Origin of the sequence: uncultured Campylobacter sp. (assembly GCF_937959485.1) — a bacterium.
GTDB lineage: Bacteria > Campylobacterota > Campylobacteria > Campylobacterales > Campylobacteraceae > Campylobacter_B.
Genome location: NZ_CALGPY010000006.1, coordinates 169,604 through 227,274 on the forward strand (window position 1 = coordinate 169,604; position 57,671 = coordinate 227,274).

The 57,671-nt window shown below is 46.5% G+C and carries 52 protein-coding genes, 1 tRNA gene and 1 pseudogene (2 of these 54 running past the window's edge); 15 read left to right on the forward strand and 39 right to left on the reverse strand.

All coding sequences use genetic code 11. From position 1 onward, the window contains the following. From Q0380_RS05745 to gatC, 11 genes are all read right to left on the reverse strand, one after another. On the reverse strand, positions 1-848 hold the 5' portion of the coding sequence (locus Q0380_RS05745) for a cytochrome d ubiquinol oxidase subunit II (protein WP_298961241.1). The gene continues 259 nt to the left of window position 1, outside the view; 848 of the gene's 1,107 nt are visible here — the first part of the coding sequence; the start codon lies at positions 846-848; its stop codon lies off the left edge, out of view. Between the two features lies 1 nt (position 849). After that, entirely contained in the window at positions 850-2,373 is a 1,524-nt protein-coding gene (locus tag Q0380_RS05750; RefSeq protein ID WP_298961243.1) for a cytochrome ubiquinol oxidase subunit I, read from the reverse strand. A gap of 2 nt (positions 2,374-2,375) precedes the next feature. Next, a complete protein-coding gene (locus Q0380_RS05755; RefSeq protein ID WP_005871229.1) occupies positions 2,376-2,582 on the reverse strand; it encodes a DUF4492 domain-containing protein in 207 nt (68 codons plus the stop codon). 469 nt (positions 2,583-3,051) lie between these two features. After that, complete coding sequence (locus Q0380_RS05760) at positions 3,052-3,837, reverse strand: shikimate dehydrogenase (protein WP_298961246.1); 786 nt, start codon at positions 3,835-3,837, stop codon at positions 3,052-3,054. Continuing rightward, positions 3,837-4,868 (reverse strand): hypothetical protein, encoded by a 1,032-nt coding sequence (locus Q0380_RS05765; protein ID WP_298961249.1) that lies wholly within the window; start codon positions 4,866-4,868, stop codon positions 3,837-3,839. The genes Q0380_RS05760 and Q0380_RS05765 overlap by 1 nt, the downstream gene beginning before the upstream one ends. 89 nt (positions 4,869-4,957) lie before the next feature. After that, the gene (locus Q0380_RS05770) at positions 4,958-6,205 is read right to left on the reverse strand and encodes a serine hydroxymethyltransferase (RefSeq protein ID WP_291939982.1); all 1,248 of its coding nucleotides are present in this window, start codon (positions 6,203-6,205) and stop codon (positions 4,958-4,960) included. A gap of 2 nt (positions 6,206-6,207) precedes the next feature. After that, positions 6,208-7,701 (reverse strand): lysine--tRNA ligase, encoded by a 1,494-nt coding sequence (gene lysS, locus Q0380_RS05775; protein ID WP_298961255.1) that lies wholly within the window; start codon positions 7,699-7,701, stop codon positions 6,208-6,210. A gap of 1 nt (position 7,702) precedes the next feature. Continuing rightward, a complete protein-coding gene (locus Q0380_RS05780; RefSeq protein WP_298961258.1) occupies positions 7,703-8,170 on the reverse strand; it encodes a Fur family transcriptional regulator in 468 nt (155 codons plus the stop codon). Further along, complete coding sequence (locus tag Q0380_RS05785; RefSeq protein WP_298961261.1) at positions 8,167-8,844, reverse strand: CvpA family protein; 678 nt, start codon at positions 8,842-8,844, stop codon at positions 8,167-8,169. Before Q0380_RS05785 ends, Q0380_RS05780 begins: the two co-directional genes overlap by 4 nt. Next, positions 8,844-9,926 carry a type IV pilus twitching motility protein PilT gene (locus Q0380_RS05790; protein WP_005871218.1) on the reverse strand — a complete coding sequence of 361 codons (1,083 nt, stop codon included), beginning with the start codon at positions 9,924-9,926 and terminating at the stop codon, positions 8,844-8,846. The genes Q0380_RS05785 and Q0380_RS05790 overlap by 1 nt, the downstream gene beginning before the upstream one ends. Before the next feature lie 10 nt (positions 9,927-9,936). Further along, positions 9,937-10,224, reverse strand: coding sequence for an Asp-tRNA(Asn)/Glu-tRNA(Gln) amidotransferase subunit GatC (gene gatC, locus Q0380_RS05795; protein WP_291939991.1), 288 nt, complete (start codon positions 10,222-10,224; stop codon positions 9,937-9,939). 116 nt (positions 10,225-10,340) lie between these two features. Here gatC and Q0380_RS05800 point away from each other — a divergent pair, with 116 nt between their 5' ends. The 6 genes from Q0380_RS05800 to Q0380_RS05825 all read left to right on the forward strand — a co-directional run bounded on the left by Q0380_RS05800 (position 10,341) and on the right by Q0380_RS05825 (position 14,160). Continuing rightward, positions 10,341-10,892 carry a hypothetical protein gene (locus Q0380_RS05800; protein WP_297883045.1) on the forward strand — a complete coding sequence of 184 codons (552 nt, stop codon included), beginning with the start codon at positions 10,341-10,343 and terminating at the stop codon, positions 10,890-10,892. Beyond that, complete coding sequence (locus Q0380_RS05805; protein ID WP_298961264.1) at positions 10,892-11,905, forward strand: L-seryl-tRNA selenium transferase; 1,014 nt, start codon at positions 10,892-10,894, stop codon at positions 11,903-11,905. Before Q0380_RS05800 ends, Q0380_RS05805 begins: the two co-directional genes overlap by 1 nt. Before the next feature lie 31 nt (positions 11,906-11,936). Next, the gene (locus tag Q0380_RS05810; RefSeq protein ID WP_298961267.1) at positions 11,937-12,227 is read left to right on the forward strand and encodes a hypothetical protein; all 291 of its coding nucleotides are present in this window, start codon (positions 11,937-11,939) and stop codon (positions 12,225-12,227) included. Further along, positions 12,214-12,834 carry a type III pantothenate kinase gene (locus Q0380_RS05815; RefSeq protein ID WP_298961270.1) on the forward strand — a complete coding sequence of 207 codons (621 nt, stop codon included), beginning with the start codon at positions 12,214-12,216 and terminating at the stop codon, positions 12,832-12,834. Before Q0380_RS05810 ends, Q0380_RS05815 begins: the two co-directional genes overlap by 14 nt. Then, positions 12,831-13,442: an ATP phosphoribosyltransferase gene (gene hisG, locus Q0380_RS05820; RefSeq protein WP_297924251.1), complete on the forward strand. Its 612-nt coding sequence runs from the start codon at positions 12,831-12,833 to the stop codon at positions 13,440-13,442. Before Q0380_RS05815 ends, hisG begins: the two co-directional genes overlap by 4 nt. 553 nt (positions 13,443-13,995) lie before the next feature. Next, on the forward strand, positions 13,996-14,160 hold the full coding sequence (locus Q0380_RS05825; RefSeq protein ID WP_298961273.1) for a hypothetical protein: 165 nt from the start codon (positions 13,996-13,998) through the stop codon (positions 14,158-14,160). A 679-nt stretch (positions 14,161-14,839) separates the two neighbouring features. Here the strand turns inward: Q0380_RS05825 and dnaE are convergent. The 8 genes from dnaE to putP form a co-directional block, all read right to left on the reverse strand. Continuing rightward, on the reverse strand, positions 14,840-18,973 hold the full coding sequence (gene dnaE / locus Q0380_RS05830) for a DNA polymerase III subunit alpha (protein ID WP_298961276.1): 4,134 nt from the start codon (positions 18,971-18,973) through the stop codon (positions 14,840-14,842). A 96-nt stretch (positions 18,974-19,069) separates the two neighbouring features. Next, complete coding sequence (locus Q0380_RS05835; protein ID WP_298961279.1) at positions 19,070-19,216, reverse strand: hypothetical protein; 147 nt, start codon at positions 19,214-19,216, stop codon at positions 19,070-19,072. A gap of 80 nt (positions 19,217-19,296) precedes the next feature. Further along, positions 19,297-19,977 carry an amino acid racemase gene (locus Q0380_RS05840; protein ID WP_298961282.1) on the reverse strand — a complete coding sequence of 227 codons (681 nt, stop codon included), beginning with the start codon at positions 19,975-19,977 and terminating at the stop codon, positions 19,297-19,299. 28 nt (positions 19,978-20,005) lie between these two features. After that, positions 20,006-21,316, reverse strand: coding sequence for a dicarboxylate/amino acid:cation symporter (locus Q0380_RS05845; protein ID WP_298961285.1), 1,311 nt, complete (start codon positions 21,314-21,316; stop codon positions 20,006-20,008). A 249-nt stretch (positions 21,317-21,565) separates the two neighbouring features. Next, positions 21,566-21,642: transfer RNA gene (locus Q0380_RS05850), tRNA-Ile, on the reverse strand. A gap of 252 nt (positions 21,643-21,894) precedes the next feature. Next, positions 21,895-22,431 (reverse strand): hypothetical protein, encoded by a 537-nt coding sequence (locus tag Q0380_RS05855; protein WP_298961290.1) that lies wholly within the window; start codon positions 22,429-22,431, stop codon positions 21,895-21,897. An 829-nt stretch (positions 22,432-23,260) separates the two neighbouring features. Continuing rightward, entirely contained in the window at positions 23,261-24,604 is a 1,344-nt protein-coding gene (locus Q0380_RS05860) for a DUF2130 domain-containing protein (protein ID WP_298961293.1), read from the reverse strand. Further along, a complete protein-coding gene (gene putP / locus Q0380_RS05865; RefSeq protein ID WP_298961296.1) occupies positions 24,597-26,105 on the reverse strand; it encodes a sodium/proline symporter PutP in 1,509 nt (502 codons plus the stop codon). The genes Q0380_RS05860 and putP overlap by 8 nt, the downstream gene beginning before the upstream one ends. Before the next feature lie 169 nt (positions 26,106-26,274). On the opposite strand from putP, the gene Q0380_RS05870 reads away from it, so the two are divergent. Genes Q0380_RS05870 through Q0380_RS05900 form a run of 7 tightly spaced genes read left to right on the forward strand, consistent with a single transcriptional unit; the run spans position 26,275 to position 32,229 of the window. Beyond that, entirely contained in the window at positions 26,275-26,937 is a 663-nt protein-coding gene (locus Q0380_RS05870) for an amino acid ABC transporter permease (RefSeq protein ID WP_291940149.1), read from the forward strand. Continuing rightward, complete coding sequence (locus Q0380_RS05875) at positions 26,930-27,658, forward strand: amino acid ABC transporter ATP-binding protein (protein ID WP_298961299.1); 729 nt, start codon at positions 26,930-26,932, stop codon at positions 27,656-27,658. The genes Q0380_RS05870 and Q0380_RS05875 overlap by 8 nt, the downstream gene beginning before the upstream one ends. Before the next feature lie 11 nt (positions 27,659-27,669). Continuing rightward, entirely contained in the window at positions 27,670-28,410 is a 741-nt protein-coding gene (locus Q0380_RS05880; protein WP_298961302.1) for a basic amino acid ABC transporter substrate-binding protein, read from the forward strand. A 59-nt stretch (positions 28,411-28,469) separates the two neighbouring features. Next, entirely contained in the window at positions 28,470-29,009 is a 540-nt protein-coding gene (locus tag Q0380_RS05885; RefSeq protein ID WP_298961305.1) for a hypothetical protein, read from the forward strand. Next, positions 29,006-29,620, forward strand: a complete 615-nt coding sequence (gene thiE / locus Q0380_RS05890; protein ID WP_298961308.1) for a thiamine phosphate synthase — start codon at positions 29,006-29,008, stop codon at positions 29,618-29,620. The genes Q0380_RS05885 and thiE overlap by 4 nt, the downstream gene beginning before the upstream one ends. Then, positions 29,607-30,383: an undecaprenyl-diphosphate phosphatase gene (locus tag Q0380_RS05895; RefSeq protein WP_298961311.1), complete on the forward strand. Its 777-nt coding sequence runs from the start codon at positions 29,607-29,609 to the stop codon at positions 30,381-30,383. The genes thiE and Q0380_RS05895 overlap by 14 nt, the downstream gene beginning before the upstream one ends. A 22-nt stretch (positions 30,384-30,405) precedes the next feature. Beyond that, positions 30,406-32,229 carry a phosphoethanolamine transferase gene (locus Q0380_RS05900; protein ID WP_298961314.1) on the forward strand — a complete coding sequence of 608 codons (1,824 nt, stop codon included), beginning with the start codon at positions 30,406-30,408 and terminating at the stop codon, positions 32,227-32,229. 594 nt (positions 32,230-32,823) lie between these two features. Here the strand turns inward: Q0380_RS05900 and Q0380_RS05905 are convergent. Then, entirely contained in the window at positions 32,824-34,140 is a 1,317-nt protein-coding gene (locus Q0380_RS05905; RefSeq protein ID WP_298961317.1) for an aminotransferase class V-fold PLP-dependent enzyme, read from the reverse strand. A gap of 125 nt (positions 34,141-34,265) precedes the next feature. On the opposite strand from Q0380_RS05905, the gene Q0380_RS05910 reads away from it, so the two are divergent. Then, complete coding sequence (locus tag Q0380_RS05910; protein ID WP_298961320.1) at positions 34,266-35,075, forward strand: DUF234 domain-containing protein; 810 nt, start codon at positions 34,266-34,268, stop codon at positions 35,073-35,075. Positions 35,076-35,546: 471 nt separating this feature from the next. Here the strand turns inward: Q0380_RS05910 and Q0380_RS05915 are convergent, their stop codons facing one another. Continuing rightward, positions 35,547-36,287 (reverse strand): hypothetical protein, encoded by a 741-nt coding sequence (locus Q0380_RS05915; protein ID WP_298961323.1) that lies wholly within the window; start codon positions 36,285-36,287, stop codon positions 35,547-35,549. An 88-nt stretch (positions 36,288-36,375) separates the two neighbouring features. Between Q0380_RS05915 and efp the strand changes: the two genes are divergently transcribed. Beyond that, on the forward strand, positions 36,376-36,942 hold the full coding sequence (gene efp, locus Q0380_RS05920) for an elongation factor P (RefSeq protein WP_005871146.1): 567 nt from the start codon (positions 36,376-36,378) through the stop codon (positions 36,940-36,942). A 275-nt stretch (positions 36,943-37,217) separates the two neighbouring features. Here efp and Q0380_RS05925 read toward each other — a convergent pair whose 3' ends face one another. From Q0380_RS05925 to Q0380_RS06005, 18 genes and pseudogenes are all read right to left on the reverse strand, one after another. Next, the gene (locus Q0380_RS05925; RefSeq protein ID WP_297942393.1) at positions 37,218-37,451 is read right to left on the reverse strand and encodes a SelT/SelW/SelH family (seleno)protein; all 234 of its coding nucleotides are present in this window, start codon (positions 37,449-37,451) and stop codon (positions 37,218-37,220) included. 149 nt (positions 37,452-37,600) lie between these two features. Further along, the gene (locus tag Q0380_RS05930; RefSeq protein ID WP_298961326.1) at positions 37,601-38,311 is read right to left on the reverse strand and encodes a metallophosphoesterase; all 711 of its coding nucleotides are present in this window, start codon (positions 38,309-38,311) and stop codon (positions 37,601-37,603) included. A 420-nt stretch (positions 38,312-38,731) separates the two neighbouring features. Then, positions 38,732-39,784: a GDSL-type esterase/lipase family protein gene (locus Q0380_RS05935; protein WP_298961329.1), complete on the reverse strand. Its 1,053-nt coding sequence runs from the start codon at positions 39,782-39,784 to the stop codon at positions 38,732-38,734. After that, positions 39,777-41,087, reverse strand: a complete 1,311-nt coding sequence (locus tag Q0380_RS05940; RefSeq protein WP_298961333.1) for a DUF459 domain-containing protein — start codon at positions 41,085-41,087, stop codon at positions 39,777-39,779. The genes Q0380_RS05935 and Q0380_RS05940 overlap by 8 nt, the downstream gene beginning before the upstream one ends. After that, positions 41,088-42,647, reverse strand: a complete 1,560-nt coding sequence (locus tag Q0380_RS05945) for an MBOAT family O-acyltransferase (protein WP_298961336.1) — start codon at positions 42,645-42,647, stop codon at positions 41,088-41,090. 1,437 nt (positions 42,648-44,084) lie between these two features. Further along, the gene (metE, locus tag Q0380_RS05950) at positions 44,085-46,367 is read right to left on the reverse strand and encodes a 5-methyltetrahydropteroyltriglutamate--homocysteine S-methyltransferase (RefSeq protein WP_298961339.1); all 2,283 of its coding nucleotides are present in this window, start codon (positions 46,365-46,367) and stop codon (positions 44,085-44,087) included. A 355-nt stretch (positions 46,368-46,722) separates the two neighbouring features. Beyond that, positions 46,723-47,307, reverse strand: a complete 585-nt coding sequence (locus tag Q0380_RS05955; RefSeq protein ID WP_298704760.1) for a hypothetical protein — start codon at positions 47,305-47,307, stop codon at positions 46,723-46,725. A gap of 257 nt (positions 47,308-47,564) precedes the next feature. Continuing rightward, the gene (locus Q0380_RS05960) at positions 47,565-49,745 is read right to left on the reverse strand and encodes an STT3 domain-containing protein (protein ID WP_298961342.1); all 2,181 of its coding nucleotides are present in this window, start codon (positions 49,743-49,745) and stop codon (positions 47,565-47,567) included. A 263-nt stretch (positions 49,746-50,008) separates the two neighbouring features. Continuing rightward, positions 50,009-50,383: a hypothetical protein gene (locus Q0380_RS05965; RefSeq protein ID WP_298961345.1), complete on the reverse strand. Its 375-nt coding sequence runs from the start codon at positions 50,381-50,383 to the stop codon at positions 50,009-50,011. Positions 50,384-50,690: 307 nt separating this feature from the next. After that, positions 50,691-51,338, reverse strand: coding sequence for a hypothetical protein (locus Q0380_RS05970; protein WP_298961348.1), 648 nt, complete (start codon positions 51,336-51,338; stop codon positions 50,691-50,693). 500 nt (positions 51,339-51,838) lie between these two features. Further along, positions 51,839-53,053, reverse strand: coding sequence for a saccharopine dehydrogenase family protein (locus Q0380_RS05975; RefSeq protein ID WP_298961351.1), 1,215 nt, complete (start codon positions 53,051-53,053; stop codon positions 51,839-51,841). Between the two features lie 388 nt (positions 53,054-53,441). After that, a pseudogene (locus Q0380_RS10490) lies at positions 53,442-53,543 on the reverse strand (YgaP-like transmembrane domain); the annotation flags it as partial. 565 nt (positions 53,544-54,108) lie between these two features. After that, entirely contained in the window at positions 54,109-54,594 is a 486-nt protein-coding gene (locus Q0380_RS05980) for a hypothetical protein (RefSeq protein WP_298961354.1), read from the reverse strand. Between the two features lie 42 nt (positions 54,595-54,636). Further along, positions 54,637-55,266, reverse strand: coding sequence for a LysE/ArgO family amino acid transporter (locus tag Q0380_RS05985; RefSeq protein ID WP_298961357.1), 630 nt, complete (start codon positions 55,264-55,266; stop codon positions 54,637-54,639). A 10-nt stretch (positions 55,267-55,276) separates the two neighbouring features. Then, positions 55,277-56,215 carry a hypothetical protein gene (locus Q0380_RS05990; RefSeq protein WP_298961360.1) on the reverse strand — a complete coding sequence of 313 codons (939 nt, stop codon included), beginning with the start codon at positions 56,213-56,215 and terminating at the stop codon, positions 55,277-55,279. Further along, positions 56,212-56,829: a hypothetical protein gene (locus Q0380_RS05995; RefSeq protein WP_297902697.1), complete on the reverse strand. Its 618-nt coding sequence runs from the start codon at positions 56,827-56,829 to the stop codon at positions 56,212-56,214. Before Q0380_RS05995 ends, Q0380_RS05990 begins: the two co-directional genes overlap by 4 nt. Before the next feature lie 239 nt (positions 56,830-57,068). Next, entirely contained in the window at positions 57,069-57,626 is a 558-nt protein-coding gene (fdh3B, locus tag Q0380_RS06000) for a formate dehydrogenase FDH3 subunit beta (protein ID WP_297902700.1), read from the reverse strand. Positions 57,627-57,635: 9 nt separating this feature from the next. Then, positions 57,636-57,671 carry the final stretch of a formate dehydrogenase subunit alpha gene (locus Q0380_RS06005; protein WP_298961365.1) on the reverse strand. The gene runs 2,886 nt beyond the window's last position, so only the last 36 of its 2,922 coding nucleotides appear in the window; the start codon falls outside the window, past its right edge — the gene reads right to left on this strand; the stop codon is at positions 57,636-57,638.

Consider the following 57,671-nt stretch of genomic DNA (forward strand, 5'->3'; position numbering starts at 1 on the left):
AAGAATATCCCGCGCACGCTGCTTGTAAATGCGCCTTTGACGATGCCCACCAGCACCAGCACGACACCTAGCAGTAGCAAGATTAGCGCCGCAGGTAGGCTTAGGTAATTGTGCAGATACTTAAAGCTCTCGAGGCTTACTACGCCGCCGGCGCCGACTGCATAGCCCTGCTTTAGCAAGACCCACGCCAAAAACGCGATGAAAAAAACCAAAAACGCGCTAGCGTCAAATTTAAGCGAGGCTTTGAGCTTGGCGATCATTTCGGGCTCGGCGATATTGTTCATTAGGTACAAGCTTGCTCCCGTTCTAGCGCAGAAAAATAGTGCAAACCCCAAGATATAATTAAACGGATTTGCTAGCGCTTCAAGTCCGCGAGCGGGGTTTTTCCACTGCACGAAATTATTATCGCCCAGTGCAAACTCGCTGCCGCTAAAAAGCGTCGAGACGATGATGCCAAGCAGGATCGTGCCCAGCGAGCCGTTTATGAAAAGAAAGGCTTCATAGGTTTTAGCGCCCAAGAAATTATCGGGCTTTTTTCTGTATTCGTAAGCGACGGCTTGGATTATGAAGCAAAAAAGCAGAGCCATCCACGCCCAATACGCACCGCCGAAGCTGGTCGCATAAAATAGAGGAAACGCCGCAAAGCACGCCCCGCCGAACATCACGAGCGTAGTAAATGTAAGCTCCCATTTCTTGCCGATGGAATTTATTATAAAATCCTTCTCGGTTTCACTCTTTGCCAGTGTAAAAAGCAGCGTCTGACCGCCCTGCACGAAGAGCATAAAAACTAAAATTCCGCCCAGAAGCGAAACCACGCACCACCAATAAATTTGAAAAATTTCGTGCATATTAAAATCCTATCTTTATCTGTTTTAGCATGATCTTTATCTCGGCTATGAATAAAACCGTAAATAAAACCGCAAAGAGCGCAAACGAGATCATTATGTTCGTCCCCGCCAGGCTCGTAGCCGCGACGCCCACCGGCATAAGATCTTGTATCGCCCACGGCTGGCGCCCTACTTCGGCTACTATCCAGCCCGCTTCGCACGCGACGTATCCCAGCGGAATGCTACAGACGCAGAGGCGCAAAATTTTCTTAAATTTCGATATGTCGTTGGCCATGCTAAGATACAGCGTGACGAAAAATAAAACGATGAAATAGCTGCCTAGCGCGACCATCACGTGAAAGCTGTAAAAGGTAAGCGCCACGGGAGGGACGATCTGCTTCGCGTCGTCAAAGTAGCCGTAGCCTAGGTTTTGCATATTTTGATCGCTGAATAAAATTTCACGCGCCTGCTGCATCGCTGCGGTATCATTGGCGTCTTTGGCGACCTTATAATCCTTTAGCGCTTGCAGGGCAATTTTGCCTTTTTCGATCTTTTTATCCGCGCCTTCGATGCCGAATTTTTCGTTTCCGAATACCAAATCATCGATGCCCGGCGTGAAATTATCAAGTCCTCTCGTAGCCATCAGCCCTAGCGCATAAGGCGCTTTAATCTCGAATAAAAACGGCTCCTTATCGTCTCCCGCGGTTTTGCTCGGATTTAAAACTCCAGCCGCGACGATGCCTGCATTTACTTCGCCCTTATACAGACCCTCCATCGCCGCAAGCTTCATCGGCTGCTTTTGCGCGACCTGATAGGCGCTCTCGTCGCCGCTAAATAGCACGAAAAGCGAGCTTAGCATACCGAAGCTTGCCGCCACGATGAAGCTTTTTTTAGCAAGCGCGAAGTCTTTGTTTTTTAGCATATAAAACGCCGAAATTCCAAGCACGAAAAGCGCCGCGGTAATATAGCCGCCGCCGACCGTATGTAAAAATTTAGCCACTCCGAAGTGAGATAGCGCGATATCTAAAAAATTGCTCATCTCGTTACGCATCGTATCGGGATTAAAGCTCGTACCAACAGGGTTTTGCATCCAGGCGTTCGCGATTAGGATCCAATATGCGCTTAAATTTGATCCGATCGCCACAAGCCAGGTCGAGATAAGGTGAAATTTCTTGCTTACGCGATCCCAGCCGAAGAACATTACCGCAAAAAAGGTAGCCTCCAAGAAAAACGCAAGCAAGCCCTCAATCGCAAGCGGCGCGCCGAAGATATCGCCCACAAACCAGCTGTAATTCGCCCAGTTGGTGCCGAACTCAAACTCCATTATGATACCGGTCGCGACGCCGATAGCGAAATTTATACCGAAAAGGCGAAGCCAAAATTTAGTGATCTTGAGCCACTCCTGCTTACCGGTCGCGACATACAGGCTCTCCATAAACGCCACGATAAAGCTAAGCCCCAGCGTTAGGGGCACGAAAAGAAAGTGATAAAGCGCCGTGAGCGCAAACTGCGCCCTCGACCAATCCACGCTAGCAAGCTCTTGCATTCCTACTCCTTAGTCAAATTTTTATAGATGAAATCGATTTTTTCTTGATCGGTTTTAAATTTAGAATCCAAGTTTTCGTCGAAAATGAAAAATTTTAGTAGCACGAAAATTATGAATAGCTTGATCAAAATCACCGCCCACAGCGTTTTGCCAAGCTTCATCGAAGCAAATCCGTGCGCGTAAAATTTTAAAATTTTGCCGAAAAACATCGAATTTTAACCTTTAGCAATTATTAGTTTATATTTTTTATTGTATAACAATTAATTAAAATTTAGCTTTAAATTTTGAAATTTTGGTAGCAATTTTATCTTTTTAATAAATGAGTTTTACGCCGTCACGCTCAAATAAAGTTTCTACTGCATAATTCGCAACCGATCACATTTTACTTAAACTGCACAAAATTTTAGTTTAGATTTGTCATATAAAATTTTAGAATAGAATATATCAAGAAGCGAGCAGAAAAATGCGCGAGACTTTACCAAGCATCTTTATGCCTAATTCGTAGCAATTTTAAATAGAATTTTTTGTAGACAAATTAATACGAAGCAGACGTAAGAATTTTAAAATCAAATGCCCAAAGCTACACGATATAAAATTTAAGAACGGATAATTAACTCGACGCAAAATTTAAAGCATTTCATTAGACTGGGCGGATAATTGAAAAGCCCAAGAGCCGATTTAGCACAAATTCGCAGCACGGCTCATCAGCGATACAATCTCTGCTAAGTCGAATTTGCCGCCGAAAAAGAGATTGAAAGCAAGCGCGCCCTGATTTATAAGCATCTCCTTGCCGTCTTTTGCGGGCAGATTTTTTGCGCGTGCGGCTTGTAAAAACGGAGTCTGCTTGCCGTAGATAGCGTCAAAAGCAAATTTCGCGCGGGATAAAATCTCATCTATTACCCCCTCGGGCGCAGGCAGCGCGTCATCTTTGAGCCCCGCGCCAGTGGCATTGACGATAAGATCGTAGTCTTTAGATCTGAAATTTTCATAGATAAAAAATTCCTCGCAGCCGAAGTCAAAATCCTTTGCGCTGCGGTTTAGGATGTCAAATTTCATGCCGTTTTTGCTTAGCGCGTAGCCAATTGCCCGCGTCGTGCCGCCCGCGCCTAAAATAAGCGCATTGCGAATCTCGCCAAAGCCCAAGATCGCGCAGAAAAACCCTTGGGCGTCGGTGTTAAAGCCGTGCAGCGTGCCGCCTTTTAGCACTAGAGTGTTTACCGAGCCGATCTGCTTGGCCGCCTCGCTTAGGACATCGCAGGCTTTGAGCGCGTCAAGCTTAAAAGGCACGGTTACGTTCGCACCCGCAAGCTTTAAAGCTTCAAATTTAGCTCGCAGTTCCTTGCCGCGCTGCAGCAAAACTCGCCCGTAGTAGGCGTCCAGCTCCAAAAATTTTATCGCGTAATTATGAAGTAGCGGCGAGAGAGAGTGGGCGATCGGGTTGCCGAAAACCGCAAATCTGTCCACTATTTCACTCGGTAGATATACGCTCCGCTATTGATGCTGCGCATATCGCTAAGTGCCTTTTGTAGCGCCTCGCCCTCAAAAGGTCCAACTAAAATTTTAGTCACGCTCTTGCTGCCGACGTGAGTTTGCAGAGCGATCGGATTATAGCCTTTTTTAGTGATTTTTTTAGTGTCAGACCCGTTTGGATCGTAGGCATTTGATGCGAAAACCTGCACATAACTGCCGTTTGCCACGCTGGTGCTGGTGCTCTTTGCTGCAATGCCAGCTTTTACGCTCTCGCTTTTAGACTCCGGCTTGCTGGCTTCTTTTTTAGACTCAGGTTTTGCTGGCTCTTTTTTGGCTTCAGCTTTAGCATGTTCCTTTTTAACTTCCGTTTTTGAAGGCTCTTTTTTAACTTCTGCTTTTGCTTGTTTTTCGGGTTCTTTTTTAGGCTCTACTTTTTGCTCGACTTTTCTAATTTCGGTTTTAGAAGGTTCTTTTTTGATCTCGTCTTTTGCAGATTCTTTCTTAGGCTCGGACTTTTTTACGTCTGTTTTCTCAGGCTTTTTGGCTTCGTCTTTAGGCTCAATCTTTTTACTTTCTATTTTAACTTCGGATTTTTTTGGCTCTTCTTTGATTTCGGGCTTTTGGATTTCTACTTTCTGTGCTTCAGGCTGAGCGCTTGCAACAACCTTACTTTCGGAATTAGGCTCTTGGGTTTTTATCTCTACTTTGGTTGGAGCTGCAGATGCTGCATTGGGTTCTGATTTCACCTCTACAGGCTCAGGCTGTGAAGGCTCAGGTTTTTGAACTTGTACGGCAGGCTTTTGCTCCGCTTTGGCAAGCTCTTCTTCACTAGGCATAGTAAGACCTGCGTTAGTATCAATATCGTCTTTATTAATAGCCTTCATTATGATTAAAATTATTAAGAATAAAACTACGACGCCGGCTGCGACGGTAAGACCCTTTTTTAAATTTGCGTTCTTATCGACGTTGCCGCTGTTTATCACTATATCGTCTATGCTGCTCATATCGAAATTTTTATCGTTCATGTTATCTCCTAAGATTATCTATTTTAAAATTTCATCGCGTAAATTCTTAAAATAGATAATTCGGGTAAGCTTACCCGAATTTATTAAATTTAATACATCGCGCGGTCGTAGATGATAAAGCGGTGCGCCAAATCCCGCACTTCCTCTTTGACCTGCGCCTGAAGCTTGGAATTCGAGATGTCGCTTAGCACGTCGGCGATTTTATTTCCGATAAACTCAAATTCTTTCTCTTTCATGCCGCGCGCGGTAAGCGCGGGACTACCGACGCGGATACCGCTGGTGACGAACGGGCTGCGCGTCTCGCCCGGCACAGTGTTTTTATTCGTCGTGATACCTGCGTTTTCAAGCGCTGCGCTAGCGTCCTTGCCGCTAAAATCCCTATTTAAAAAGCTCATTAAAATCAGATGGTTATCGGTGCCGCCGCTAACGAGATCAAAGCCGCGCCCAACCAGCGTCTCGCCCAAAACTCTAGCGTTTGCCTTGACCTGCTTGGCATAGACCTTCCACTCCGGGCTTAGATTATGTTTAAAGCCCACCGCCTTAGCGGCGATGACGTGCATTAGCGGGCCGCCCTGGATACCAGGGAAGATCGCCGAGTTGATCTTTTTAGCAAATTCCTCGTCGTTAGTCATTATGATGCCGCCGCGCGGACCGCGAAGCGTCTTATGCGTGGTCGAGCTTACGACGTGGCAGTGCGGAAACGGATTAGTATGTTCGCCCGCGACGACAAGCCCTGCGACGTGCGCTACGTCGGCGAAAAGAAATGCGCCCACGCTATCTGCAATCTGTCTAAATTTAGCAAAATCTATCTCGCGCGTATAGGCGCTCGCACCGCAAACGATCATCTTTGGTTTTACGATCTGAGCGATCTCAAGCACCTTATCGTAGTTTATGCGGCCGTCAAGCTCCACGCCGTATTCGAAGCTCTCATACATCTTTCCGCTGCTTGAGACCTTCGCGCCGTGCGTCAAATGTCCGCCGTGGCTAAGCGCCATGCCTAAAATTTTATCGCCAGGTTTCAAAAATGCGGCATAGACGCCTTGGTTGGCTTGGCTGCCGCTGTTTGGCTGGACGTTTGCAAACTCACAGCCGAAAAGCTTTTTGCAGCGATCGATCGCGATCTGCTCGATCTCGTCTACGAACTCACAGCCGCCGTAGTAGCGCTTGCCGGGATAGCCCTCGGCGTATTTGTTCGTTAGCACCGAGCCCATCGCCTCCATCACCTCGGGATAGGTAAAATTTTCGCTCGCGATCATCTCCAAATAATCGCACTGGCGGGCAAGCTCTTTATTGGTTAGACTAAAAATTTCATTATCGAATTTTTCTAAATTTGACACGTTCACTCCTTCTCTAAATTTAGCGGCCTCATCGCAGGGAACAAAATCACGTCGCGGATCGATTTTTTATTCAGCAAAATCATCGCCAAGCGATCGATTCCAAGCCCCCAGCCGGTAGTCGGCGGCATCGCGTAGCTAAGCGCGCGAACGTAATCCTCATCCATCTCGTGAGCCTCGTCGTCGCCCGCGTTTTTAGCGTCGATTTGAGCCTTAAATCTGGCGTATTGATCGAGAGGATCGTTCAGCTCGTTAAAAGCATTGGCTAGCTCCTTGCCTGCGATGTAAAGCTCAAATCTCTCAGCTATCTGCGGATTTTCGTCGCTTCTGCGCGAAAGCGGGCTGATCGAGATTGGAAAATCCACGATGAAGGTCGGATTTATAAGCTTAGCCTCTACGTAATTATCAAAAAGTTCGCTCTGCAAGTGGCCCAGATCGAGCTTTTCATTGACTTCAAACCTATCCTCTTTGAGCTTTGCGATGATCTTTTCGCGATCATTTACGATCTGCGGCTCGATGCCGCCTATCTGTGTAAGCGCGTCGAGATACTTTATGCGCGCAAAAGGCTTTGAAAAATCGATCTCGCGCTCATCGTAAGTTAAAATTTCGCCCAGCCCGAGCCTTTTAAACAGCGCTTTAAATAGCTCCTCAGTTAGGTTCATCGCGTCGTTATAATCATGCCACGCCCAGTAGAATTCTATGCTGGTAAATTCCGGATTGTGCGTCAGGTCCATACCCTCGTTACGGAAGTTTCGGTTGATCTCAAAGACCGCCTCCATGCCGCCTACGACGAGGCGCTTAAGATACAGCTCCGGTGCGATACGCAGGTAGCGATCGACGTCGAGAGCGTTGTGGTGCGTGATAAATGGCTTAGCGTTCGCGCCGCCTGCGATTGGGTGCATCATCGGCGTTTCAACCTCTAAAAATCCATGTTTCTCAAAAAAGCTGCGGATCTCGCTAACGATGATCGAGCGCTTGATGAAATCCTCGCGGATCTCGGGGTTCATTATCATATCGAGGTATCTTTGGCGGTAGCGCATCTCGATGTCGGTTAAGCCGTGAAATTTCTCTGGAAGCGGGCAGATCGCTTTGGATGCAAGCGTTATTTTGCTAGCATGGATCGAAAACTCGCCCGTCTGGGTGACGAAAGCATATCCGCGCACCAAAATTATATCGCCCACTTCAAGATTTTTCTTAAATTTAGCGTAATCCTCCTCGCTGATGCTGTCGCGCGAGTAATAAATTTGAATATTGCCGCTTTGATCTTCTATGTTTGCAAAGGTGGATTTGCCCGCGACGCGCTTTAGCTTTAGCCGCCCGGCGAGGCTTACCTCCTCGCTCGCTTTTTTATCCTCGGTATCTTTTATGTAGCCGAATTTCTCTTTAAACTCGGCTATGCTCATATCTTTTTTTAGAAAGTGCGGATAGGGATTAGCCCCTAAATTCCGAAGTTCCGACGCCTTGTCTATCCTTTGGATTTCTAACTGGCTATCAAACAATCTACTTCCTTTTTGCCGCGCATTCAGGGCAAATTCCATACAGCTGCATCATATGTCCCGTGAGCGCAAAACCGTGCTCTTTGGCGACGGCAAGCTGTTTTCGCTCAATAGTAGCGTCTTGAAATTCTATGATCTTGTTGCAGCTTTTGCAGATTAAATGGTCGTGGTGAGGCTTGTTCGCAAGCTCAAATTTCTTACCCTGTGCGCCAAATGAGATCGATGTCGCCATCCCCGAATCCTCTAGTAAATTTAAGGTGCGATACACCGTCGCTATGCCTACGTTTAGCTCCGGAAATTTCGCTTTGATCTCGTTGTGAAGTGCCTCAGGTGTGAAGTGCTTGTTGTTGTTATAAAGCGTACGGAGCAAAACCTCGCGCTGCTTGGTATATTTTAGACCGCTAGCGGCAAGCGCCTTTTTAAACTCAACAATTAGAGCGTCAAACTCTAAATTTTCGATTTTTGCATTCATAATTTTGTCCTTTCTGTAGAATTTACTTCTGAACTGGCGTTAAAATCGCTAGGTTCAGTGCTTTGATTTTGATCCGAGTTCATACGGGCGGTAGAATTTTGATCTTTTAAGAGCTTGTCATCCATCTTAGAACCGATAGAATCTAAGCTTTGTTTGATCTTCGGATCGTCTTTGAGATTTAAAATCCAATTTCCTATTTTTAAAAAAATCGGCGCAGTTTTGCTGCTTTCAAAATACCTTTTGGTCTGTTCGTTCATCGACATAGGACCGCTTGCAAGCGTAACGATAACTGCAAAAATCAAGAAAATTTTACTTACGCTAAACACGAAACCGCCGATCTTATCGACAAATCCGAGTCCGCTCCATTTAAAGAATTTTGAAATGATTTCGCCTATAATCAGACACGAGATCCATACGCCAAAAAGCACAGCGATAAAGCCGATGAGAACCTGCGTCGTGTCGCCCGAAAGCACGCCGTTTGCATTATGTAAAGCTGGAATTTTTGCTGCAATCCACTCGCCTGCCATAGTTTTATAGCGCATCGCGGCAAAAAGACCGCCGATGAGACCCAAAATTCCAAAAATTTCTTTTACAATGCCGTTGGTGATACCGCGCAATCCGAAGAGCACTACGAGTACTAAACAGCCGACGTCGAACCAATTAATACCTTCCATCAAGCACCCACCACGCCTATTAACTCTTGCAGGTTAGTCGAGTACCTAAATGCCGTGTCTTTTGAAATTTGATTTGCACGGATCGCTTTAACCATCGCTTGAGTTTGAGTTATCATACCGGTAGATTGCTGATTTAGCTGCATTTGAGAGTAAATTTGATGGACTTTGTTTTCGCGGATTAGATTTGCTACGGCATTGTTATTTAGCAAAATTTCATGGATCGCGATACGTCCACCGCCAAGCTTCGGCAAAAGCGATTGCGAAATGACCGCGGTAAGTGACACGGAGAGCATATTTCGTACTTGGAGCTGCTCGCCGCCATCAAAGCTATCGATAATACGGTTGATCGTTTGCATCGCGGAGTTGGTGTGTAGCGTACCAAATACCAAGTGACCGGTCTCTGCAGCGGTAATGGCGATCGAGATAGTCTCTCTATCGCGCATCTCACCAACTAGGATAATGTCCGGGTCCTCACGCAAGGCAAATTTTAACGCATTAGCGTAGGAATGGGTATCGGTGCCGATATTTCTGTGAGAGAAAAGCGCTTTTTTATTGGTATGGACGAACTCGACCGGATCTTCAACGGTAATGATGTGCTTGCGCTCTTTTTCGTTGATCTCGTTTAGCATCGCGGCAAGAGTAGTTGATTTACCGCTACCGGTAGGTCCGGTAACCAAAATCATGCCTTTTTCGTGCTTGACTACCTCTTTAAAAATCGTAGGGGCTTTTAAATCGTCCAGGCTAGGAATATCGATAGGAATAATACGAAATGCGGCAGCCAAATCACCGTTCATAGTGTAGTAGTAATTTCCACGGAAACGTCCGATATTAGGAAGCTCGATCGCAAAGTCGAGCTCTTTATTTTCCTCGAGCGCACTTTTTTGAGCATCGGTAATGAGCGCGTAGCAGATATACTCGATATCCGTGCCCTTAAGCGGGTCCATGGCAAGTGGGCGCAGTGTGCCGTCGATACGTATTTGAGGCGCCGAGCGCGAAACTAAGTGAAGGTCGCTCGCTTTGTTAAAAACGACGGTTTTTAGTAGGGTTTCGATATCTACTAAATTTCTTTGAACTTCTTCCATAAAATTCCTTTCAATCTATGATTTTCGGTACTACGAAGTAGCCGCCTTCGGACTGCGGAGCATGCTTTAAGACGCTTTCTGCGACGTCGCTTTTGCGTGGGATATCTTTGCGAAACGGAGTACCGCCTTTTAGCGTAGTGATAGCCGCCTCGCCGCTTTGTAAATCCAGCTCATTTAGAATTTCTACAAAATCTACAATATTATTTAATTGACCTTTAAATTCTTCTCGCTTAGCATCTGGAATTTTAAGAGCAGATAGCCTTTCCAGCTTGCTTAGCAAGGCATCGTCTATTATCATAACTTTCCTTTTTCTGATAAATGCGACATTATATCATAAAAATTCTTTATCTTAGGCGGTATTTAAAATTTTTTATGCTACAATTACGCCGATTTTCTCAAATAAAGGACTAAATTTTGGCTTTAAAAGACGACATCGAAGGCGTGAAAAAAGAGATTGGCACAGAAGAGCAGTTTCTAGAAAGCGTCATAAAAAGTGAAATTTTCGTAAAAAAATACAAAAAGCCGCTGATATTTTTGGCTGCGGTTTTGATCGTAGCATTTATCGGATATTACGCAAATGAATTTCTAAGCGATCGCCGCATAGCAAGTGCTAATGCGATCTATGACGAGCTGCTTAACAAGCGCGACGACGCTAAGCTAGCCGAGCTTAAGCAAAAAGATATAAATCTATACGCTCTTTATATTTTGCAAAACGGCTCTGCAGACGAGCGAGCGGCGCTAGAAAATACCCAAGGCATCGATGTTATGCTAAAAGAGATAATAAATCTACAAAACGGCAAACAAGGCGGAGTGCTACTCGCCGATTACGATTCTTTGCTCAAAGGCTACGACCTACTAAAAGAGGGCAAAATCGAGCAAGCTCACGCAGAGCTAGATAAAATTCCACTCAACTCGCCAGTTCGTCAAATCGCACTTGCTTTGAAACACTATGGAGGCAATAAATAATGAAAAAAACGCTGATATTTACGCTTTTACTATCGTTTTTATTTTTGGGCTGCTCGACGAAGCGCCAGTATTTCGAACCTAGCGACGAAAACATCACAGGCGATATGAAATTTAACGGCTCACTGCCGTCGGAAATCGTAGCGGTTAGTAAAGATGGCGCTACGCTAAAAGACGGCGAAGTAATCTCTAAAAACGGATTGGTAAAAAATTTCAAAGTCTTAAAAAGTGAGAAATTTTTAGGTGAATATGATGGAAATTTCGTCGTAACCGATATCAATGGCACGCTTAAAGTAGTTAGTGGCACAGGCGCCGTAAAATTTGAAAAGGCCCTCGGCAGACAAGCGCTCAGTGCAAATATACGCGGCGATGATTTAGCTTTAGTCATGAGCGATGATTCGATCATGCTTATCAAGCTAAGCTCGGGCGCAGTGGTACTCGATCATAAAGTAGGCGATGCATTCGCAATCGATTCGCGCGTGGCGTCACCAATATTTATCAACCAGCTTATCGCTTATCCTGCACTAGACGGACTAGTCAGCATCGCAGAAAACGTAGGTGGGCGCTCGGCACGCGATTTCGTCGTGAGCAACCAGCCGTTTTTTAACAACATTATCGCCTTAGAAAACAAGGGCGATAACCTTTATGCCGTAACTGCCACTAGGCTAATGCTGGTAAGTCCTGCTGGCAATAAAAACCATAACGTAGACATCAAAGACGTGATTTTTAGCGGCGATAGAATTTATCTTTTCTTAAAAGACGGCAGAGTCGAGCTACTCGATCGCGGGCTAAATTTGATCAAATCGCGTAAATTTACCTTCGCGCAGTTTAGCGGCGCGCTACTTAGCGGCGGCTATTTGTATATCATCGAGCGCAACGGCTACGTGATCCGCGTGGACGAAAATTTAGAGGGACAAGCGATCTACGAGCTAAATGGCGAGTTCGATGATAAGTCCTTTATCGCAGGCAGCTCATTTTACTACGACGATAAAATTTTAAATTTTGATGCTAGATAAAATTTCAAAACTTTGCGTTCGCGAAGGGCTCTTGCTTCAGAAATTTCAAACGCTAGATATCGCTAGCTTCACGCGCTCGCGCTCATACGGCGCATATTTCGGCGTGGATCTAAAAAGCTACAACGTCCTTTTGTTTATGCGCGACGCAAAGTCTCGCTTTGTAATGCGCGACGCGGAATTTCTGCTATCGCTCGCAAGCGGCATTAGCGCAAGCCTAGGCAAGGTCGTGAAAAAGCGCGCGCTGTTTTACAACTCGCAAATGTGCTCTAAAAGTGCGAAATTTTTAAAAGAAAACGGATTTAGCCTCTATGCTTTTGTGTGACGTAGGAAATTCCAGGGTTAAATTTTATAAAGGCGGTGTAACGCAAAGTATGCCCGTAGCGGAGTTTATGCGGTACGAGCCGAAGGAGCGAATTTTTTTCATTAGCGTCAATGATAGTGTGAAAAAAAAGCTGAAAAACCCTCTGTTTGTCGATCTGGCGCCGCACTTTGAGCTAAAAACCGCCTACCGCGGGCTTGGGATCGACCGCATAGCGGCGTGCTCGGCGGTGACGACGGGCATCGTCGTCGATGCGGGCAGCGCGATCACCGTGGATTTGATGTTTAGAGGTTCACACTTAGGCGGATTTATAATGCCCGGTATCGGCACGCTTTTAAAGTCGTTCGCAAGCATCGCGCCCGTGCTGGACGTCACGCTAGCTAGCAATATCGATCTGGATCCGCTACCGCAAAAGACCGTAAATGCCGTAAACTACGGGATTTTAAAGCCGATCGTGCTTGCCATCGCAAACATCGCGGGCAATAATAAAATTTACTTCACGGGCGGTGACGGAGCCTATCTGATGCGGTATTTTCGCAACTCGATCTATGAGAAGGATCTCATCTTTAAATCGATGGTGAGCTTAATCGCAAAAAAGGGGCTAGCATGATAACCATAGCGCTTCCCAAAGGCCGCATAGCCGACGATACACTTAAAATTTTCAAAACCATCTTCGGGCTTGATTTTGCCTTTGAGGATCGCAAACTCATAATGCAAGAGGGCGATTTTAAATTCCTATACGTCCGCAACCAAGATATCCCTACTTACGTTATGGGCGGCGCTGCGGATATCGGCGTAGTAGGGCTTGACGTGCTTGAGGAACATCGCCCGGATGTGCTTACGCTGCTCGATCTTAAAATCGGAAAATGTCGCGTCTGCGTGGGCGTGCATGCGGGCACCCAGCTAAACTACGGCGCTCCTAGCCTAAAAATCGCTACAAAAATGCCCAACATTACTCGCGAGTACTTCGCCTCCAAGGCCGTCGCCGTAAATATCATCAAACTCTACGGCTCGATCGAGCTAGCCCCGCTCATAGGGCTTGCCGATGCCATCGTAGATGTCGTGGAAACCGGCGCTACGATGAAACAAAACGGGCTGCAACCCGCAGAAACCATAATGCAAAGCTCCGCGCACCTCATCGCCAACAAAAACAGCTTCGTACTAAAACGCGATGAAATTTTAAACCTGCGAGATAAACTAGCCCGCACGATCGCCTAACGCTCGCTTGCCCGCCGCACGGTATTTGCGACCAGCGCGGCGCACTTCCGTAAATCATCATTGCTCGTCTCGGCGCTGTCGTTTAAAAACCGCCGTTACAGATAGAATTTTGCGGCAGCAACCGCACCGATTAAATTTCAAACCAGCTTACAAATTTGATCTATCAAGAAACGGAGGCGCTTTACCAAGCCGCGCAGCATAAAATTTTAAAATTCTATCGCTACAAATTTTAAAATTTAGCCCTAAATTTACAGCTCGCGAAATTCTAAACCTCCACGGCGCAGAATTTCAAAATTCCAAAATCCGCTTCACAATTTCACGTCGTAAAATTTAAAATTCTCGCGAACTCTAAATTTGAGCTCAAATTCATGCGGCTTGGAAACGGCAGAATTTCGGAATTTCAACTCGCGAAATTTCACCGCTCAAAATCGCACGAAAATTAATCGGCGCTACTTTTTAAGCATAAAAAATAGCCCACGCCAAAATCAAGATGCTAGCCGACCACATCGCAACTAAGTAAAGCTCCGCAAATCCTGCGTATAAGCCAACTGCCATGGCGACATTTGAAAAGCTGCTTCATAAGGCTTACAAAGCCCGCACAAGCAGCATTATCACCTATATTTTCGGGCAGGATAAATACACTTGGCGCGAGCAATATATGCAGCGCAAAAAATTTCAAATACAGCCGTTTAACAATTTTGATAAATTTTGGATTTAAGACAGGTTGCATCCCGGCACCTGGCTCGGCTCGAGCCCAGTCCGCGCTAGCTTGATTTTTTCGGGCACCGTTTGCTTTGGTCAGCTTTGTTTCGGATTTTTTCTGCACGTCTTGAGTCCGTTTTTGCGTGCTTTACTAAATTTGCTCGGCGAAATTTTACCACGATAAAATTTTACGTAATAAAGCTATACCTAAAAATTTCAAATCCGCTAAAGTTTAAAATTTTAAAGCTGCGTGGAGATTCGCCAAAGTAAAACTTCGCAAAAATTTAGCTAGAAATTTAAAAACGCTCATGCCGTTTGTCGTGCCGCAGGTAGGCTAGCGCGGCAATATAATTCATTCTCTACCGAGGCACGGCGAGCTGTTATTGCGGTAACTCAAACGGCGCGCCATGAACTTTTATCGCTACAATGAAGCAGAGGGTGGTCTATATTTTTGTAAATTGAGAGCACAATAAACGCAATAAATTTAGATATCACGGACGATCTGCGTGATTACGATTCTTATGTGTCGCGCCGTAAATTTTACTTGCGGCAAGCTTTGAGCCTAAAATAATTGTCGTCTCTTATCGCAACCGCGTCAAAGCCTAGGCTTTCTGCGCACTCAAATACCTCTTGCGTGCGGCGCAACAAGCAAGAATAAAAATTTTAACCGACCTAGCGCGGCGAGAGAGCCGCGCTTACGCCGCGATGATTTCGCGCACCTTTTCAGTGAAATTATCGCTCACGATGTATTCGGTCGGATAAACTAGCACCTCGCTGCCGTTGCGGATTCGCAGAATCAGCCGCTTGGTGTTTTTCAGCGCCGTGTCGCAAAATGCGAGATAGTAAATTTTATAAATTTTCTCGCGACTAAGCTCGCCTAAGCTTAGCTCAAACTCGAAATCCTGCGCGTTTTTTCGCTGTGCCTCGCGCTCTTTGCGCGCCTTAAGGGCGGGATCCTCCGCAGCAAACCCACCCCTTCGCCCCACAGAATTCTCTCCGCCGTAGCTGCCACTTCGTTCGCCACCGAAGCCGGAATTGCCGCCGTTAAAGCCTCCGCGCTCCCTACCACCGGAGCCTCGCACCTTACTAGGCACGTAGCCGTCGATATTTTGCGCGGCATCTAGAGTTAAAATTTCATCCAGATAAATTTGAAATTTGCCGCCGTAAGGGCTCGTGTTTTTGCTAAGCCGCGCCCAAAACGCCATCGGGCGCTCCAGCTGCGCATCCGTTAGCGCAGTGACCGCATCGCAAATATCGCCGAACGCGCTCATCTCGAAGCTGCCCGCAAGATCAAGCACCGTAAGATTTGCCATCTGCTTACCCGATTTGGTCGTGCGCGAAAAGACGTTTTCGATCCTGCCGACGCATAAAATTTTAACGCCCGCGCCCCCGTCGTCTACCAGCTCGCCGAATTCGCTGGATTTGGTGTATGAAATGCCGCCAAGCTCGGCGGCATAGGCTCTTAGCGGATTTTCGCCCAGAAATACTCCCGCGTGCGGACGAAAGCTCGGATCACGGGCGTTTTGCAGGCTCATCATCGAAAGAAACGACAGCTGATACGCTGCGCCGCCGACCGCGCTTTTTGAAATTTTAATCATAAAGGCGTACGGGCGCTCCCGCTCCTGCGGGCTTAAGTTTTCGATCGCCTTTAGCGCGTTATCGAACACCGCGAGCTCGAAGCTGCCGTGCAGATCAAGCACGTTTAAAATCCCCATTTTTTTGCCCGTTTTCGTCATGCGCGTGGATAGATCCTCGATCCGCCCCACGCTAAGCACCTCGGCGCTATCGCCCTCGATCTCGCTAAATGCCGAGGATAGCGTGTAGTCGATACCTTCTATCTCCTCTTTGTAATCATCTAGCGGATGTCCCGAAAGATACACGCCCACGGTCTGCTGCTCAAATTTCAAAATTTCGCCCTGCGGAAATTCCTTGTCGGTATCGACGAAGCTCACGCTCATGCCGCTAGTCATATCCTCATCCTCGCCAAAAAGCGAGCTTGCGGCGTCCTTTTTAATCTCGGTGATTTTTTTCATCACGTCTAGGATATTTTCCATATTTTGAATCATCGCCAGGCGACTCTTGCCCAGGCAATCCATCGCGCCTGCGTAGATCAGCGACTCGATGACCTTTTTATTGACGCGGAAATTATCCACGCGCGAAGCAAAATCGTCGATGCTTTGAAATTTAGCCTCGCTCTGAAGCTCTAAGATATTCTCGATCGCGGCGCCGCCCACCCCCTTGATCGCGCCGAGACCGTAGATGATCGAGGTGCCCGATTTGGAATTTTCGTCATCCACGACGCTAAAGCCTCTTAAGCTTTGATTGATCGACGGTGGCAAAAGCCCGATACCCAGGCGGCTAGCCTCGTCGATATATTTTGAAATTTTATCGGTATTGCCCTCCTCTGAAGTAAGCAGCGCCGCCATAAACTCCGCCGGATAGTAGGTCTTAAGATAGGCCGTCTGAAAGGTGATCATCGAATACGCCGCGGCGTGGGATTTGTTAAAGCCGTAGGAGGCAAATTTCATAATCAGATCAAATAACTCATCCGCCTTAGCTACGTCAAAGCCCAGCTCTTTGGCACCGCTTAGATACTGCTCTCGCATGTGGGCAAGCTTCTTCTCATCCTTTTTACCCATCGCGCGGCGCACCAGATCGGCATCGCCCAAGCTAAAGCCGCCCACCTTCTGCACGATCTGCATGACCTGCTCTTGATAGACGATGATACCGTATGTGGGCTCTAAAATTTCTTTTATCTCTGGGAAGATATAGCTAGCGCTCAGCTCGCCGTGTTTGATCCTGATAAAATCAGGGATTAGATCCATCGGCCCCGGGCGGTATAGCGAGATCATCGCGATGATATCCTCGAAGCGGTCGGGGCGCAGGTTCATCGCAAGATCCTGCATGCCCACGCCCTCGATTTGAAAAATCCCCAGCGTGTTACCGCTTTGAATCGTCTCGTAGGTCTTGTGGTCGTTGAAATCTATCTCCTCCCAGACGATATCACGGCCGTAGCGGCGCTTGACGAGCTTGGCGGCGTTATCGATAACGTCGAGGTTTTTTAGACCCAGGAAGTCAAATTTTATCAGATCGACGTCCTCGAGATAATTTTTGGTGTATTGCGTTACTAGGCGCGCATCCTCGCCCTTATCCTGCTTAAATAGCGGCGCTTTGTTCCACAGCGGCTCGTTTGAGATCACCACTCCCGCAGCGTGCATACCTGCATTGCGATTTAGCCCTTCAAGGCCCAGCGCAAACTCCCAAACCTGCTGTGCGATCGGATCTGCATCGATAAATTCTTTCAGCTTCGGCTCGGCGTCGTAAGCCTGCTTGAGCGTGATGCCGAGCTTATCGGGGATCAGCTTTGCCATCTTATCGGCCTGCGAAAGCGGCATATCGCAGACGCGAGCCACGTCGCGGATGACGCCGCGCGCGAGCAGCTTACCGAAGGTCGCAACCTGCGCTACATTGTATTTGCCATACTGATCGATGACGTAGTCGATCACCTCGCCTCTGCGCGCCTGGCAAAAATCCACGTCGATGTCGGGCATCGAGATACGCGACGGATTTAAAAATCGCTCAAAAAGTAGATTATACGGGATCGGATCGAGGTCAGTAATGCGAAGCGCATACGCGCAGATGCTGCCCGCCGCAGAGCCGCGACCTGGGCCAACCGGAATGTCGTGATCCTTCGCCCAGTTGATGAAATCCTGCACGATGACCATATAGCCCGAAAAATGCATGTTTTTGATGATGGCAAGCTCCTTTTCCAGGCGCTCGCGATAAATTTCATGCTTAGTAGGATCAATAAATTTAAGGCGCTCTTTAAGCCCTTCGCGGCACAGATAATCGAATAAAAAGTCATCGTTTGAAAAGCTATAGCGCTCATCAGGCTGCGGAAGCGAAAGCCCGAGCCTAGCGGCGTATTCGATCGTAAATTTAAAATTCGGCGGCGTCGGCGCGTAGTCCTTCTCGTCGAAAGCAAATTTCAGATTGCATTTTTCTACGATCTCGGCGGTATTTTCGATCACTTCGGGGATATCCGCAAAAAGCCGCCTCATCTCCTCATCGCTTTTTACGTAAAATTCCGAAACGACGTGTTTTAGGCGGTCGCCATCGTTGATCGTCTTGCCCATCGAGATGCACTGATAGACGTCGTGAGCCTTGGCGCGATCCTTGCGCGAGTAGTGAGCGTCGTTCGTGGCGATGATCTTGACGCCGATTTCGCGCGAAAGGCGGATGAGGTCTTTATCGACGTTTAATTGCTCGCCGATGCCGTGGCGCATGATTTCTAGATAAAAATCCTCGCCGAAAATTTCCTTATACTCAAGCGCCGCTTTTTTCGCCGCTTCGTAGCCGCCCGCGCCGCGCTTTAAATTTCGCTCGCTTCTATTTAGATGAAATTCCACCTCGCCCGCTAGGCATGCCGAGGAGCAAATGAGCCCCTCGCTATGCTCTTTTAAAATTTTTTTGTTGATCCTCGGATAGTAGTAGAAGCCGTCCAAAAACGCGCGCGAGCTAAGATACATTAAATTTTTATAACCCGTCTCGTTTTTGGCAAGCAGTATCAAGTGGTAGCGCTGGCGGTCGCTTTTATCGCCGATATCCTCGTGGTTGTGCAGGTAGGTCTCGATGCCGATGATAGGTTTAATGCCGTGCTTTTTCATCGTCTGATAAAAGTCTATCGCGCCGAACATATTGCCGTGATCGGTGATCGCGCACGCCTTGGTGCCGCGGCTCTGCAAAAGCTCGGCGAGCTCGCTTACTTTATTTGCGCCGTCTAGCAGCGAATACTCGGTGTGAAGGTGCAGGTGGGTGTAGTCACTCATTTTGATCCTTTTTTCTGTTGGAGCGATTATATTAAATTCGGGCTTTAGAAACGGTCAAATTTAATGGAATTTTAGCTTAAATTTCAGCGCGAAATTTTACGAGTAAATTTTGTTACGGAATTTTACTTCGAAGGTTTTACATTCTGGGTTTTGCGGATTAAATTTTGACAAAATTTTAAGCTTAAAATCCTGTGATGAAATTTTGCTATCGTAAAATTCCGCCTCGATGGAATTTTGGTTCAATATAGTTCCGTAAAATTTCACGACTTAAATCATCGTAAAATTTTGCGGTTTAAAATTCGCGCTTGCAAAGCCTTGCGGCTCTACGATCTTGAGAATTCCACGATCGCTTTAGCAAGCTCTCTAGTAGGATCGACGAAAATTTTATCGCTTTTGATTAACGGCAAAAATAGCGGCAGCTCGGTGCAGGCAACGACGTAAATATCAGCATCGATTTTGCCTAGCAAATTCTCAAAAGCTCCCACGTATTCGGCAGTCTTGCCCGCCTTAACACCTTTGTAGATGCAATCCATCAAAACCGCTTGATTTTCTTCGCCGAGATCCACGCTGATTAGCCCCGCTTCTTTAAGCGGATCGTCGTAAATTTTAGCTTTTTTTGTACCGATAGTTGCTAGCACAGCTATTTTATGGGCGTTTGGATAATTTTTGCGAATCGCTTTTACGGTGACCTCGGCGATATGAATTAGCGGGATTTCCACCGCAGCTTCTACATCGTCTGCGAAAAAATGCGCCGTGTTGCACGCCATCGCAAACGCCTTGCAGCCTGCATTTTTGAGCCTAACGGCGCTCTCGCTTAGGCGCGGAAGCGGATTTTCGCCCTTGCCTAAGATAAACGCCGTGCGATCTTCGATCTGCGGATAGCTATCGATTACAAGCGGAATATTTTCTTGATCGCTGCCCGCCGCAGTCTCTTCTATGATCTTCATATACAGATCCGCACTCGCCAAAGGTCCCATTCCACCGATAATTCCAACTCTTTTCATAGCTCGTCCTTTCTAAATTTTAATTGGGTTAATTCTCCCACTTACTCATATCCATTTCGTTTTCGCTCTTTGCGACGTAGATCGACGCGACAACATCGCCCGTTACGTTCATCGAGGTTCGCCCCATATCCAAAATCGCATCAATGCCCAAAATCATTCCGTAAGCGATCGCTACATTACCGCTTACCTTGACGCCGATAGACTCGAGCACTAAAAGCAGCATCAGCGCACCGGCTCCCGGAACCCCGGCAGTTCCGATCGCCGCAAGCATCGAAGTGATGATGATCGTGAGGTAGTGGCTGCTGTTTAGATCGATACCGCAAGCATTAGCGATAAAAAGAGTGCACACGCCCAAATATACGGTCGTGCCGTTCATATTCACCGTAGCGCCCACGGGCAAAACAAAGCCGTAGATCGCCTTTGGAATTCCCATATCTTCGGCGGTTTGCATCGTAATCGGAAGCGTGCCGTTGGAGCTGCGGGTAACAAAAGCCGTAAGCATCGGCGGACGCACTTTTTTAAGGAATTTAATCGGGCTAACTCCGATAAGCATACAAATAACGCAATAAACCGCAAATACTTGAATCGCAAGTCCCACGTATAGGGTAATCGTGACATTTAATAGCGAGCTGAAAGCCTCGATACCGCTTTTATTAAACACTACAAACATTAGCGCAAAAACGCCAATTGGTGCGTATTGCATTACCCAGTGCACGACCTTAAACATAATCTCGCTCATTCCGTCGAAAAAATTATAAACCGTATCAGCGGAATTTTTAATACGAGCATCACTAATGTCGCGACAAAACGCAAGCCCTACGCCAAGAAATAAGCAAAACGCGATGATCGGCAAAATTTCGCCCTTGGCTATGGAATCAAAAGGATTCGTAGGAATTATATTAAGCAAAATTTTACTCATACTAGGCGCGTTCGCTGCCTTTTCGACAGCCTTGGACGCATCGCTTAGATCAAGCCCGCTACCTGGAGAAAATACAAACGCACACGCTAGGCCGATGACGATCGCAAAAAGCGTCGTTATAGCGTAAAATATGATCGCCTTAACGCCTACTTTGCCCAGGTGCGCGGGCGAGATACTGCTAGTGCCCACGATCAGCGAACAGATAATGATCGGCACCATAATCATCTTTAAAAGTCTCACGAAAAGATCTCCCAAAGGTGTTAAAATCGCCACCCACGTTGTATCGCCCACCGGCATATTTTTAGGTAGTAACATACCAATCGCAGAGCCCAACACTAAAGCGATAATGATGCGCCAAAGCAAGCTTGAGTTAAAATAAAAGGCTAAAATTCCGCCTTTTTTCGTTTGATTTTCTGACATGGACATCTCCCTGCACTAAGAATTTTAACGGAATTCTACCGCAACTTGCCATAAAATAAAATTTAATCGGTCGCCAAATGAAAGTTAAATTTGAAAATTCAATTGCGAGCTTAACCAAATTTTAAAGCTGAAATTATGCGGCAAGCTTTGTCTTTTGAAGTTATGAAGCGGAATTTCAAAGGAAAAACGACGCATGGAATTTATGGAATTTTGTGAATTTTGATGCAGTGAAAAGCCGAAATTTTGTGGTGGTGGGCTCACTAGGACTTGAACCTAGGACCATCCGGTTATGAGCCGGATGCTCTAACCAACTGAGCTATGAGCCCGCCAGCGGTGAAAAAGAAATGTGATTTTACAAAAATAATCTTAAAACGGCGTTAAAATTCTAACCGCAGAATTTTATGAAACTTAGGCCCGCTCAAATTGTGGCTAAATTTCACGCCAAAGCGCGCGACTTTATCTGATTTACTATCAGATCGCTTTCATGCGCATAAGGCGGCGTAAATTTAAGACAAAATTTATATATTCCGGCTCTTAAATCCGCCGCCATAATCTAATCCGCCCTTAAATCGCGTGAATTAATAGCTTGTTTTCACGCTAATAGGCTCCGATAGCATTTTAGGGACGCCAGGTAGCTCATACGCTCCCTGGCAGATATTATTTTCGGCATCGGGACCTTTTTCGATAGAGATAGTTTTCTTTTCGCCGTCTACGCTGATTAGAAAGCATTTATCCCCTTTTAAGCTTTTAAGATATGCGGAATTCGCTCCGTTAGGCTCTAGCGGAACATTCGTCATAACCGAAAAATCGGATGCGAATTTGCCTTGAGAGATATAGTAAGCGTCTAGATCGTATTTAACGGTACTTAAATTTGTCGCTAATCTAGAAATCTCCGCATCATCTCTAGTAGTCAGCCCTGGTTCCGCAATCGCTACTGCAGGTAAAGCGATTGCTACGATACAAACCGCAGCTACTATCGTCGCTACGGATACTTTTTGGGGCGTTACGTCATATTTGTAGTTCTGCAGCGACTCTGCGGCGACGGCAAGCGAGCTTTTATTTTTGCGCACCATATCGCTAGTAAAAGGTAAAAATAGAAATTTACTGTATTCCATAAGACCCAATCCCGCGGGAGCGGTCCGACTAAAATGGTTAAGGATTAAACCCGACAAATAAGTTAAAATAGCCAAATCCAACCGCTTAGAAAAAACCAAATAATGTTGCCTAAAATACGCATATTTTACCTCTTTATAAATTATGTAAATCAAGCAAGCCGCCTGCTACAGACGTTGCACAGCCCACCATTGCTTTTGCGGCGTATTTGATGCAACCTGCACGCTATGCCGCACAAAACAAGTCTTGTACGCGCAAAATTTCCCATGCGCAAAACAACTGCGAAATGATAAGGGATGGGGTTTAACGATTGGCAACAAACTCTTTTCATCGATAAAATTTTAGTATGCAAATAACTGCGGCGATGGTGTTTAAAAAATTTAAATTTGTTTTAAAAAATATTAGAAATTCTAAAATTTCGATGCCGAAATTTAAAAAATTTCATAAATTTTATAAAATTTGCAGATCAAAATTTTAAAATTTTTACAGTACAGAAAAGCGAATTCTTAAAAATTTTGCTATAGCTTTTAGTGTAAAATCTTCCTAATTGAGATACAAGATAGAAATTCCAAATCAAATTTTCGCAACATGAAGCGCTTCCTTAATTATGAATTTAAAATTTTACACGCTACACGGTGCGGCATATTTCTGCCGAGATAAAATTCACAAGCTAAATTCCAACCTCGCAAACTCAAAAGCATACGGCAATTACTTCTTGAAATTCTAGCACCGCTTGTCCGCGGACAAATATCGTGTTACTTTACAAAATTTGAGCCTCACGACGCAAGGCCGCCTCGCATTTCGTTCAGACGGCGACCCGTCCGCACGCCGCTATGGCGTCTCGTCGCCGTCTTGGTTTTGAAGCGCGCCCGCTTCGCTCTCCGTCGCAATCGCCTCGAGGCTTAAAATTTCATCGACGTCCTCCAGCTGCGCTATGCCGCTTCCGGCGATGCTTCTGATACTTGCGTGCATCGCGATCGCGCCGTCTCGCGCACGCGCGATCTGTTTTTCACGCTGTTTCCAGATGCGCTCCATCGCGTTGCGCTCCTTATTTAGGCTCTCTTGCATGCCGACAAATGCCGAAACGATCGTCTTTATCTGGTTTGCAAACTCGGGCGAGGTCAGATAGTCGTAGAGCATCGCCGTTTTGCTATCTTGATTTTGCCCCGATCTTTTGGCAAACGCAAGCGCCACGACATGTTCGCGCAAGACGGCGCAAAGCCCCTTAAATTCCTCAAACGAACAGATCCAGATGCTAGCATCGCTCGGCGCTTGATGCAGCCTAGGGCTGTGAGGCGGCATCTGCTCGGTGACGATAACGCCGATCTGCGCGCTCTCGCCTATCATATCGTCTTTGAGTTTGTCGATCCATTTGGGCTCGAAGCTTTTCGTGCGCTTACTCTCGTATAAAATTTTACCGCAGCCCGCAAACTCCCTCGTATGCACTGTCTGCACGCAGTCTGCGCCGCGCGCGCCCTTTTTGACCTCATCTATCTCGTCCAAAGGAAAGTTTAGCCGCAGATACTCCTGTAGCGCAAGCTCCTGCACCTCGCCCTGAAGCTGCTGCGAGCCCACCTCCGAGCGGCGCTTGAGCTCGTTTATTTGGCCGATTAAGCTTTGGATCTGCTCATCTTTTTGGCGGAATTTCAGCTCATTTTCCTGCGAAATTTGCTTCGAAAGCCGCTCACGCTCTTGGTTTACGCGGTTGGTTAGCTCGATCTCGGATTTGGCTTTATTCTCGGCTTCAAGCTCGCTAAATTTACGCTTTTGCGCTTCCATTTCGGCCTTTATTAAATTTAGCTCCGAAATTCTTTGCGATTTTTCTTGCAGCTCCTTTTGTAAAATTTCAAATTTCGCCGCATTTTCGCTCTCGATCTGAGATTTTGCGAGCGCTAAAATTTTCTCCCGCTCGTTGTTTAGCGCGGAATCGGTCGCCGCTTTTACGCGCTGCTCGAAAGCGTTTTCCTTCGCTTGCAGCTGCGCAAGATGCTTCGCGTACTCCTCACGCTTAGCGGCGATCTCGGCTTCAAATTTAAGCGTGGCTTCGTTTTGCTGCTGCTGCCACTTTCGCTTCTGCTGCAAAATTTCATCTTCAAATTTAGCCTTGATATCGCGTTGCAACGCCTCGTCTATATCAATCTGCGAGCCGCAGTGCGGGCACTTTACGTTAGCCATTTTTGCTTCCCAAACTCTGCTCTTTCATCTTTTCAAATTCCTGCGAAATTTGCGCGGCATTGGGCTCATCAGCCATCTTATCAAGCACCGAGTTGTAGCGATTTACGAGCAGTATCGCAAGCGCCGAAAAGCAAAAGCCTGGCAGCAGCTCGTAAACGACCCCTGAAAGCCCCGATAAGATCCAGCAAATGACCGTGATACCGCCTACGAGCATGCCCACCAAAGCCGAGAGCGCGCTCATCTTTTTAGAATACAGGCTAAAAAGCAGCACCGCGCCGAAGCTCGCGCCAAATCCCGCCCAGGCGTTTCCGACGACGTTTAGCACCGTATCGTTTGAGCCAAACGCCAATATCGCGGCGACTGCGGCGATGATCACGACGGCGATACGGCTACTTAGCGTCTGCGTGCGCTCGCTCACCTCTTTTTTATAAAACGCGAAGATAAAATCTTTCGTAACCGCGCTAGCGCTTACCAAAAGCTGACTTGAGATGGTGCTCATAATCGCCGCCAGTACCGCAGAGATTATCACGCCTAGGATAAATGGATGAAAGAAAATTTTACCGAGCTCTAGGAAAATTTTTTCGGGATCGTCTATGTTAAGGCCCTTTTGCGAAAAATACACAAAGCCGATCAGACCGCTAAGCATCGCGCCCGCAAGACCTAGCACCATCCACGAAATTCCGATGCGGCGCGCGCTATCAAGCTCACGCGAGCTTCTGATCGCCATAAAGCGCACGATGATGTGCGGCTGCCCGAAGTATCCGAGCCCCCAAGCAAGCAGACCCAAAACGCCTAAGAAGCTTTGATTGTAAAATAGATCAAGATGGTTCGCGCCATATAGCCGTACCTGCGCCAAAAAGGAGCTGTCCGCAGGGATCTGCAGCGCGCGGTAAGAAAACAGAGGGATTAAAATAAGCACCGCAAACATCAGCGCACCCTGAAATGCGTCGGTGATCGCGACGGCCTTAAATCCGCCGAAAAAGGTATAAAACACGACGATTAAGATCGTAGCGACCGCGCCGTAGGTAAAGCTTAGCCCGAAAAAGCTCTCAAAGGTCTTGCCGCCCGCGATGATGCCGCTGCTAACATAGAGCGTAAAAAATATGATGATCAAAAGCCCCGAGATGATGCGAAGCGTCTTGGTACGGTCTTTAAAGCGGTTTTCTAAAAAATCCGGGATCGTGACGCTGTCGCTTGCTACCTCGGTGTAAATTCTAAGTCTTTTTGCAAGAAATTTATAATTGCACCATGCGCCCACGCAAAGTCCTAGGGCTATCCAGATATTGCAAATTCCCGTTGCAAACATCGCGCCGGGCACTCCCAAAAGCATCCAGCCGCTCATATCGCTAGCGCCCGCGCTAAGTGCCGTTACGAATGGGCCTAGGCGGCGGTTATCGAGCAGATACTCGCTTAAGCTCGCATTCTTGTCATAATAATACCTACCTATAAAAATAAGTGCGCTGAAATATATCGCGATTGCGCAATAGGTCCAAAAGCTCATCGTTACCTCCTTTTAAAAAAGCTAATTTTACTCTATTTCAAATAAAATTTTACTTTCGGAATTTAGCCAGATTTTAACGAAATTTTAGTATTCTTGCCATTTAAATTTTAAGAAAAAGGCGCCTTGGTTGAACGAGAAAATTTTAAAGGTCGTATTTGTTTTGACTGTAATCGCCGTGGGGCTTTATTTCACCTATCCCGAACTGAGCGAAGCGCAAAAAATTTCATACGCCAAAAGCTACGGCATTACTCTTATTTTGACCTCCGGCGGCATTGTGATCGGTATCGCATTAGGATTTATGCTGGCATTTTTAAAATTTCTAAACAATAAATTTCTAAGCTTCATTATCGACGAATACGTAGACATCATCCGCGGAACTCCAATCGTTATCCAGCTGATGGTGTTTGTGTTTATTATCTTTGCTACGTGGAGCAATAATATCGCAGCTGCGATCTTTGCGCTGGGGCTTAATAGCTCAGCTTACGTCGCGGAGATCGTGCGCAGCGGTATAAACAGCGTCGATCGCGGCCAGATGGAAGCTGCGCGCGCGATGGGGCTAGGCTACGGCACGGCGATGAAAGAGATCGTCTTTCCGCAGGCGATAAAAAATATCCTGCCTGCGCTTGCGAATGAGTTTATTAGCCTATTTAAAGAGACCTCGGTCGTGGGCCTCGTAGCAATTACTGATCTTACGTTTTTTTCAAAAAGTATGCAGGCGGCGCTTTATACCGTCCAGCCGATACTTTTTGCCGCAGTGCTTTACTATGCAAGCGTGAAATTTTTCTCGTTTTTAGTAAAAATGCTAGAAAGTAGGTTAAACCGCAATGATTGAAATATCAAATTTAACCAAATCCTACGGCAATTTATCGGTGTTAAAAGGAATTTCAAAGACCATAAATAAAGGCGATATCGTAGCGATAATCGGCCCTAGCGGCGGCGGTAAATCAACCTTTTTGCGCTGCTTAAATCTGCTTGAAATTCCAAGCGGCGGCACTATTAAAATAGACGGCGATGATATTACCGATAAGCACACTGATATTAATAAAATTCGCCGCAAAGTTAGTATGGTCTTTCAGCATTTCAACCTCTTTGCAAATAAAAACGTACTAGAAAATTTAACTCTAGCGCCCATAAAAGCGGGTATCTATACTAAAGAACAAGCCTACGCAAAAGCAGAGGAACTGCTGCAAAAGGTCGGTCTTAGCAATAAGGCCTATACTTATCCGCACAAGCTTAGCGGTGGGCAAAAGCAACGCATCGCAATCGCTAGAAGTTTGGCGGTAAATCCGGACGTGATTTTATTCGATGAGCCCACTTCGGCGTTAGATCCTGAGATGATCGGCGAGGTGTTAGGTATAATGAAAGAGGTCGCCAAAGAGGGCATTACGATGCTTGTGGTAACGCACGAGATGGGCTTTGCACGCAATGTCGCGAATAGGATTTTTTTTATGGAGGGCGGCAAGATCGCTGTGGATGATACGCCTAAAAACGTATTTGAAAATCCGCAAAATCCGAGATTGAAAGAATTTCTAAATAAAATTTTAAACCACTAAAGGAGAGGGAAATGAAAAAATTTATTAGATTTTTAGTTGCGGGCGCTTTGCTTTGCGGTTCGCTAGTCGCTAAAGACATCACCAAAGATACACTTATCGTAGGCACGAACGCCGAGTATCCGCCGTTTGAGTTCGTGGATGAAAACTCCAAGGTTACCGGCTTTGATATGGATTTGGTAGCCGAGCTTGCCAAGCGCGCGGGGGTGAAATATGAAATTTTAAATATGAGCTTTGACGGGCTAATCCCTGCGATTAAAAGCGGCAAAATCGATATGATCGCCTCGGGAATGAGTGCGACACCGGCTCGTAAAAAGGCTATCGATTTCACGGCTCCTTACTATAAAGTCGAGAATTTATATGTCAAGCGCAAGGATGATAGCTCGTTAAATTCTAAGGCGGATCTGCAGGGTAAGCGCCTTGCCGCGCAGCTAGGCACTATCCAAGAGCTTGCGATCAGAGATATCAAAGGCGCCGAGGTTAGCGCCACGGAGAATGTTTTTGTAGCCGTTATGTCGCTGAAAAACAAAAAGATCGATGCGCTTTGCGTGGATTCGTCCGTGGGCTACGAATATCTTAAGAAAAACGACGATCTAACCGCATTTTTTAAAGAATCCGACGGCAGCGAGGGCTTTTCGATCGCATTTGATAAGGGCAAGTATCCCGAGCTGCTAGCTAAGTTTAACGCAGCGCTTGAGGAGATGAAAAAGGACGGCAGCTACGAAAAGCTTTTGGAAAAGTATAATTTAAAATAATCCGCAAAATTTAGGCGCAAATTCTGCAATAGAAATTTGCGCTACCTAAGAGGAATCCTATGAAAAAGATATTTTTAGCACTTGCGATTTTGCTCTGCACGCAGAGCTTTGCGGAGCAAAAAGACAGATACGGCATCGCTGCGTTTGCAGGTCTTGGCAATGACGGTAGAAGCTTCGTTTTTACCTTCAGAAAGGCTCAAAAAGATCGTTTCTTTCCCTGCGACTTAAAAAATTTAAACATAATCGCCGCGGGCGCTTCTAGGTGCATAACGGACGCTAAGGAGCTAAAGAAATTCGACAAAGAATATAAAAAAGCTCTCGAGTCCGTGATAAAACCCGGCAAGCGCTACTACGTAAATTTAATCGATCGTGGCAATGACGCCTATGTCTGCGACGCAAGCGATCCTAAAAGTAATCTGCGATTAGACCTAGTGGCAGCAGGGTTTGCCGTGCCGACAACCGACGATAGCGAACTTCTTTTAAAAGCCGCCGAGGAGGCCAAAGAGGCTAAGCGCGGAATGTATAGCGCAAAATTTTGGGACGTTACCAACTGCATTTTAAACGGCGTACCTATACCTAAAAAAGATGAGGATAGATGAGCGAAATTTACGCGCTTAGCGACGATGCCTTAACGCCGCCGCAAACTATCTTTTTGCAGATAGATGAAATTTTGCGCTGCGGCGTGAAGCTCGTGCAGTATCGCAGCAAGCTCGCCGCGCAGGATGAAACTTTAATCCGCTCTCTCATCAGTCTTTGTGAGGATTACGGCGCCAAACTCATTATCAACGACGATGCGGCGCTTGCCAAAAAGCTAGATGCACACGGCGTGCATATCGGCAAAGGTGACGGCGAGACGGCGCAGGTGCGCGAGTTTTTAGGCACGGATAAGATCATTGGCGTTAGCTGCTACGCTGATCTTGCTCGCGCGCAAAAGGCCGAAGCGCAGGGTGCTAGCTACGTAGCCTTCGGCTCGCTAAGGCGCAGCAAGACAAAGCCTAATGCGCCGCTTTGCCCCAATGAGCTCGTGCAAGAGGCGCGAAAATCTTTAAACCTCCCAATCGCCGTAATCGGCGGGATAAGCTTAGAAAATCTGGATGAAATTTTAGCCCTCAAGCCCGATTATATCGCGATGGTAGAGGCGATCTACAGGCCCGCTTCGATTACGCAGAATTTAGCAAATTTAAAGGAAAAAATGGATGAATATATTTGACGCCGTGATTTTAGGCATCGTTGAGGGGCTGACTGAGTTTCTGCCCGTAAGCTCAACCGGGCACATGATCCTGGCTGCAAAACTGATGGGCTTGCAGCAGACCGAAACGCTTAAATGCTTCGAAGTCGTTATCCAGCTAGGCTCGATCCTAGCGGTCGTGGCGATGTTTTACAAGCGGCTTTTGGTTGATTTCAAGCTCTGGTGCAAGCTCGTCGTGGGCTTTATCCCCACCGCCGCGATTGGATTTTTGCTCTATAAAAGCATCAAATCGCTATTCGCGCCGCAGACCGTCGCCTACGCGCTGATCGGCTGGGGCATTATTTTTATCGCGGTCGAGCTCTTTCGCAAGGCGCGCCCTAGGGAAAATGAACTAGAGCATCTGGATCAAATTTCATACGTTCAGGCTTTCATCATCGGGCTTTCGCAATGTTTTGCGATGGTGCCGGGCACTTCGCGCAGCGGCGCTACCATCATCGCAGGGCTTTTGTGCGGGCTAAGCAGAAACTTAGCCGCGCGCTTTAGCTTCCTGCTAGCGATCCCTACGATGTTTGCGGCGACTTTCTACGACACCTATAAGAATTTAGACACCTTCGCGCAAAATTCCGCTAATATCACGACCTTTCTCATAGGCGGGGTAGTGGCGTTTATAGTGGCGCTTGCGGCGATCAAGCTATTTCTAAGCTTCGTTTCGAAGTTTGATTTCATCCCGTTTGGAATTTATAGAATTCTAATCGGCGCCATCTTTTTCATCTTCGTTTTTTAAACGCAATCAACAAAGGAATTTCATGAGCCTAGCAAAAAATATCGGCGCATTTTTAAAAGACAGATTCAGCCTCCTATCGGTATTCAGCGGCGCGGTGCTAAACGCATACGCGCTAGTTTTGGTATTAAATTTAGCGCTCGGGCTGCTTCTTATCGCGCGCGGCGGCGAGCTGCTCTCTGCGCAGGCGCTGTTTTTCGTGGCGTCTGCGATCTGCGGCGTGACGATACTTTTTTTCGCGCTTTACGCGATTAGCTTTTACAGCGCCAGGCTATATAAAATTCTCGCCTTTGCGCTTCTGGCGATAAACGTAATCTTTGCGATCACTCAGATTTTTTTGATCTTTAGCTTGGAGCTTACCTACTCGCACGGCACGCTGGATGCGCTGGTGCAAACGACGCCCAAGGAGGCCTTTGAGTTCGCGCATGCGTTTTTAAATTTCAAGCTTATCGCGGCTTTTTTGGCGCTTTTAATTTTCGTCATCGTCGCTCTTAGGCTTAGAGTGAGCCAGCGAGTGCGGATGAAGCTATGTCGCGCGATAAAGTTAGCCTTTTTGCTTAGCTTGCTCGTTTTTATCGCGCATGCGGCGTTTAAAAGCTACGTAGCCAAAAGCTCGAAAATGCGCGCCAGCATCATAATCGCGCTAAATAAAATTCCGATTTACAACTTTGCTTTCGTTACAAAGGATTATTTCGGCGCCGATTTTAAAAGCGTGCGCGAGCTGCAAGCCGGATACCAAAGCATTTACGCCTCGCATTCACATAAAACCGTGCCAAACCGCATCTCAAACGTCGTTTTCATCATCGGAGAGAGCCTGCAGCGAAATTTCATGAGCCTATACGGCTACTATCTGCCCACCACACCGAATCTGCAAGCGCTTGAGCAAAGTGGAAATTTAATCGCCTTTAGCGACGTCGTCTCACCGGGCGCCAAGACCAACGACGTGTTAAAATACGTGCTAAATTTCGGAAATTACGAGAGCGAAAAGCAGCGCCCGTGGAGCGCTAACCTCGACATCGTAAATCTCGCGCGACTGGCAAACTACGAGACCTTTTGGATCAGCAACCAGGAGCGCTACGGGCAGTGGGCGGTCGCAAGCGGCGCGAGTGCGCAGATGACGGATCACTCGGACTTTACGAACCAAATCCCGGTTTACAAATACGCCTACTCGCTCGACGAAGTTATGCTTCCGAGTATAAAAAATTTCAAATCTGGCGCGAGAAAATCGCCCCTTGCGCGCAAGGACGAAAACTCCGCCGCAGAGGTAAACAGCACGCAGAAAAAGGATAAATTTTTCATCCTTCATCTGATGGGCTCGCACCCGAGCTACGAGTTTCGCTATCCCAAAAGCTTTGCTAAATTTAGCGCCGCAGATATCTCGCGCGAGCCGCTTGATGAGGGGCAGAAAAAAGAGCTCGCGCACTACCTAAACACCGTGGCTTACAACGATTTTATCGTGAGCGAAATTTATAAAATTTTTGCTAGCGACAACACGCTGATAGTCTATTTCAGCGACCACGCCCAGAGCCTTTATCAATACCGCGGCAAGCTAATCCACGGCGGCATCAACCGCTTCACGCTCGAAATCCCGCTGATTTTCATGGCGTCGGATAAGTTCAAAGAGCAAAACGCTGATCTTTGGGCGCGCATCGCCGCAGCCAAAGACAGGCCGTTTTTAAACGACGATCTCATCCACGCGATCGCAGAAATTTTAGAGATGACCGACCTGCCCGAGTACGATCCCACTCGCTCGGTGATAAACGTCGATTTTAACGCCTCGCGCCCGCGCATCATCGAGGGGGTCGATTACGATAAGGTTTATAGGCTGCAGAAGGAATTTGGCGAGTAAATTCGGTGAAATTTTGCGTCTTTTGAGGGCGCAGAATTTCACCTCTTAAAATTTGCACTCTTATCGCAACTGCTCGCGCCTTAATTTAGCTTTCGGGCGGGCGCGTCAATTTAAGCCGCCACGAGCTCTGCGATAAAATTTCTCGCCGCGGAAGTTTGCCGAGTAAAATTCAGCTTTGCAGAATTTCAAAATTTTGCGGCTAAAATTCCACTACGCAGAATTTTCCATGCGTTCACGAAATATAAAATTTGCGAAGCTCGTTCAAATAGCGAAATTTTGAAATTTAGGAATTTTAAAATTTGGCAGCGTTAAAATTTATCCACGCGGCACGGAATTCTACCGCTCAAATTTCACAGCGTAAAATTCCATAAAACAAAATTTTACGGATAAAATTCCGTCGGCAAATTTAAAATTTCAAAATTCCAAGCTGCAAAATTTTATGCCGAAGAATTTCGCGTTCCAATCGGCACGGAGTATCTGCTGCCGAGCCGCGCATAAAATTTTACGCTACGAAATTACACCGACAAAATTTTATGTCGCAAAATCCCGCGCCATAAAATTTAAAAGCGGCTCTTGTTATAAAATTTTGCGAGCTTAATTTACGCTGCCGCAGCGGTATTTGCCCGCTACGAAGGTGATTTTATCGCGGATCTGAGCGATCTGTCTTAGCGCCTCTGCTAAGAAATCCACGTCGCTTTCGTCGTGGATGAACGAGAAGCTAGCCCGCACCCAAGCGGGTTTGCGCGACATTTCGGTATCGGGTTGCAAGCCGAGCAGATCAAAGCCGTAAGGCGCAGCGCAGTCGCATCCTGCGCGAGTCTGGATCTCAAATTTCTGCCCGAGCACCCCGGCTAGCGCGTCCGCGCCGAGCCCTTGCATATTGAAAGCAAAGATCGGCACGCGCGGCGTAGTCAGATTGCCGTAAATTTCAATCTCTGGGATCTTTGAAATTTCGCTTATGAAGCGCTTGCAAATCGCCTCTTCGCGCGACTTGATCGCATCTAGCCCCGCGCTTTTGCGAAGCTTTAGAGCGAGGTATGTCCGCACCAGCGCGATGATGCCCGGCGTGCCCGCCTCCTCCAAGCGCTCCTTATCGATTATAAAGCACTGCGTTAGGGCGTCTGCGTATTTGATCGTGCCGCCTCCCGCGAATGTCGGCTCCTCGCCGCGCAAAAGCTCCTTTCGCACCGCCAAAATCCCGCTAGCGCCCACTCCGCCCAAAAGCTTGTGCGCGCCGAAAAACATACCGTCGCAAAAGCCAAGATCTACGTTTTCGTGCGCGATGAGCGCGCTAGCGTCCACAAATAGCCGCCCGCCGTACGCTTTTAGCATCAAGTAAGCGCTCTTGTAATCTAGCTTAAGACCCGTCACGTTCGATGCCGCGGTAAGTACACCGTAAATTTCGCGCCCTTTATTTGCGGATAGAATTTCACCCAGCCGCGCAAAGTCCATCAGCCCGCTTGGATCCAGTGGCACGCGCACGACCTCGCAAAGCCCCTGTCTTAGGCTAATTTCAACTGAGTGATGCTCAAAAGGCGAGATGATGAAAAGCGGCAGCTCTTTTATGCTTTCGCGCCGCAAACCGAGCCTATCTCGCGTTACTGGCGGCAGATAGATGCCTAAAATTTCCCAAAGCTTCTTAATCGCCGCAGTCGCGCCGAAACCGCAGGAGATCAGGTAGTAGCGCTCTTCGCAGCCTAGAAGCTCTTTGATTTTGACCCTTGCGTTTTCGTAGTAATCGCTCGTAATCTCGGCGTTGGCTCCGCCTGCGGAGTGGACGTTGGCATATGTTGCAAGCACGCGCTCGATCTCCGTTTCTATAGGGCGATACGCAAGCCCCGAAGCGGCGAAATCGAAGTATTTGACCCCCTCTTTTAAGATGATATTTTCTTTGATCGTTTGAAAATCCAAAGCGCGACTCCAAAATTTTTGCAAATTATATCCAAACTCGCTAAAATTACGCCCGCAAGGAGGGCGAAATTTACGAGTTAAAAGACACTGCGCGAAATTTAGGCGATGCTGATATCGACGCGATTTTGCAGTTTCATTTCGTATTTGACGAGATCGGCTGTATAAGCGGCTACGCGGACGTTTTCGAAGCGATCGAAAATGAAATTTTGCTCTGCTTTGAACGTCTCGGCGAGCGCTTTAAATTTGGCGGCGAGTACGAAGAGCAGATCAAAAAGGCGCTGATGAAATTCGCTAGAAGCGACCGCAAAAAAATAGGAATTTCAAAAATCTTGCCGCGATTTACGGCGCAAAAAATCACTGCAGATCTCATAAACGCGAAGTTTTTAATCACCGAAAAATCAAGCGAACAAAGAGCGCAAAAAGCCCGCAAAAACGACCACCTACCGCGCGCGCTGCGCCGCTACCATATCACCGACAAAGTCCATTTTAGCAGCAACTTTGCGAGGTTTTGGTTTAGATTTATCGAGCCAAACCTGCCCGCGCTGCGCCGCGGCGAGATAGGACGCGTGCTAAGTCTAATCAAAGCGGATTTCAACGCCTACGCGGGGCTCGGGTTTGAAATTTTAAGCAAGGAGCTGCTCGCAAAGTATTTAAATTTAGAGATTTCGCAAATTTCAAGCTTTTGGAACAAAGAGGTCGAGATCGACATCTACGCGAAATTTGAGAGCTTTTGCGTCGCGGGCGAGTGCAAATACAAGGAGCGAAAAATTTCAAAAAACGTGCTAAACGAGCTTATGCTCAAATGCGAAAAAGCGCACCTCGCGCCCGATCTGCTCGCGCTGTTTTCCAAAAGCGGCTTTAGCGGCGAGCTGCGCAACCTAAAAAGCGATAAAATTTTACTCTTTTCGCTCGAGGATTTTAAAATTTTACTTTGAGCTGCGCGCCAAAAAAGCCTAGAATATGGCGCAAGCGAGCGGTACCGTGCGCGTACTACGGTATGCCGCAAGAAATGAGTAGGGTGCTACCTACGGATACGCTATCTACGGCGGCACGGGCAGAGCATGGGTAAGCGCAAGGCATGGCAGACGCGCTATCGATAGGCGGTATGAAGGTGTGTTTGAGCGGACGGCGGCGCTATGGATAGGCAGACAGCGCGCTATCAGAGGCACACTATGGCGGCAAATTTTAAACGCAATCTGCAAGCAGAAAATCCGCCAAGCGCCAAATGCGAGTTTTTAAAATTCTATCACTAAATTTTAGCATAGGCTTAGACGGCTATGTCGCCCACGCACAAATCAGCCACTTGCGAATTTCCCGCAACTATTGATAAGCAAACGCTTGCTATATGTAAGTAAACTCGCGCTGTTCGGGCACAAACCTCATGCCCTAAATTCCTAAAATTTAGACTATTTTTTCACCTTGATCACATATGGCACCGATTTGATCACGCCTTTAGAAAATAGCGTCTTAGTGTCCGCGTATACGGCGTTAAGCTCGGCTTTTGAAACATCCGCATCGCTTACCTGCACGTCCTTGTCGTAGTATTTCTCGATCACGTCGATCGCGCCTTTTTGATCACTAGGTGAGAGGGCCTTCAGATACTTTAAAACCAGTGCCGATTTGATAAACGCGCTCTTGCCGTGCACCGGCGCAAAGATCAATTTTACGTTGCTGTTGCGAAGATACTTCGTAATCCTCTTCATCTCCTCGGCGCAATACGGACACTCCGGATCGCCCACGATGTAGGTCACGTAGGGATTATTTTTATCAAACGACTCGATATAGGCAAATCTCGCCGGATTTATGCTTTTTAGTAGCTCAAGTGCGGCGGCATCTCTGGCGTCCTTTAAAATTTGAGTTCTCATCTTAAATAATGCAGCATCCGCCGCGTCTGCAAGCTTAGACTCCTCTGTTACTGCCACTAGGCTTTTGCCGTCGTCGCTAGCCAAAAATGCCTCTTTTGTGTCGCCCGAGCGGACGATCAGCAAATTTAGCCCGTTTAGCGAGTTTAGTTTGTCAATCGAGATGAGCTGAGCGTTTTTATCATTTAGACTTTGCTTTAGGTTTTTTACGAACTCCGCTTCGTTCGCATTCGCGCCAAGCACAAAAGCCGCACACGCAGCCAAAACGTAGATGATTTTTTTCATAGCTTCCCTCCCCTTAAAATTTCGCCAATTATATCAATTTAAAATAAAATTTGTTATAATCGCGCCTCATTAATTTAAGGAGAAATTTATGGCTTATTCAATGGGCGATCTAAAAAAAGGTCTAAAAATCGAGGTGGACGGAATTCCGTTTAAAATCATAGAATACCAACACGTAAAACCGGGCAAAGGACCTGCTTTCGTGCGCGTTAAAATAAAATCTTTCATTGATGGCAAGGTGCTTGAAAAGACCTTCCACGCGGGCGATAAATGCGAGGCGCCGAATCTTGAGGAAAAAGAGATGCAGTATCTCTACGACGATGGCGAGGCGTGTCAGTTCATGGATACCGATAGTTACGAACAGATCGCGATCAGCGACGAGGATGTGGGCGAGGCGAAAAAATGGATGCTAGATGGTATGATGGTAAATATAATGTTTTACAACGGCAAAGCGATCGGCGTGGATGTGCCGCAGGTGGTGGAGCTTAAGATCGTAGAAACTGCGCCGAATTTCCGCGGCGATACGCAGGGCAGCAACAAAAAGCCTGCCACGCTTGAGACCGGCGCCGTGGTACAGATCCCATTTCACGTGCTAGAAGGCGAGGTCATCCGCGTTGACACCGTCCGCGGCGAGTATATCGAGCGCGCAAATAAATAATCCCCCCCCCCTGTTTTTGCGAAATTTTGATTTCGCAAAAATTCCTCTTTCTTTTGAAATTTATAAACTCCGAGCGATAAATTTAAACCGCATCGCTGTGTAAATTTTGATTAAAATGGCTTTCGAATTTGCCGCAGCGTGGATCATTTAATCTAAATTTTGCGTAGCGCCGATCTGGCAAATTTAGGATGGTTTTACGATTAAATTTACGGATTTGAAATTTGAGTATAAAAACGCCCGAAAGCAAATCTTACGACCCGCTTTCGGGCTTTGAGCTAGGCTGCAACTTTAATTAGATTTAAAATTTCACCTTCACTTGGGAAACGAGGCTTAGCAAAATCTTTATTGAAGAAAAGCTTTCTGCCGTCAACTTCTACTAGAAAGTCTCCGCTGCCACCAGTGGCCAACTCGACAACTGCATCCTTATAGACGCTTGTTATTTCATCTCTCACACGGAGAGCTTGCGGTCTATAAGATCAAGAATTACAATAAGTAATTACAACCTTCATCTTTATTCCTTTCTAAAAAAGTACCGCATTGTAGCAGATCTAGCTTAAATTTTAATATAAAGGCTCAATTTCGCGCGCCTGCATTTAAAATTTATGGGCGAAATTTCGCCGTTTGCAAAGCTTGGAATTTCGCTGCCGCGGGCTTAAGGCTAGTCTTCAAATTTTAAAATTTCATCGTAGCAGAGATAAAAATCGCAGCCATGCGCGTGGAATTTCTTATCGCCGTGAAAGTGTCCGAAATACCATCGCGCGGGCCTTACGAGCTCAAAGATACGCTCCAAATACTCAGACGTTTTATCGGGGGTACTTTTGCCGCACCAAAGGTATTCTTTTAAAAATTTCATCGCAAACCACGGCGCCGTGTGGCTCAGCACCGCATCGATCCGCCCGCCCGCAGCGATGAAATCGCGCGCATTTTGCATAGCACAAGCAAACTCCTCCTCGCTTGGAATCTCGCGCGCCCACCAGCTAAGCCCCGGTATCCGATGTGCTTTATCGACGCTAAGCGCGCCGCCGAAGCACAAAAATCGTCGCCCCGCAATCTCGTAAATTTCGCCACGCCGCAGCCAAAAAATATTCTCGCCGCCCACGCCCACGGTGCCGCCAAATTTCCTCTCGCGCGGCAGCTGATCCAACATATAGAAATTTTCGTGATTGCCATCTATGAAAAGAAGCGTGGCGGGGAAATATCTTTCTATATTTTTGCGCGCCATAAACTCATCTATACGCTCGCTCCAAAACAGCCCAAAATCCCCGAGCACAATGACAAAATCATCGGCGCTAAGCCCACCCGCAAAGGCCTTGTTCGTTATTTTGCCGATCTCGTTTATTCCGTGCGTATCGCCACAAAGATATATCATATTCCTCTCCTTTAATCTGGCTCGCCGCGGCTTTGCCGCAGCCCGTGAGAATGAAATTTGAAGCGCTAAATTTTACGCGGCACACGCGTCACAAAATCCGACTAGCGTTCCGAGCCGCAACCGCACAAATTTAATCCAAATTAAAAGCGTAAATTTAGGCGACGAAATTCAAGTAAGCACAAACGCCAAGTTCGCCGTCGCGAAAATTTAAAGCCGCGGTTTTCAATTTTAAATTTCGCAGTGCAGATCTAAGCGGCAAAATCCAAGCAAACGCGACCCCCTTTGCTACCGCTAAATTTTAAATTTAGCAACTAACTGCGTAAATTTAGCGGCGGATTGTGCAATTTCCACAAAGAGCTTTGTAAATTTCAACAAACTTTGTAAATTTTACGGCGAGCCACCTAAATTTAAAGATTAAATTTAAAGCCTGCCGCGCAATTTCGTCGCCAGCGCTGCGCCGATTTTTTCGTAGCCCTCTTTTTGCAAGTGGATTTCGTCGGGGCGAATAAGCCCGCGCTCGCGCCAGCCGCGCCAGCCGCCATCCTCATCCATAAGACCGGCTATGTCGTAAAACATCGCCCCTTCGTCTCGCGCTAGATGCGCTAGCACCTCCGCAGCGCGTGAGGCGTTTGGCACTTTAGGGCTTCGCGGCGGTGCTACGAGCAGGATTTTTGCACCGGGAGCTGCAGAGCGGACGGAGCGAAGCAGCCCACGGACGCTTTGGTAGAATTTTTGCTCGTCGAATTTCGGATCCATCGCATCGTTTGTGCCGTAAGCGATAACTACGAGATTGTATCTAAGTCCCGAAAAATCCCTACCAAAGGCATCTGCGCCCCATTTTTCGTAGAGGTTGCTAAACGCGCCGTTGCTCGCGCAAGAGTCTGCAAAGCGCGCGTTTTTGCGGTAAATTTTATATCCTCCAAGTTCTGCCCCATCACGTAGCGATCGAATTTCGATCGGAAATCTAAGTCGCAGCTTAGAATACTCCCATTTCTGCGGCACTTCTTGTGAAATATACGCGCTTAGCCCGCTTGCATCGCGCACGCGAAAAATCTCGCCACCCTGATCCGATTTATGTAAAATTTCGACGTAAAAATCGCCGCTAAGTTGCTTTAGCTCCAGTCGCACATTAGCGCCCTTTTTGCCGGTAGCGATCACTCCGCATAACGGGAAATCGGGGTCTTGCTCGGTGCGGGATGAGATTACATTAAAGCCGCTTTGCTTAAATTCTATATTTTCGCTTTTGTGGTATTTAGGCATCATTGCAGGCACGAAGCCGACGCTGTTTTGCACGAAAAAGCCGTGCCTGAAAGCATCTATCAGCGCGTCGCTTCCTAAATGCGAATCGCCAAAAAATTTCACTCCAAAGCCCGCAGAGCTTTTTGCGTTTGCGGAATTTATGCCGCGAACGCCTGCGTTTGCCGCGCATCCGCTTAATAATGCGGCAAATAAAATCACTATAAATTTACTCAACTTCAATCCTTGATAAAATTTCTTTCGCTACCGCTTCGCAACCCTCTTTGCTCATATGAATGCCGTCGTCTTGGCGCACGCGCACGAGCTTCGAGCCGCTTTGCAGATAGGTTTTATAGACGCCTTTTTCGCACACCAGCGGGGTTGTTTGCATAAAATACCCGCCAAGCGCCATGCTGGCGTCTGCATATATTTGATTTAGCAGCTGCGTTTTCTCCTCAAAATCTGGCTTTTGCATACACGGCATTGCCAGCCACAGCACTCCCGCACCGTGCGAGTGCGCTGTATCGTAGATCTCGCGCACTCTTGAGGCGTAAAACTCCCGCCAGCGCGGCGTTTTAATGCCGTAGGTCTTGCCGCCCGCGCGGTACTCCCAGACGTCATTGGCGCCCAGCAGCACGACTACGAGCTTAACGCCGCCATTCTCTCTAAGCGCAGTATCGAGCGTCTTTTGCCAGTCGAAAGATTTCTTACTCGCAAGCCCCGTAGATTGCTTGCTAAGATCGATCACCCTCAGGCTTCGCTTCGGGAAAAATTTCTTAGCGTTCATCCCCACGTATTGCATCAGACTATCGCCCATAAAAAGCACCTCATCGCCTGCATTTAGGCGGATTTTGCCATCGTCGCTAAGCGAAATTTTAGCATCAATCTCCACGGAACTTTGCGTCGTTAAATTCTGCTCCAAAGCCTGCGGAGCGGGAAGTTGCGAAGCGTAATTTTCGCCGCTTTGCAAGGTTGCGCTTGCCGTGACGGTATTTTGCGACTCAGCGGAGCTGCGCGGCACAGAGCTTGTTGTAGTCTGGCTTTGTGACACGGAATTTTGCGAAGTAGAATTTTGAGGGATGGAATTTTGTGCGTAAGGCTCCTGCGCAGAATCGCGCGTCTTTGAATGATGCATAGAATTATTTAAAGCTGAATTCTTCGTGGCATGGGCTTGCGGCTTGCTATCTTGCGGTTTAACGCTTTGCGAAGTATCGTGATCTCGCGCCCTCGTGCTTTGCAAAGCTTGATTTTCCGCTATACGATCTTGCGTAGGCTTTTTAAAATTTTTGCTTCCGCTATGCGGACTTGCGTCCTCATCCTTGCTAATGTCCTCACCTTTGATGCGCTGCTCAAGCTTATCTGCGACATTTGCAATTTTTTCGTAGATCTCTCCGCCTACGCGAAACGGCGAGCGGCGCAGCCATTCTTCCAGCCCAAAATCATCGTGAAATCGCTGCTCCAAATAATAAAGCAGCGAGCCTTGCATAAAAAATGCTGAGAAAAGCAGCGCAAAAAGCATAGTCGAAACAAACCTAAGCATCTAAAATCCTGCGTAGATGAAATTTGGAATTCCGCTTGGCATCAGCGCAAAAATCAGCGTGAAGATCACGCCGAGCGCGAGAGCTTTAGGCAAAAACGGCAGCTCGGCAAAAAGCGCGATCACAGTATCTTTAAGAGCAGAGATTTTAGGATAAACAAAAATCCCTGCTAAAATCACCGCAAGCACTGCTAGCTCGCTAATATCTCCGAAAGCTCGTGCGCGGGTAAAAGCGCTCAAAATCGCCGCCGCATCTGGCAGGGAATTGGCGAAAAAAATCCAAGCGAAACTTACAAAAATATAGGTGCAAAATAGCGCCAAATGCGGATTTAGCGGCTTTACGCCCACTTTGGCAAGACATTTTAAAAACACAAGCGCCACTCCGTGCAAAAGCCCCCAAATCAAAAAATTTAATCCCGCGCCGTGCCATATGCCCGAGAGCGCAAACGCGATTAGCAAATTTACGCAGGTACGTGCAAAGCCATTGCGCGAGCCGCCAAGCGGAATATAAATATAATCGCGTATAAACGTAGATAAGCTGATATGCCAGCGATCCCAAAACTCGCCTAAATTCTTAGCCGCGTAGGGCATATTAAAATTCTGCGGCAACTTAAAGCCCATCGCAAGCCCAAGAGCCCGCGCCATATCGATAAAGCCGCTAAAATTCGTATAAAGCACCACGCCGTAAAGCAGCAGTGCAGCTAGAATTTGCGCCGCGGAGGACTCAGGCTCGTCGCCGTAAACGCCCGAAATCACATCGCTATAATACGCGCCCAAATAGCCGCTAATAAGTAGCAGCTTAACTAAGGCAAAAATTATAAGCACATAAATTTCATCGGCATTGCCAAAGTGCTTGAAGCGATCAAACTGTGGCAGCACTGGCTCTACGCCCTTGGCGGCGCTAGCGCGTCCGATAGGACCCATCACGACGCTAGGAAAAAACGCTAAAAAGCACGCCAAACTCAAAAAGCCCTGCTCGCCGCATTCGCGCCTATAAACCGAGACAAAATAGGTGATCGACATAAAAACATAATATGAAATTCCAAGCGGAAACGCCACGCTATCGACGGCACCTAGGTGCAGCGCGGCAAGCGCGGCATTGAAAAACTCCCTGACGTAGCCGTAATATTTAAAAAATGCGAGAAAAAATAAGCCGCCAGCAACTGCCGCAAGCATCACTGCACGTGCCTTCGCAGTTGGTAACGGAATCTGCTTCGCTAGCCCCGCTTTTTGCATCTGCTTTGCTATGCCGGCTTGTTTTGTTGCGCTCATCTGCTTGGCTGCCGCTTTACGCGAGAGCTTTTTCTTGTGCGAAGACTGCTTTGCGGACGGTATGGCTTTCGCGACTACGCGATTAGCGCGCGCGATACACGCACCTGCAAAATATACGAAAGCACTATAGGCCGCAAGCACCAGCGCAAAGCGCGGATTTACGGAGCACATAAAGCCGTAGCTTGCCAGCAGGATCAGAATTTTTTGCGCGAAAATATGATTTTTGAGCGTCCAATAAACGATTAAAAACGCTAAAAAAGTAAGGACAAACTCAGGCGAAAAAAATGTCATTCAATCTTTCCAATTTAAATTTTTAAAGCTCTTGCGGGCTTTTAAACACTCGCAGCGTGAGATTTATACGAAGCGAAAAAGCCAAAAACTTTTTTTAATCGCTTGCAGCGCAATATTTTATGCGCAGGCACGGCGGTAGTCACGGCGTTGCGTCGCCAAACACGCTAATAAATTTAGCGTCCAAATCCTTAGATTCACGGACAGCTTGCAGCAAGCCCTTGCCACGTGAGCAAAATTCCGCCACAATGGCAAAATTTGAAACGCAAATAAGGGCTCGACGCACAAATAAAATTTTTAAACGCGCTGAGTGCTTTGCCATCAAATTCCCACGAAACCTCGCAAACGCAGTCTCGCAAATTCTACCCGCAGGATTTCAAAATAAGCGCCTTGGAATCATGCCATATAAATTAAACGCGATGCCGCTAAAATCCTACAAAATAAAATGAGCCACACTTCATCACAACTATGAGGGCCAAAATTCTACAAAATAAAATCTAAAAGCCAAAAATTTTGCAGCGATAATAAAATTCTGCCCGTTAAAATCTATCGCGCGAAATTACTAAGTAAATCTCACTTTAAGGCGTGATAGAAACCATCTAAAAGCTGCGCCTTATGAGCCAAAATCATAGCTTTTAATTTTTACCGCAAATTGCAGGCCTGCGCCTCCATAAAGGCTCTTTTAATTTTATGGTAACGCAAACGCGCCTTGCGCTAGCCTCGCTCTTTAGTGTAAAACACAAGTTAAAATCAACGAGTTTCGCGTCGTAAATTTTGGCTCTAACTCGAATTTAATGCAGCTACACAGATTTTAGTTTGAGCTGAAATTTAACGTAGCAGAGCCGAATCTCGCTTCGTAACCCAGCCATTCTAACGAGATAATGTAAATTTTAATTTGCAATTTAAAATTTCTAGCGCAAAGATACCAGCACTTTGGCTCGCGTTTTGCAATTCTAATCTAGCGGCGCGTAAAATTGCAAATTTCAGCGTTTTTTATTCGGCTGGCTAGGTTTGTGCGCGCAAGAACTGATTTGCGAAAATTTTAAAATTTTATCGCTTGCCTCAGCCCGCCTTCAGGGCAATCGCGATAAAATTTATGCTCCGCACCTCAAGCAAGCGAGCAGTTGCGATGAAATTCCAAGCTAGCAGTCGAGATGAAATTTTACGTCGCATTTTAAAAAAATCCCGCGCCCACCCAACCGAAAAAGCCGTAAATCCTGCACTAAATTTCATATTGCTGCATTACTTAGCGGCTATCAAATATGCTTGACAAGCAGACGCGTAGAAATCTCTCACCGTCCTTTCATGCTCGTTCGAAGTAAATTTCGCACAGATATTTTAACGGTCCATGCTCGAAATAAACGTTCCACATAATTCTATCGCAAAACGGCTGCAGGACGGGAATTTGCCCGGCAGCAAAGTCTTTTTATTGCGCGAAATTTACCCCTCTGCGCGGATGATCCTAACCGCTTCGACCATATTTTTTAGGCTCGGCTCCACCTCTTCCCATTTGCGAGTTTTTAGGCCGCAGTCCGGGTTGATCCACAGCTGCTCTTTCGGAAGCACCTCAAGCAGCGCGCGGATCTGGCTTACGAGCTCATGTACGCTAGGAATTCGCGGGCTATGGATGTCGTAAACGCCCGGACCGACCTCTTGCTTATAGCCGACCGATTTGAAAACTCGAAGCAGCTCGTTGCCACTGCGAGCGGTCTCGATGCTGATGACGTCGGCATCCATCGCCTCGATCGTTTTGATTATGTCGTTGAACTCCGAATAGCACATATGGGTATGGATCTGCGTGTGAGCACTTGCGGCGCTGACAGCGAGCTTAAAAGCACTAACGGCGAATTTTTCATACGCAGGGATATTTTCCGCGCGTAGCGGATAACCCTCTTTAAACGCCGCCTCATCCACCTGAACGATCTTGATACCCGCGTCTTGCAGATCCGAAATTTCATCAAAAATCGCAAGTGCAAGCTGTTTTACTATCTGCTCGCGAGGCTTATCGTCGCGCACGAAGCTCCAGTTCATCATCGTAACAGGTCCCGTTAGCATACCTTTCATAATCTTTTTAGTGCGGCTTTGGGCGTATTTGATCCACTCTACGGTCATCGGTTTTGGGCGGCTAACGTCGCCGAAAAGTAGCGGCGGTTTCACGCAGCGGCTGCCGTAGCTCTGTACCCAGCCGTTGGCACTAAACGCGTATCCGCTCATCTGCTCGCCGAAATACTCGACCATATCGTTGCGCTCCGGCTCGCCGTGAACCAGCACGTCCAGGCCGATCTCATCTTGAAATTTGACGCAGTCGTCGATGTAAGCTTTGATGTCGCGCTCGTAGGCTTCACGGCCAATTAAGCCCTTTTTGTAGGCGTTGCGAACCTGGCGAAGCTCGGCAGTCTGCGGAAAGGAGCCGATCGTAGTGGTAGGTAAAATTCCATAGCCTAGCTCCTTTTTCTGCACCTTGATGCGATCCTCGTAGCGATCGGCGCGCTCGAATTTATTTAAATTTGCGGCACGGCTTTGCACTCGCTCATCATGAATAAGCGGCGAGCTAGCGCGAGTTTTAGCGGATTTTTGATTTTCCTCGTAAGCCTTCATGCCGTGTTCGCACATCGGAATTTCAAAGAAAAGATGGGTCAAAATCGAAATTTCGCTTAGCTTTTCGACTGCGAAACTTAGCCAGGATCTAACCTCAGTGCTTAGCTTGTCCTCATATTTTAGCGTAAAAGGCACATGCAAAAGCGAGCAGGAGGTGCCCACATAGATACGCTCCTTAGGAACGTAGGCTTCGATGGCTCTAAGCTGAGCTAGCTTTTTGTCGATGTCGCTCTTCCAGATATTACGCCCGTCGATCACGCCCGCAAAAAGCACGGTCTTGGCGTCTTTTAAAGCTTGAAGCTCTTTTTTGATATTCTCTTCGCTTGCGTAAACGAAATCAAGCCCGATCGCCCAAACGTCGGTTTTTACAATCTCTTTAACAGCCTCGGTCGCATGCTCGAAATAGGTCATAAAGATGATTTTTACGTTGCTTGCGACCTTGCTTAGGCGCTGATAAATCGGTGCGATCTTTGGCGCCAACTCAGCCGCGCGATCCGTCACGAAGATCGGCTCGTCGATCTGAACCACGACCTCGCTATCAAGCTCGCTAAGAAGCTTTAGCAGCTCCTCATATTTCGCGGCAAGGGCATCTAAATGCGCGAGTGGATCGCTTTTGTCGCTTGATTTGCTAAGCGCCAAGTAAGTAATAGGTCCGATTAAATTTATCTTTAGCGCGCAGGAATCCTTAAAATCGTTATTCTTCGCGGCCTTATACTCGCTTAAAATTTTACTAGGATTTAGGCTAAATTCCGTATATGCAGAGATCTCGGGCACGATATAGTGGTAGTTTGTGTTAAACCACTTCGTCATCTCCATCGCGACTGCGTCTTTGCTGCCGCGCGCCATCGCAAAATACTGCTCATGCGCCGAAAGAGCCGCAAAGCGCTGCGGGATCACGCCGAAAAGAACACTGGTATCGAGCATCAGATCGTAGTATGAAAAGTCGTTTACGCTAATTAGGCCGCTCCAAGCATCCAGCTGATATTTGATGTGACGATCTTTTAGCTCTGAGGCGACTCGCTCTAGCGCGTCATAATCGCACTTGCCCGCCCAATAGCTCTCCAAAGCCTTCTTTAACTCGCGCTGCTCTCCGATACGCGGAAAGCCCGTAACGTAACTCTTCATCTCTATCCTTTGAGTAAAATTTTGGTATGAAAGTATTGATTTTATCTAAAATTTCTTTTGCCGTCATTAAAATTTTAATCTAATCTTGAAAATGAACGAAATTTTATCCAAAAGCGCAGGGGTGGAATTTAGCCAATAAAATCTGAAATGGAATTTTTATCGACGAAATTCCATAAGTTAAAATTTTAGGATTGAATTTAAAGGCGTTAAATTCATCATAATTTAAACCTCGTCGCAAGATTCTACTAAAACTTAGTAAAGCCTTGCGACGAAGCTAGCCTTACCTGACACTCTGCAAAGCTACTGAGCATCAAGGCTCTATGAAAGCAGTGCAATGCCTCAAATATGAAAATTCTTAGAATTTATAATTATATCCTGCGTAAACGCCGTATTTTTTACCGTCGTTATCTTCGATATAATCGCCGTCTTTATACCACGCCTTGCTTGCTTTAAAGCCCATTTCAATCTCGCTATTGGAGCCAAACTCATACGCAGTACCTATCTTGCCGCCCAAAATGAAGCCACCCAGCGTATCGTCCGCTCTAACCCAGCCGCCATTGCTATAGTCTATTTTAACTTCAGTATCTAGCACCGAAAGCCCAGCGTAAGCACCTAGGACGAGCTTAAATCTACCGAAAAGCTCCGGCGTAAAATCCGCACCGGCTACGAAATCGTGCGTGCTCCATTTAACCTTTCTTTTCGAATTGGCATTCGAGCTGGAATCCTCGCCCTTAAATCCGTAAAAATACCCGCCGTAGGCCCTAAACGTACCGAAGTCATATCCGGCCTTAACGCCGATTTGCGGCTGTCCGTCATCAAAACCCGCAGCTTGGTTTTTGAAATTGTATCCGCCTTCGCCACCTATGAAAAGCCCCTCCGCCATCGCGCTTACTGCAGCTAAAGAACTAAGCAACAATGCTTTTGCAACTAAATTTCTCATCTTTACTCCTTTGGGTGAAATTTCATCTTAATGATAGCGACACGCTTCGAAACCTAGGCTAAATTTAAAGTAAATACATAACATTTACGATTTTTAGTGACAAAATTTTAAAGTATTTTTGTAATTTATTTATAGCCAGTATAAATTCTAAATCTCAGCATATAATTTACATTATAAATTTTTTATCGCTTAGTGACATATGCTTTGTAAAAGTATAGCGTAATAAGAATTTACGCGGTATTCCTCTGGATATAAATTTATCTTAATAACTTGTAAATCCGCGCAGAATTACTTAAATAAACGGGCTCAAACAGATCTTTATCATAGTTTTCCAGCACAAAAAGTTGGATAAAGGCTGATTCAAATACCTTTTTATCTAAGATTAAAATTCTTTGGTAATCCGGTAAAAATATCACGTAAAGATTGGAATTTTTATCTATCTGCTTAGATAATTTTACGAGTTTGCCGTCTACTTCGCCCACTTGATAATATGAATTAATAGGCATTTTTTTACCGTCATAGATTAGGTATTCAGGATCGACGCTAGGCAGTGTGCATTCATCATTTATTATGATACTCTCTCCATCTTTATCCATTCTAATATCATAACCCACATGAATAAATGGTGTCCAAGACTCTTTACCTGTTTCTATATCTACAGTAGAAAATTTTAAGATATTAGGCAATATATCTATCATGTGCGGTACGAAGTAATAATATATATCCCTAGTTTTCTGTGGAAGCTTGAAATTCTTGTCGCTTAAAGAACTTAAAAATTTATTGATATCCGCTTCACCATAGTCTTTTTGAATTTGATATAGATTTAGTTTAAATTTATCTTCCAGTTTAGGATCAAATTTTTTACCTTGCGACTTTTGTATATATTCGACATTAAGCCTTGCCATATTAGCAGAGCTTATCTCATCTTTATTAAAGGAAAACGCACTCATAAAAGTGTATTCTCCCGCCTGTCTACCTCCGGGATCAGCTACTACTTTTACATCGGAGTAATATCTGATTAAATATCCGTAATCCCACCACGATAGTACATAATCCTCCCTGCTAGCTTTATTTTTTAGCTCTGCAAGAGGCGTTATGGAGTCTTTCGTAAGCGTAGGCGCAACTCGGAATTTATAAATAAAATCTATGCTAGGCATTAGCGCTAAACAGGTTAAAATAGCTAACAAAGTACTTCTAAGCCAAGTGCGTATTTCAAAGTAATTCAGCACAAAATATATAAAATAAGCAAATCCAAGCGCTATCATCGGCGTAGCGTACATTGTAAAGCGAGTTCCACCGAAAAGTGCTAAAACTCCAAGCGCTATCATCGGTAAGATTAAGATAAACGAACGAAATTTTATCAGCAATAGAGCCAGCCCTCCTACGGCGCATATAAATATAAATAGATGCCCACTAGATTCAAGCACAAATTTTATGAAATTAGCGTTTTCTACCTCATTAACCGTACTTCTAACGCCATAGAAGTAGAAAATTTCCTCTTTGCTTACATCTTTTAAGATGTAAGCTTTAAGCTGCACTGCTATGGGAGTAAGTCCGCCGAATATGACGAACGTAATTGCGACGATCACGCCCAAAATCCGAAGAGCTTTTTTGCTTTTATGGCTTGGAATTTTAATCATTAAAAAATATAAAAACGCAATTAGTGCGATTTTAAACAATAAAATATAATTTACAATTATTGTCTCGCCTTCGTAATACGCGCTAAATTTTATGACCGCTGCAACCATAAAAATAATCGCTTTGTAATTTGCCTCATTGCGTCTATTAAAAATCAAAGTATATATTAAAAATATCACTATAATCGCCATATTTAGAGAATACGAGCTAGGATACCACCAATCATAAATCACTGTAAAAACGGCAGGTAAAGCAAAGCTGCTCTGCTCGCTTCGCCCTATGAGCTTAATCAAAGCCCATATCGTTAGCAGCGGCAGAGTAACATTTAACATATCGCTATCAAAATACCCGCCCAAGGTCCTGATATAATACCCAGGTAGCACGCAAGCAAGCAGCGCCGCGATGATGCCGGCGCTCAGGATCTTATACTCTCTTGCTATCAAAATAATCGGCACGGCCACTAGCGGCGCTAAAAACACGCTCATATAGATCGTAATGCTATTTAAGCTGACGGGTAAAATTTTACTAAGCAAAAATGCCAGAGTCGGGATCGACGCGCCGTATGGGCTAAGATCGCCCGGCTGGTGAAAGCCCGCTATCATATCGCGCGCGCCCTCGGCATTGGCAAAGGCGTCGTTTGTGGTCATGATGAGCTCGCCGTCAAAAGAAAACTGCTCAATCCCGCTCGCCCAATATATCCAAAAAAATCTGCACGCCACGCCGAATATGTAAACCAGCGTCATGATCAAAAACATATCCATACGGGAGCATTCACCGTTTGTAATTCTAAATTTTTGCATTTTTTTCCTTAATATAGCCGCTACCGGTGTTTTTCGCGATTAAAATTCAATCTGCCTCTGTAAATTTATCATTTTATATGCATTTAGCTGGCGCTGCGCCGCACCGCTCTACGACATTGTTTAATTTCCGTTTATTATAGCAGAATTTACCTGATTTGCGATGCAAGATGTAGAAATTTATACGACAAATTACTGCGGATGGCGCGAGCAAACCGAAATTCAATCCATCTCGCTCGCGCTATAAAGTACGAAATTTATGCGATTTAATACGCGTCGCACATAAATTTACAGACGGTTTTCGTACGGAGATTGAGCATGATCGAGCTTAGGCATCTGCCGTCCTTATTGCCGCTTAGCAGGCGCACGGCATCGCCCTCTTTCCACTGCGTGCTGTCGCCCTCGATCGTTCTGTAATGCGCGCCGTTAATGACAAGCGATTCGCCGCCCTTTAGAGTTTTATCGATCTTTAGATCGCTTGCGATCTGGCTTAGATCGCCTTTTAGGGCATTTGCGATTAGTTTTTCCTCGGCCTGCTCATGCGTCTTCATCGAGCTTTTGGCAAAGTCCGGCACCTGCAAAGTTTCGGTCTGCGCCGAAGCAAACACGGCCAGCACGCAAGCGATATAAATCAGTTTCATATTTTCTCCTCGGTTTTTTCAAAATTGCGGCGATTATAGCAAAGTTTACTTAAAAATTTCGGTCTAAATTTAGCTAGAGTTTAAATTTAAGAAATCGCCCGTCTGTTTAAAACAGAACCAAACGCGACGGCAAATTATAAAATTTCGCCGCAATTTAAAATTTACTTATTAAAATACGCCGCCAGCGCGCTTAGCTAAACAAACAGAGCTATGATCTAAGACATCACTCGCGGCACACCCGCCCAAAACGCAGCCCTCATATTGCAACGTAAGAGCAAGCGAGCGTCAAAATTTTTACTGGCAGAATTTACTCGTTATCAAATAGCGCGCCGAGACTTTGCATTACGGCAGCGACGGGCATCCAGACTGGGCTAAACATAGTTAAAACTGCGTCTTGCGTCTCACCGTTTTTACGCACATTTTCCTCGCTCAGCCTGCCGCTATCAATAAATATTACCGCGTTTAAACTTAACGGTTTAGCAAGCGCATATTTTTTTAGGATCCGATCGCGATCTTTTGCACGCGTAGGAACGCCTAAAATTTTGAAACTAAATTGTAAAATTTCGCGATCTTTAAAGTCCATAAAATTTGGATGCTTGTAAAGCACAAGCTGATCTGCTAGAGGCAGGCTCTCGCGGTCAAGCCACAGCTCAAAAAGTAGCGTGCTTGCGTGAGGTTCATTAAATGCATCCGTAGCGATCGAAATTCTATTTACCTCCACTGCGTGTGGATAGAGCGATTTTAGGTGCTCAAATTCCGCTTTCGCCGCGCGATAATCGCTGCCAAATTCGTAGTCGTAAGCATCACCGATCATTACCGTACGGTTTGCCTCTTTTTGGATCGCGCGAATTTGCTCCTTGCCTTCAAGCTCTACGGGCGCGGTTTTACTAGCACAACCTACAATGAGAAATGAAAATGCCATGCTAAAAATCAGCGCTTTTAAAATTCGTTTCATATCTACTCCGATAAAATTTTATGCGATTATAGCTAAATTTAAAGTAGCATTCGACGCACGGTATTGTCTTAATTGAGACGAATTAAAATTTGAGGGCGAGAGCATATATGAAATACATGAACCGAGTGAATTTTAATTAAAATTTAAACGTAGCAGAATAAGGCGCAGTATTTTTTGCCTAGCTGAGATGAAATTTGATTTTTAAAAGTAGGCTAGGCAGGTAAACTGCTTAGCTAAATTAAATTTGAATGCGATTAAAGATAGGGCGAAGTATCATGAGATGATTTTAAATGTTTTGAAGTAAATTTCGTTCCAAGACTATACATGCAGTCTGTCGTAGAGCGAAATTTCAAATCTATTTAAATATACCCACCAAAATAAGGCGCAGTATTTTTCGCTTAGACGAGACAAAATTTGATTTTTAAGCGGAGCGTATATGTAATACGTGAGCATTAAAAATCAAATTTCAACGAAGTATAAGTAGAAAAAGACAAGCCTTGTTATTTTACCTCATACCTCTCGCCAGGTTTCATTTCGATTATCTCCCACGGCAAGCCCTGCCTGTTTAGCTCGTCCATGAAAGGCTTGGCGTCGAAATTTTCCATGTTAAAGACGCCTTTGCCGCTCCAAATGCCCTTTGCGACCATCATCGAGCCGATCATCGCAGGCACGCCCGTCGTGTAGCTCACCGCCTGTGCGCCCGTCTCAGCGTAGCAAGCCTCGTGGTCGCAGACGTTGTAGATATAGACCTGGCGCTCTTTGCCATCTTTTAGGCCACGTATCACGCAGCCGATGTTTGTTTTGCCCTTCGTGCGCGGACCGAGGCTCGCAGGATCAGGCAGCAAGGTCTTTAAAAATTGAATCGGAATTATTTTTACGCCGTTATGCTCGACCTCGTCGATGCGTAGCATGCCGACGTTTTCTAGGCACTTCATATGCGTGAGATAGCTCTGCCCGAAAGTCATAAAAAAGCGGATTCGCTTCAGCCCTTTGATGTTTTTAACGAGGCTTTCTAGCTCCTCGTGATAGAGCAGGTAGCTGTCCTTGACGCCTACTTTGGGGTAGTCCCATTTGAACATGATCTGCATCGGCTCGGTTTCTTTCCACTCGCCGCGCTCCCAGTAGCGACCCTTTGCGCTCACTTCGCGCAGGTTGATTTCAGGGTTAAAATTCGTCGCGAACGGATAGCCGTGATCGCCCGCGTTGCAGTCTAGGATGTCGATCTCGCCGATCTCGTCAAATAAATTTTGCTGCGCGTAAGCACAAAATACGTTCGTCACCCCCGGATCAAAGCCGCTTCCCAGCAGCGCCATCGTGTTTGCGGCTTTAAACTCGCCGTCTTTCGCCCACTGCAGCTTGTATTCAAATTTGGCAGTGTCGGGGTGCTCGTAGTTTGCGGTGTCGATGTATGGGATACCGGCGCGAGAGCACGCGTCCATAAGAGTTAGGTCCTGGTACGGTAGCGCGACGTTTAGTAACAGCTGCGCGCCTGTTTTTTTGATGAGTTCTACCACCGCATCTGTGTCGTCAGCATCGATCTGGGCGGTATCGATCTGCACGCCTAGGCGGTCTTTGATAAACTTAGCGATCGCGTCGCACTTGCTTTTGGTGCGGCTTGCTAATGTGATTTTTGTAAAAACGTCCGCGTTCATCGCGCATTTTACGGTCGCGACTTGGCTCACGCCGCCCGCGCCTATGATTAAGATATTTGACATTTTGGCTCCTTTAAATTTTAAATTTAGTTGCAATTTTAGCAAATTTAAGATGAATTTTAAGAGGCTAGGTGTAATTAATCATAGAGTTTGGTTGTAGCCGGGCGCGGAGCGCAAGCCGACTTTAACAAAAACGCCGAAAGCGGCGTATACTAAAATTTCACCCAGATAGCGGCATGCCGATTGACGGGGGCACGAGATTAAATTTGCCACATTAAATTTACTGCCTTGCATCGCGCGATAAAATTTTAAGCTTTAAAGGGCTAGTTTAAATTTAACATTCCGCGACGAAGCGTGGAGAATTAAAAATTTAAAGCTCGCTCGCTTCGCCGCTAAAATTTATTACGCTTATTTTCTCGGCGCACGGCAAAACCGCATACCGCAGCTAAATTTAGCGCTTCAGCGAGCAGCGGTTTAAAAAGTAGCAAGCGGGGCAAAATCCCGTGACGCCCACGACAAAGGGCACTAGTCCGACCAGCCTCCCCACCAGCTGCCAAACGCGACTCCAGCGATCATTATCGCCAGACCGATCAGCGCTCTTATTATCCTAGTTTTACTGCTTAGCATTGCGTTTTCACTTCTTTGTTTTTACCTATTAATACTTAAAATTTTTAAAGTAAGCAATGGCAGCAAACCGCCACCTGGCGTATCATCTTTGAGCCCGCCCTCCTATATACGCACCTTAGTTAAATTCGGCTTCGTTTAATTATCTTTTCTTTTGCATAAAAGTGCGATCCGACAAAATTTGTGTGCCTGAGGAGCAAAATTTATTCAAGCTCGATTTAAAATTTTGACGAACGTAAAACAAGGTGAACTCGAATACAGGCAGGCAGTAGGTAAAATTTGCGTATCGAAGGATAAAAATTTACATGTAGCTTTAAATTTGGAATTACGATAAATTTTAATCGAGCGGAATTCTATCGTTGTAGAAAGTTTGCCTAAATTTAAACTCGCCTGTGTTTTGAGCGTCTAAATTTACGCGCTGTGGCAAAGAAGCATAATGCGGACGTAATATTTGCGATCGAAGAGGCACCTGATCTCACGCCGCACCGCTAAAATTAGATCTCATAGCGATAAATTTTACCGAAATTTTCATCCAGAGTGTAGCTAAACTCGCCGCCTGCGTAGTAGATTATCACGCCGTCGTCAAGCCCAAAGCGCTGATAGACGCGCAGCACGACCTCGTTTTCGCTGATGCCTTGGACGTGGATAAAGATATCGCTCTTTCTGCCTGCGGTCATCGCCATCTGGTAGAGCTGATTAAATAGCGCGTATTCCGGATCTTTCTCGGCGTCCTCTTGCGATAAAAAGCCCTCTAGCACGCCCAGCATCTCCGCGCGAAATTCCGTCCTGGCGCGCGCATAGGCGTTTTGGATATTTTCGATCTGGTTGGTATCGAGTAAATTTAAAAGCGAATGTTTGCCCACGTAAAGCGTCGCGCTCGATGTGATTTTGCCGTCCTTGTCGGTCACTAGTCGCAGAGCTTTCTCTACGCGCCACAAGGCCTCTTTTAGTTCGAGCCCGCTTTCAATTTCAATTTTCATCATAGATCCTTTATCAAGAATGCGGAATTTTAGCGTGAAATTTTAAATTTTAAAGACAAACTTCGCGATCAGATACGCCATATATAGCATCAAAACTCCCACGAGCGCGTCGATTATACGCCATGCTCTGCTGCTTGCAAAAAGCTTCGAAAGCGCCCGCGAGCCGTAGCCCAAGCCGAAAAACCACGCAAACGATACGAACATAACTCCCGCGTAAAACCACGGCTTTTGCGGATCCGCAATCATAGCGCCGAGCGAACCCACGACCACGACAGTGTCTAAATACACGTGCGGATTTAGAAGCGTCACCGCAAGGGCTTTGGCTACGACGGGCGCCAGCGGGCTATTTGCAGAGTTTTGAATCTTGGCAAAATGCGAGCCCTTATAGGCACTAAAAAACGAGCTTAGCGCGTAGCAGAGCAGAAATATGACCCCGCCTATGCCTAAAATTTGGGTAAGAAGCGAGCCTTGCTTAAGAGCGCCGCCGATTAAAAATATCCCTACGGCCGTAAATATGGCATCGCTTAGCGCGCAAACCATGCAAACCGCTGCGACGTGGTTTTTCGCAAGGCCTTGGGAGATGACGAAGATATTTTGCGCGCCGATCGCGACGATTAGCGAGAGCATCAGCGCGGCTCCTTGCAAGAAAATTCCGATCGGTAAGGAGTTCAAAGCCGCGCCTCTACTTATTTTTACTTTCGCAGGCAGAGCTTTGCATCGCGGCATCGGCGGCATCATAGCTAGCCGCTACCACACTTCCTGGCGCAACGTCAAGCTCATTATCACCTGCGGAAATTTTAGGAGTGGAATTCTCGGCGCCTGTGAAATTTTCGCCCGCGCTGGCGCTATTTAAGGAAGCGGCACCATTCGGCGCGGCGGAGCTTTGTTCGTTTAAATTTGAAGCGCCCTTCAAATTCTGCGCGCCGTTTGAATCAGCGGCGCCGCTAGAATTTTGCATGGCGGGATCCTGCGTAGAGCGGGAATTTTCCGCGCCTGAATTTTCATCTAAATTTTGTGCGTCGCAGGAACTTTGCGCATCGAAATTTTGCGAAGCGGAATTCTCATCGCGGAAGTTTTTAGTTTTAAAATTTTTAGCGCTACCCGCGCTTTTTTTAGAGCCCTTGGCGCCCTTGCGAGCTTTTGAGGCGGTTTGCTCTTCCTCGGAGCTTTGCGAAAGACCCGCTTTCTCGCGCAAAATTTTACTCAGCTCGTAGATCGAAATTTCAAATGAGCCCGGCAGTGTGGCCTCCGTGTCGCTATAAAATCGCAAAAAATTAAAGCGGTCCTGCGCCTGCGGCGCCTTTTTGAATACAAAATTTAAAAGCTCCGTTTTGTTTCTGCCTGCGACGAAGGTTTTGGTGCCTAAATTCGCGATGTCTTTATATTCGAAGCTCTCGGAATTTGCGCCGCGCACGATCGTAAAAGCATCCTCGCCGATCTGCAAATAATTTTTCGCGCCGAGTCTAAGCGCGCAAAAAAACGCGCAAAATGCCGCCACTACGGAAGCGAAAAGCGCCGCACCGCCAAAGCCAGCGTGGTAGCAATATCCGCTAGCGAGCGCCAAAATCGTCGATCCCGCCAGTGTCATCGCTACGGGCTTTTTATTCTCTTTTACTATCATCTTCCCTGCTTAATCATCTGTCTTATGTACTCGTAAATTTTAAAATTTAGCGCATCCATTACCGAGTCTTTGGAACCCGGGTTTTTGATGCTTTGGTAGTTGAGGTTCGTTACGTAGTCCTTCCACGCGCCCTTGTTTTTAACGCTTATGTAGAGGCTAATCTGCGAGTCGTAGAAGTAGTCTCTGTAATAATCGTCGTCGTCCCAAGGATCATAACCGAACGGCATCCCCCAGCCTACGCCCACGCCCGTATATCTGTAATATCTGCCAAATCCCATACCGAAGCTAAATCTCGGATTATCCCACGATCTGCGCGAAAAATCCGCCTTGCGGAAATAGTTGAGATTGCCGCCGATTTGGACGTTCGCCGCACTTTTATTTACAACCTTAAATCCGTCCGCACGCAGATGTTGGATCACTACTTGGGTTAAATTTGAATCTGTCGTAGAGGTATTGGTGAAATTTACGCTTATGAGTTTATCCTGCGGAAATTCCATAATGTGAAGCGGCTCGGAAGTGCGCACAATACCGCTATTTACGGGCACGTTTTTAGAGCAACCTGTAAAAATCAAAAACGCCGAAATGACCAAAAAAAGTGAAATTTTATTTTTCAAGACAGATCCTTTCGCTTAAGATTTCAAATCCTAAATTTGAGTGATTGTAGCATAAATTTAAAATTTTAATGTCGGCAAGGGGCGATTTTTTGAAATAATCTAACGATCGATACGCGAGAGCGGAGATTTTCAAATAAAATTTCACGCCGAGCGACCGCTAAATTTAAAGCCGCCGCTCGGTTGAAATTTCTGTAAAAGAGGCGGAATTTTAAATCGTAGGCGTTTAAAATTCCACAATCTTATAGGCTCACGCCGCGCGTAAGTACGCGCTTGCGATAAACATCCGAAACTCTGCTCGCGTCGCCCACGATTAGAGCGTTCGTGCAACAGATCGCCGCACACATCGGAACCTTGCCCTCTGCGATGCGGTTTTGACCGTATTTATGCAGTTCCTCGTGCGAAAACGTAGGCTCCGGTCCACCCGCGCACATAGTGCACTTATCCATCGCGCCTTTGATACCGAAAGCTCCGTCTCTAGGGAATTGCGGAGCACCGAACGGACACGCGTAGAGGCAGTATCCACAGCCGATACATTTATCTTTGTCGTGTAAAACGACGCCGTCGGTTCTGATATAGAAGCATTGAACCGGGCAAACCTGCGCGCAAGGCGCATCGGTGCAGTGTTGGCAAGCAATAGAGCTTGAAACCTCCTGCCCCTCTATGCCCTCGTTTAAAGTGATAACCTTGCGCCTATTGATCTGCACGGGAACCTCGTGCGCCGAGCTGCAGGCTACCTGGCAACCATAGCAAGCGATGCAACGCTCGACATCGACGTAAAATTTTAATCTTGCCGGCATTTTATCTCCTTATGCTCTTTCTAGTCTGCAAAGACCGGCGTTAAA

What these genes read in the sequence shown, in the direction of transcription:
- Q0380_RS05840 (WP_298961282.1), bottom strand. Translation starts at nt 19,977, where the DNA reads ATGAAAAGAGTTGGAATTATCGGTGGAATGGGACCTTTGGCGAGTGCG.
- Q0380_RS05960 (WP_298961342.1), bottom strand. Translation starts at nt 49,745, where the DNA reads ATGCAAAAATTTAGAATTACAAACGGTGAATGCTCCCGTATGGATATG.
- Q0380_RS05885 (WP_298961305.1), top strand. Translation starts at nt 28,470, where the DNA reads ATGAAAAAGATATTTTTAGCACTTGCGATTTTGCTCTGCACGCAGAGC.
- Q0380_RS05880 (WP_298961302.1), top strand. Translation starts at nt 27,670, where the DNA reads ATGAAAAAATTTATTAGATTTTTAGTTGCGGGCGCTTTGCTTTGCGGT.
- Q0380_RS05875 (WP_298961299.1), top strand. Translation starts at nt 26,930, where the DNA reads ATGATTGAAATATCAAATTTAACCAAATCCTACGGCAATTTATCGGTG.
- Q0380_RS05915 (WP_298961323.1), bottom strand. Translation starts at nt 36,287, where the DNA reads ATGAAAAAAATCATCTACGTTTTGGCTGCGTGTGCGGCTTTTGTGCTT.
- Q0380_RS05755 (WP_005871229.1), bottom strand. Translation starts at nt 2,582, where the DNA reads ATGTTTTTCGGCAAAATTTTAAAATTTTACGCGCACGGATTTGCTTCG.
- Q0380_RS05900 (WP_298961314.1), top strand. Translation starts at nt 30,406, where the DNA reads ATGAGCCTAGCAAAAAATATCGGCGCATTTTTAAAAGACAGATTCAGC.
- Q0380_RS05945 (WP_298961336.1), bottom strand. Translation starts at nt 42,647, where the DNA reads ATGACATTTTTTTCGCCTGAGTTTGTCCTTACTTTTTTAGCGTTTTTA.
- Q0380_RS05805 (WP_298961264.1), top strand. Translation starts at nt 10,892, where the DNA reads ATGAAAAAAACGCTGATATTTACGCTTTTACTATCGTTTTTATTTTTG.
- Q0380_RS05855 (WP_298961290.1), bottom strand. Translation starts at nt 22,431, where the DNA reads ATGGAATACAGTAAATTTCTATTTTTACCTTTTACTAGCGATATGGTG.
- Q0380_RS05955 (WP_298704760.1), bottom strand. Translation starts at nt 47,307, where the DNA reads ATGAGAAATTTAGTTGCAAAAGCATTGTTGCTTAGTTCTTTAGCTGCA.
- Q0380_RS05970 (WP_298961348.1), bottom strand. Translation starts at nt 51,338, where the DNA reads ATGAAACGAATTTTAAAAGCGCTGATTTTTAGCATGGCATTTTCATTT.
- hisG (WP_297924251.1), top strand. Translation starts at nt 12,831, where the DNA reads ATGATAACCATAGCGCTTCCCAAAGGCCGCATAGCCGACGATACACTT.
- Q0380_RS05965 (WP_298961345.1), bottom strand. Translation starts at nt 50,383, where the DNA reads ATGAAACTGATTTATATCGCTTGCGTGCTGGCCGTGTTTGCTTCGGCG.
- Q0380_RS05825 (WP_298961273.1), top strand. Translation starts at nt 13,996, where the DNA reads ATGGCGACATTTGAAAAGCTGCTTCATAAGGCTTACAAAGCCCGCACA.
- Q0380_RS05860 (WP_298961293.1), bottom strand. Translation starts at nt 24,604, where the DNA reads ATGGCTAACGTAAAGTGCCCGCACTGCGGCTCGCAGATTGATATAGAC.
- Q0380_RS05785 (WP_298961261.1), bottom strand. Translation starts at nt 8,844, where the DNA reads ATGGAAGGTATTAATTGGTTCGACGTCGGCTGTTTAGTACTCGTAGTG.
- Q0380_RS05895 (WP_298961311.1), top strand. Translation starts at nt 29,607, where the DNA reads ATGAATATATTTGACGCCGTGATTTTAGGCATCGTTGAGGGGCTGACT.
- Q0380_RS05980 (WP_298961354.1), bottom strand. Translation starts at nt 54,594, where the DNA reads ATGAAAATTGAAATTGAAAGCGGGCTCGAACTAAAAGAGGCCTTGTGG.
- Q0380_RS05940 (WP_298961333.1), bottom strand. Translation starts at nt 41,087, where the DNA reads ATGCTTAGGTTTGTTTCGACTATGCTTTTTGCGCTGCTTTTCTCAGCA.
- Q0380_RS05975 (WP_298961351.1), bottom strand. Translation starts at nt 53,053, where the DNA reads ATGTCAAATATCTTAATCATAGGCGCGGGCGGCGTGAGCCAAGTCGCG.
- Q0380_RS05780 (WP_298961258.1), bottom strand. Translation starts at nt 8,170, where the DNA reads ATGAATGCAAAAATCGAAAATTTAGAGTTTGACGCTCTAATTGTTGAG.
- efp (WP_005871146.1), top strand. Translation starts at nt 36,376, where the DNA reads ATGGCTTATTCAATGGGCGATCTAAAAAAAGGTCTAAAAATCGAGGTG.
- fdh3B (WP_297902700.1), bottom strand. Translation starts at nt 57,626, where the DNA reads ATGCCGGCAAGATTAAAATTTTACGTCGATGTCGAGCGTTGCATCGCT.
- thiE (WP_298961308.1), top strand. Translation starts at nt 29,006, where the DNA reads ATGAGCGAAATTTACGCGCTTAGCGACGATGCCTTAACGCCGCCGCAA.
- Q0380_RS05790 (WP_005871218.1), bottom strand. Translation starts at nt 9,926, where the DNA reads ATGGAAGAAGTTCAAAGAAATTTAGTAGATATCGAAACCCTACTAAAA.
- Q0380_RS05930 (WP_298961326.1), bottom strand. Translation starts at nt 38,311, where the DNA reads ATGATATATCTTTGTGGCGATACGCACGGAATAAACGAGATCGGCAAA.
- Q0380_RS05815 (WP_298961270.1), top strand. Translation starts at nt 12,214, where the DNA reads ATGCTTTTGTGTGACGTAGGAAATTCCAGGGTTAAATTTTATAAAGGC.
- dnaE (WP_298961276.1), bottom strand. Translation starts at nt 18,973, where the DNA reads ATGAGTGACTACACCCACCTGCACCTTCACACCGAGTATTCGCTGCTA.
- metE (WP_298961339.1), bottom strand. Translation starts at nt 46,367, where the DNA reads ATGAAGAGTTACGTTACGGGCTTTCCGCGTATCGGAGAGCAGCGCGAG.
- Q0380_RS05765 (WP_298961249.1), bottom strand. Translation starts at nt 4,868, where the DNA reads ATGAACGATAAAAATTTCGATATGAGCAGCATAGACGATATAGTGATA.
- putP (WP_298961296.1), bottom strand. Translation starts at nt 26,105, where the DNA reads ATGAGCTTTTGGACCTATTGCGCAATCGCGATATATTTCAGCGCACTT.
- Q0380_RS05845 (WP_298961285.1), bottom strand. Translation starts at nt 21,316, where the DNA reads ATGTCAGAAAATCAAACGAAAAAAGGCGGAATTTTAGCCTTTTATTTT.
- gatC (WP_291939991.1), bottom strand. Translation starts at nt 10,224, where the DNA reads ATGATAATAGACGATGCCTTGCTAAGCAAGCTGGAAAGGCTATCTGCT.
- Q0380_RS05750 (WP_298961243.1), bottom strand. Translation starts at nt 2,373, where the DNA reads ATGCAAGAGCTTGCTAGCGTGGATTGGTCGAGGGCGCAGTTTGCGCTC.
- Q0380_RS05990 (WP_298961360.1), bottom strand. Translation starts at nt 56,215, where the DNA reads ATGATAGTAAAAGAGAATAAAAAGCCCGTAGCGATGACACTGGCGGGA.